This window comes from Kitasatospora sp. NPDC006697 (genome assembly GCF_042869935.1).
In the GTDB taxonomy this organism is placed as follows: Bacteria; Actinomycetota; Actinomycetes; order Streptomycetales; family Streptomycetaceae; genus Kitasatospora.
The window spans coordinates 165569-222505 of record NZ_JBIAGU010000007.1 but is presented as its reverse complement, the minus strand read 5'-3'; the positions used below and the strand labels follow the sequence as shown (position 1 = coordinate 222505).

General features: G+C 73.8%; 47 protein-coding genes and 1 riboswitch (1 of these 48 running past the window's edge). Of the genes, 18 read left to right on the top strand and 29 right to left on the bottom strand.

All coding sequences use genetic code 11. The features are described 5' to 3' along the window. The 5 genes from ACFYNO_RS12605 to ACFYNO_RS12585 all read left to right on the top strand — a co-directional run. A protein-coding gene (locus tag ACFYNO_RS12605; RefSeq protein ID WP_388009796.1) for an alpha/beta hydrolase crosses the window boundary here: on the top strand, nucleotides 1-90 show its 3' portion. It extends 873 nt beyond the left edge of the window; 90 of the gene's 963 nt are visible here — the last part of the coding sequence; its start codon lies off the left edge, out of view; the stop codon is at nucleotides 88-90. Next, the gene (locus tag ACFYNO_RS12600; protein WP_388009793.1) at nucleotides 87-929 is read left to right on the top strand and encodes a spermidine synthase; all 843 of its coding nucleotides are present in this window, start codon (nucleotides 87-89) and stop codon (nucleotides 927-929) included. The genes ACFYNO_RS12605 and ACFYNO_RS12600 overlap by 4 nt, the downstream gene beginning before the upstream one ends. A gap of 33 nt (nucleotides 930-962) precedes the next feature. Next, complete coding sequence (locus ACFYNO_RS12595; protein ID WP_388009790.1) at nucleotides 963-1802, top strand: class I SAM-dependent methyltransferase; 840 nt, start codon at nucleotides 963-965, stop codon at nucleotides 1800-1802. An 84-nt stretch (nucleotides 1803-1886) separates the two neighbouring features. After that, nucleotides 1887-2546, top strand: coding sequence for a DedA family protein (locus tag ACFYNO_RS12590; protein WP_388009787.1), 660 nt, complete (start codon nucleotides 1887-1889; stop codon nucleotides 2544-2546). Nucleotides 2547-2630: 84 nt separating this feature from the next. Then, a complete protein-coding gene (locus ACFYNO_RS12585; RefSeq protein ID WP_388009784.1) occupies nucleotides 2631-3299 on the top strand; it encodes an O-methyltransferase in 669 nt (222 codons plus the stop codon). A gap of 58 nt (nucleotides 3300-3357) precedes the next feature. Here the strand turns inward: ACFYNO_RS12585 and ACFYNO_RS12580 are convergent, their stop codons facing one another. From ACFYNO_RS12580 to ACFYNO_RS12550, 7 genes are all read right to left on the bottom strand, one after another. Continuing rightward, the gene (locus tag ACFYNO_RS12580) at nucleotides 3358-4197 is read right to left on the bottom strand and encodes an SDR family NAD(P)-dependent oxidoreductase (protein WP_388009781.1); all 840 of its coding nucleotides are present in this window, start codon (nucleotides 4195-4197) and stop codon (nucleotides 3358-3360) included. Nucleotides 4198-4323: 126 nt separating this feature from the next. Then, complete coding sequence (locus ACFYNO_RS12575) at nucleotides 4324-5187, bottom strand: geranyl diphosphate 2-C-methyltransferase (RefSeq protein ID WP_388009778.1); 864 nt, start codon at nucleotides 5185-5187, stop codon at nucleotides 4324-4326. A gap of 69 nt (nucleotides 5188-5256) precedes the next feature. Next, nucleotides 5257-6675, bottom strand: a complete 1419-nt coding sequence (locus ACFYNO_RS12570; RefSeq protein ID WP_388009775.1) for a family 2B encapsulin nanocompartment shell protein — start codon at nucleotides 6673-6675, stop codon at nucleotides 5257-5259. 349 nt (nucleotides 6676-7024) lie between these two features. Beyond that, nucleotides 7025-8776, bottom strand: coding sequence for a glycoside hydrolase family 35 protein (locus tag ACFYNO_RS12565; protein WP_388009772.1), 1752 nt, complete (start codon nucleotides 8774-8776; stop codon nucleotides 7025-7027). A 185-nt stretch (nucleotides 8777-8961) separates the two neighbouring features. After that, complete coding sequence (locus ACFYNO_RS12560; RefSeq protein ID WP_388009769.1) at nucleotides 8962-10305, bottom strand: ABC transporter substrate-binding protein; 1344 nt, start codon at nucleotides 10303-10305, stop codon at nucleotides 8962-8964. A 134-nt stretch (nucleotides 10306-10439) separates the two neighbouring features. Then, a complete protein-coding gene (locus tag ACFYNO_RS12555) occupies nucleotides 10440-11369 on the bottom strand; it encodes a carbohydrate ABC transporter permease (protein WP_388009766.1) in 930 nt (309 codons plus the stop codon). A 3-nt stretch (nucleotides 11370-11372) separates the two neighbouring features. Then, on the bottom strand, nucleotides 11373-12296 hold the full coding sequence (locus tag ACFYNO_RS12550; RefSeq protein WP_388009763.1) for a carbohydrate ABC transporter permease: 924 nt from the start codon (nucleotides 12294-12296) through the stop codon (nucleotides 11373-11375). Nucleotides 12297-12624: 328 nt separating this feature from the next. Here ACFYNO_RS12550 and ACFYNO_RS12545 point away from each other — a divergent pair, with 328 nt between their 5' ends. Further along, entirely contained in the window at nucleotides 12625-13614 is a 990-nt protein-coding gene (locus tag ACFYNO_RS12545) for a LacI family DNA-binding transcriptional regulator (protein ID WP_388009760.1), read from the top strand. A gap of 79 nt (nucleotides 13615-13693) precedes the next feature. On the opposite strand, the gene ACFYNO_RS12540 is transcribed toward ACFYNO_RS12545, so the two are convergent. Continuing rightward, the gene (locus ACFYNO_RS12540; RefSeq protein ID WP_388009757.1) at nucleotides 13694-14638 is read right to left on the bottom strand and encodes an alpha/beta hydrolase fold domain-containing protein; all 945 of its coding nucleotides are present in this window, start codon (nucleotides 14636-14638) and stop codon (nucleotides 13694-13696) included. 23 nt (nucleotides 14639-14661) lie between these two features. Beyond that, on the bottom strand, nucleotides 14662-15867 hold the full coding sequence (locus ACFYNO_RS12535) for a family 1 glycosylhydrolase (protein ID WP_388009754.1): 1206 nt from the start codon (nucleotides 15865-15867) through the stop codon (nucleotides 14662-14664). Nucleotides 15868-16081: 214 nt separating this feature from the next. On the opposite strand from ACFYNO_RS12535, the gene ACFYNO_RS12530 reads away from it, so the two are divergent. Further along, nucleotides 16082-16708 carry a TetR family transcriptional regulator gene (locus tag ACFYNO_RS12530; RefSeq protein WP_388009751.1) on the top strand — a complete coding sequence of 209 codons (627 nt, stop codon included), beginning with the start codon at nucleotides 16082-16084 and terminating at the stop codon, nucleotides 16706-16708. 96 nt (nucleotides 16709-16804) lie between these two features. Here ACFYNO_RS12530 and ACFYNO_RS12525 read toward each other — a convergent pair whose 3' ends face one another. Then, the gene (locus ACFYNO_RS12525) at nucleotides 16805-17896 is read right to left on the bottom strand and encodes a hypothetical protein (RefSeq protein WP_388009748.1); all 1092 of its coding nucleotides are present in this window, start codon (nucleotides 17894-17896) and stop codon (nucleotides 16805-16807) included. Nucleotides 17897-18338: 442 nt separating this feature from the next. Here ACFYNO_RS12525 and ACFYNO_RS12520 point away from each other — a divergent pair, with 442 nt between their 5' ends. After that, nucleotides 18339-20678 (top strand): M4 family metallopeptidase, encoded by a 2340-nt coding sequence (locus ACFYNO_RS12520; protein ID WP_388009745.1) that lies wholly within the window; start codon nucleotides 18339-18341, stop codon nucleotides 20676-20678. An 83-nt stretch (nucleotides 20679-20761) separates the two neighbouring features. Here ACFYNO_RS12520 and ACFYNO_RS12515 read toward each other — a convergent pair whose 3' ends face one another. From ACFYNO_RS12515 to ACFYNO_RS12505, 3 genes are all read right to left on the bottom strand, one after another. Beyond that, a complete protein-coding gene (locus ACFYNO_RS12515) occupies nucleotides 20762-21493 on the bottom strand; it encodes a hypothetical protein (RefSeq protein WP_388009742.1) in 732 nt (243 codons plus the stop codon). After that, on the bottom strand, nucleotides 21490-22167 hold the full coding sequence (locus tag ACFYNO_RS12510) for a hypothetical protein (protein ID WP_388009739.1): 678 nt from the start codon (nucleotides 22165-22167) through the stop codon (nucleotides 21490-21492). Before ACFYNO_RS12510 ends, ACFYNO_RS12515 begins: the two co-directional genes overlap by 4 nt. A gap of 113 nt (nucleotides 22168-22280) precedes the next feature. After that, a complete protein-coding gene (locus tag ACFYNO_RS12505) occupies nucleotides 22281-22952 on the bottom strand; it encodes a TetR family transcriptional regulator (protein ID WP_388009736.1) in 672 nt (223 codons plus the stop codon). A gap of 310 nt (nucleotides 22953-23262) precedes the next feature. Continuing rightward, a riboswitch (cobalamin riboswitch) is annotated at nucleotides 23263-23338 on the top strand. 60 nt (nucleotides 23339-23398) lie between these two features. Here ACFYNO_RS12505 and ACFYNO_RS12500 point away from each other — a divergent pair. The 3 genes from ACFYNO_RS12500 to ACFYNO_RS12490 are packed head-to-tail and all read left to right on the top strand — an operon-like array spanning nucleotide 23399 to nucleotide 25231. Next, nucleotides 23399-23614: a CbtB-domain containing protein gene (locus ACFYNO_RS12500; RefSeq protein WP_388009733.1), complete on the top strand. Its 216-nt coding sequence runs from the start codon at nucleotides 23399-23401 to the stop codon at nucleotides 23612-23614. 25 nt (nucleotides 23615-23639) lie between these two features. Then, nucleotides 23640-24500 (top strand): CbtA family protein, encoded by an 861-nt coding sequence (locus tag ACFYNO_RS12495; RefSeq protein ID WP_388009730.1) that lies wholly within the window; start codon nucleotides 23640-23642, stop codon nucleotides 24498-24500. After that, a complete protein-coding gene (locus tag ACFYNO_RS12490; RefSeq protein WP_388009727.1) occupies nucleotides 24497-25231 on the top strand; it encodes a (2Fe-2S)-binding protein in 735 nt (244 codons plus the stop codon). Before ACFYNO_RS12495 ends, ACFYNO_RS12490 begins: the two co-directional genes overlap by 4 nt. 108 nt (nucleotides 25232-25339) lie before the next feature. Here the strand turns inward: ACFYNO_RS12490 and ACFYNO_RS12485 are convergent, their stop codons facing one another. After that, a complete protein-coding gene (locus tag ACFYNO_RS12485; RefSeq protein ID WP_388009724.1) occupies nucleotides 25340-25747 on the bottom strand; it encodes a hypothetical protein in 408 nt (135 codons plus the stop codon). A gap of 187 nt (nucleotides 25748-25934) precedes the next feature. Then, a complete protein-coding gene (locus ACFYNO_RS12480; protein WP_388009721.1) occupies nucleotides 25935-31343 on the bottom strand; it encodes an AAA family ATPase in 5409 nt (1802 codons plus the stop codon). A gap of 254 nt (nucleotides 31344-31597) precedes the next feature. Between ACFYNO_RS12480 and ACFYNO_RS12475 the strand changes: the two genes are divergently transcribed. After that, complete coding sequence (locus tag ACFYNO_RS12475; protein ID WP_388009718.1) at nucleotides 31598-32938, top strand: GH1 family beta-glucosidase; 1341 nt, start codon at nucleotides 31598-31600, stop codon at nucleotides 32936-32938. 154 nt (nucleotides 32939-33092) lie between these two features. Beyond that, complete coding sequence (locus tag ACFYNO_RS12470) at nucleotides 33093-35240, top strand: DEAD/DEAH box helicase (protein WP_388009715.1); 2148 nt, start codon at nucleotides 33093-33095, stop codon at nucleotides 35238-35240. Nucleotides 35241-35274: 34 nt separating this feature from the next. On the opposite strand, the gene ACFYNO_RS12465 is transcribed toward ACFYNO_RS12470, so the two are convergent. From ACFYNO_RS12465 to ACFYNO_RS12435, 7 genes are all read right to left on the bottom strand, one after another. Then, a complete protein-coding gene (locus ACFYNO_RS12465) occupies nucleotides 35275-39450 on the bottom strand; it encodes an AAA family ATPase (RefSeq protein WP_388009712.1) in 4176 nt (1391 codons plus the stop codon). A gap of 5 nt (nucleotides 39451-39455) precedes the next feature. Then, a complete protein-coding gene (locus ACFYNO_RS12460) occupies nucleotides 39456-40553 on the bottom strand; it encodes an effector-associated domain EAD1-containing protein (RefSeq protein ID WP_388009709.1) in 1098 nt (365 codons plus the stop codon). Nucleotides 40554-40557: 4 nt separating this feature from the next. Next, complete coding sequence (locus ACFYNO_RS12455) at nucleotides 40558-41610, bottom strand: trypsin-like peptidase domain-containing protein (protein WP_388009706.1); 1053 nt, start codon at nucleotides 41608-41610, stop codon at nucleotides 40558-40560. 42 nt (nucleotides 41611-41652) lie between these two features. Then, nucleotides 41653-42909: an alpha/beta hydrolase gene (locus ACFYNO_RS12450; RefSeq protein ID WP_388009702.1), complete on the bottom strand. Its 1257-nt coding sequence runs from the start codon at nucleotides 42907-42909 to the stop codon at nucleotides 41653-41655. Between the two features lie 131 nt (nucleotides 42910-43040). Next, nucleotides 43041-43349, bottom strand: coding sequence for a hypothetical protein (locus ACFYNO_RS12445; protein WP_388009699.1), 309 nt, complete (start codon nucleotides 43347-43349; stop codon nucleotides 43041-43043). Further along, on the bottom strand, nucleotides 43322-44311 hold the full coding sequence (locus tag ACFYNO_RS12440; RefSeq protein ID WP_388009696.1) for a hypothetical protein: 990 nt from the start codon (nucleotides 44309-44311) through the stop codon (nucleotides 43322-43324). The genes ACFYNO_RS12445 and ACFYNO_RS12440 overlap by 28 nt, the downstream gene beginning before the upstream one ends. Before the next feature lie 263 nt (nucleotides 44312-44574). After that, a complete protein-coding gene (locus ACFYNO_RS12435) occupies nucleotides 44575-45069 on the bottom strand; it encodes an Lrp/AsnC family transcriptional regulator (protein ID WP_388009693.1) in 495 nt (164 codons plus the stop codon). Between the two features lie 166 nt (nucleotides 45070-45235). Here ACFYNO_RS12435 and ACFYNO_RS12430 point away from each other — a divergent pair, with 166 nt between their 5' ends. After that, nucleotides 45236-46855 (top strand): pyridoxal-dependent decarboxylase, encoded by a 1620-nt coding sequence (locus ACFYNO_RS12430; protein ID WP_388009690.1) that lies wholly within the window; start codon nucleotides 45236-45238, stop codon nucleotides 46853-46855. A gap of 7 nt (nucleotides 46856-46862) precedes the next feature. On the opposite strand, the gene ACFYNO_RS12425 is transcribed toward ACFYNO_RS12430, so the two are convergent. Together ACFYNO_RS12425 and ACFYNO_RS12420 are read right to left on the bottom strand one after the other, a co-directional pair. Next, complete coding sequence (locus ACFYNO_RS12425; RefSeq protein ID WP_388009687.1) at nucleotides 46863-48437, bottom strand: phytoene desaturase family protein; 1575 nt, start codon at nucleotides 48435-48437, stop codon at nucleotides 46863-46865. A gap of 104 nt (nucleotides 48438-48541) precedes the next feature. Next, complete coding sequence (locus ACFYNO_RS12420; protein WP_388009684.1) at nucleotides 48542-49525, bottom strand: GlxA family transcriptional regulator; 984 nt, start codon at nucleotides 49523-49525, stop codon at nucleotides 48542-48544. Between the two features lie 121 nt (nucleotides 49526-49646). Between ACFYNO_RS12420 and ACFYNO_RS12415 the strand changes: the two genes are divergently transcribed. Further along, on the top strand, nucleotides 49647-50240 hold the full coding sequence (locus tag ACFYNO_RS12415) for an isochorismatase family protein (RefSeq protein ID WP_388009681.1): 594 nt from the start codon (nucleotides 49647-49649) through the stop codon (nucleotides 50238-50240). 8 nt (nucleotides 50241-50248) lie between these two features. Here ACFYNO_RS12415 and ACFYNO_RS12410 read toward each other — a convergent pair whose 3' ends face one another. Then, nucleotides 50249-51211 (bottom strand): DUF1152 domain-containing protein, encoded by a 963-nt coding sequence (locus tag ACFYNO_RS12410; RefSeq protein ID WP_388009678.1) that lies wholly within the window; start codon nucleotides 51209-51211, stop codon nucleotides 50249-50251. A 132-nt stretch (nucleotides 51212-51343) separates the two neighbouring features. Between ACFYNO_RS12410 and ACFYNO_RS12405 the strand changes: the two genes are divergently transcribed. The 3 genes from ACFYNO_RS12405 to ACFYNO_RS12395 all read left to right on the top strand — a co-directional run bounded on the left by ACFYNO_RS12405 (nucleotide 51344) and on the right by ACFYNO_RS12395 (nucleotide 53141). Further along, nucleotides 51344-52132, top strand: a complete 789-nt coding sequence (locus ACFYNO_RS12405) for a class I SAM-dependent methyltransferase (protein ID WP_388009675.1) — start codon at nucleotides 51344-51346, stop codon at nucleotides 52130-52132. Nucleotides 52133-52193: 61 nt separating this feature from the next. Continuing rightward, nucleotides 52194-52709 carry a GNAT family N-acetyltransferase gene (locus ACFYNO_RS12400; protein WP_388009672.1) on the top strand — a complete coding sequence of 172 codons (516 nt, stop codon included), beginning with the start codon at nucleotides 52194-52196 and terminating at the stop codon, nucleotides 52707-52709. A gap of 153 nt (nucleotides 52710-52862) precedes the next feature. Beyond that, the gene (locus tag ACFYNO_RS12395; RefSeq protein ID WP_388009669.1) at nucleotides 52863-53141 is read left to right on the top strand and encodes a hypothetical protein; all 279 of its coding nucleotides are present in this window, start codon (nucleotides 52863-52865) and stop codon (nucleotides 53139-53141) included. A 64-nt stretch (nucleotides 53142-53205) separates the two neighbouring features. Here the strand turns inward: ACFYNO_RS12395 and ACFYNO_RS12390 are convergent, their stop codons facing one another. From ACFYNO_RS12390 to ACFYNO_RS12375, 4 genes are all read right to left on the bottom strand, one after another. After that, nucleotides 53206-53955, bottom strand: coding sequence for a hypothetical protein (locus tag ACFYNO_RS12390; protein ID WP_388009667.1), 750 nt, complete (start codon nucleotides 53953-53955; stop codon nucleotides 53206-53208). 402 nt (nucleotides 53956-54357) lie between these two features. Beyond that, nucleotides 54358-54918 (bottom strand): hypothetical protein, encoded by a 561-nt coding sequence (locus tag ACFYNO_RS12385; RefSeq protein ID WP_388009664.1) that lies wholly within the window; start codon nucleotides 54916-54918, stop codon nucleotides 54358-54360. 210 nt (nucleotides 54919-55128) lie between these two features. Then, nucleotides 55129-56352, bottom strand: a complete 1224-nt coding sequence (locus tag ACFYNO_RS12380) for a beta-ketoacyl-[acyl-carrier-protein] synthase family protein (RefSeq protein WP_388009661.1) — start codon at nucleotides 56350-56352, stop codon at nucleotides 55129-55131. Between the two features lie 166 nt (nucleotides 56353-56518). Further along, on the bottom strand, nucleotides 56519-56812 hold the full coding sequence (locus tag ACFYNO_RS12375; RefSeq protein ID WP_388009658.1) for an MTH1187 family thiamine-binding protein: 294 nt from the start codon (nucleotides 56810-56812) through the stop codon (nucleotides 56519-56521). Between the last annotated feature and the right edge of the window lie 125 nt (nucleotides 56813-56937).

Below are 56937 nucleotides of genomic sequence, written 5' to 3'. Positions count from 1 at the left end.
GGCGGGGTGCACGACCTGGTGCTCTCCGGACCCGAGGCCAGGGCCCGGGTCTTCGAGGAGCTGGACCGCTGGCTGAAGGCCTACCAGTGACCGATCCCATACCGGTGCTGCGGGAGACCGCCTTCGGCACCGCCAAGCTGATGCCGGACATCGACGACCCGGGCAGCTGGCTGCTCACCGTGGACGGCACCCCGCAGTCCTACGTCGACCTGGCCGACCCGACCCGGCTGGAGTTCGAGTACACCCGCCGCCTCGGCCACCTGGCCGACGCGCTCGCCCCCGAGGGCGCGCCGCTGGACACCCTGCACCTGGGCGGCGGCGCGCTCACCCTGCCCCGCTACCTGGCCGCCACCCGCCCCGGCTCCCGCCAGCTGGCGGTGGAGGCGGACGGCCCGCTGGTCGAGCTGGTGGCCGAGGCGCTGCCGTGGGACCGGGACGCCCTCACCGTGCGGGTCGGCGACGCCCGCGAGCAGCTGGCCGCCGCCGCGCCCGCGGCCTGGGACCTGGTGGTGGTCGACGTCTTCCAGGGCTCCCGCACCCCGGCCCACCTCACCTCGGTCGAGTTCGTCCGCCTCGCCGCCCGCGTCCTGCGGGCCGACGGCTGCTACGCGGCCAACCTCGCCGACGGCGCCCCGCTGGACTTCACCGCCGCCCAGGCCGCCACCGTCGCCGCCGTCTTCCCGCACACCTGCCTGATCGCCGAACCCCCGGTGCTCCGCGGCCGCCGCTACGGCAACCTGCTGCTGCTCGGCTCCGCCCGGCCGCTGCCCGCCGCCGCCCTGACCCGCCGCCTGGCCGCCGACCCGTTCCCGGCCCGCCTGATGGACGGCGCCGACCTGGCCGCGCTCGCCGGGCGGTCCGCCCCGGTTCCGGACACCGAGGCGCGGATGTCGCCCGCTCCGCCGGCGGGGGCGTTCAGTATTGGGTGACGGCCCTGGAACCCGACCGAGGAGGAGCCTCACATGACCCTTGACGACGCGTCAGCACCGGTACCGGCGGACCTCGGCGAGGTGCCCGAGACCGCGCTCTGGACGCTCTACCAGCGGGCCGCCGAGGCGCGGCGGCCGGACGGGGTGCTGCGCGACCCCAAGGCGATCGAGCTGGTCGACCGGATCGACTACCCGTTCGCGGAGCGGTTCGGGACCAGCGGGCTGCAGTCGCTGGTGCAGGGGCTGCGGGTGGGGTGCTTCGACCGGGAGGTGGCGGACTTCCTGGCGCGGGAGCCGCGGGGGACGGTGGTCTGCCTGGGCGAGGGGCTGGAGACGCAGTACTGGCGGGTGGACAACGGGCGGGCGCAGTGGCTCGGCGTGGACCTGCCGGAGGCGGTGGCGCTGCGGGAGCGGCTGCTGCCTCCCGGGCCGCGGCAGCGGTACCTGGCGGGGGACGCGACCGGGTTCGAGTGGGCCCAGGAGGTGGATCCCGCGCACGGCGTGCTGGTCACCTGCCAGGGCCTGCTGATGTACCTGCGGCCGGGACAGGTGCGGGAGCTGATCGCCGGGTGCGCCGAGCGGTTCCCGGGCGGGTCGATGGTGCTGGACGCGGTGCCGCGCTGGTTCAGCCGGCTCACCGTCCAGGGCCGGATGCGCACGCCCGGCTACCGGGTGCCGCCGATGCCCTGGGGCATGGACGCGGGCGAGCGGGCGAAGCTGCGCACCGCCGGGCCCGGGGTGGCCGGGGTGCGGGAGGTCCGGCCGGTCGGCGGGCGGGGGGTCTTCGGGGCGCTGATGCCGGCGGCGCTCACGCTGCCGCCGCTGGCCGGGCGGCTGCCCTCGGTGACGGTGGTGGACTTCGCGGGAACCTAAAAGGTCGGTAAAGCGTTCGACTGCGAGGCGGCGCGCTAGGCTGCCCTGTCGCCCCCGTCCGACCGCGTTCTGGAGGAACCGGCCTTGCACATCGATGCCTGGATCGAGCACGTGCCACCCGGCGCGGTCTACGGACTCGTCGCCCTGATCATCGGGCTGGAGAGCCTCGGCATTCCGCTGCCCGGAGAGCTGGCGCTGGTCGCCGCCGGGATGGTGGCCTCGAAGGGGACGGTCAACCCGGTGCTGGTCGCGATCTGCGCGACGGCCGGGGCGATCATCGGGGACTCGATCGGCTACGCGATCGGGCGCAAGGGCGGCAAGCCGCTCTTCGAGAAGCTGGGGCGCAGGTTCCCCCGGCACTTCGGGCCGGACCATGTGGCGACGGCCGAGCGGTCGTTCGAGCGCTGGGGCATGTGGGCCGTCTTCTTCGGCCGGTTCATCGCGCTGCTGCGGATCTTCGCCGGGCCGCTGGCCGGTGCGCTGCGGATGCCCTACTGGCGGTTCCTGATCGCCAACGTGCTCGGCGGGGTGATCTGGGCCGGCGGGACGACGATGGCCGTCTACTACGTGGGCAAGGCCGTGGAGAAGTACCTGCAGAGCTTCTCCTACGTGGCGCTGGGCCTGGCGGCGGTGGGCGGCCTGGTCTCCGGCCTGGTGATCAAGAAGCGCGCCGCCAAGGCCCGGGCCGAGCACCCGGAGGCCGCCGGGCGCCCGGAGGAGCTGGACGAGGCGCGCCGCAGCTGACGGGCTGTCACCGGGGAGTCCGCCGCCACGTAGGATCGGCGGCGGACTTTCGCACGTGTGCGGGTGTGACAGAGGAGGAAGCTGATGAGCGAGCAGCAGTGGACCGCGGTGGACGACTACCTGGCCGAGGCGCTGGTCGGTGAGGACGAGGCGCTGACCGCCGCGCTGGTGCAGAGCGAGAAGGCCGGGCTGCCCGCCATCGCCGTCTCGCCGACCCAGGGCAAGCTGCTCCAGCTGCTGGCCCTGACCGTGGGCGCCCGGCGGATCCTGGAGATCGGCTCGCTCGGTGGCTACAGCGCGATCTGGATGGGCCGGGCGCTGCCCGCCGACGGCCGGCTGATCTCGCTGGAGCTCTCCCCGGCGCACGCCGCCGTCGCCCGGGCCAACCTGCACGAGGCCGGCCTGGAGCGGGTCGCCGAGGTGCGCACCGGCCGTGCCTCGGACAGCCTGGCGGAGCTGGTGGACGACGGCGCCGAGCCGTTCGACCTGGTCTTCATCGACGCCGACAAGCCGAGCATCCCCGAGTACCTGGAGTGGTCGGTCAAGCTGACCCGGCCGGGCTCGCTGATCGTGGTGGACAACGTGGTGCGCGGCGGCAAGATCGCCGACGCGGAGAGCGATGACCCCTCGGTGGTCGGCATCCGCCGGATGCACCGGGCGGTCGCCGCCGATCCGCGGCTGGAGGCGACGGCGGTGCAGACCGTCGGCGCCAAGGGCTACGACGGCTTCACGCTGATCCGGGTCGGCGGCTGAGCCGTCCCTCCCCGGAGACGCCGAACGGCGGGTGCCCCCCCCCGGCACCCGCCGTTCGTCAGTTCGCGAACGGCGCGACCAGCCGCTCGGTGAGTGCCGCCAGACCGGCCCGGGCGGCCGGGTCGTAGGCCCAGTCGTGTGCCCGGGTCTCGGTGAAGCGGTCGAAGTAGCGGCCCGTCACCCCCGCCAGCGCGGGATCGGTGAGCAGCCGGACGGTCGGCCGCACGCCCTCCTCCACCCCGACCTCGGGCACCAGCCCGTAGGCCCGCACGCCCGGGGTGTCCATCAGGTGTGCCGGGTGCAGCGCGTTCACCGTCACCTCGCCGGCGGGCAGTTCGGCGGCCAGCGCGAAGGTGTCCATGATCAGCGCCAGCTTGCTGCGGCAGTAGGCCTCCAGCCCCTCGTAGCCGCGCTCCAGCATCGGGTCGGCGAGGTCCACCGGCGACTGGCCGATCGAGGCGACGTTGACCACCCGGGCCCCGCCCCCGCCGCGCCGCAGCAGCGGCAGCAGCCGCCGGGTCAGCAGGTGCGGCGCCAGGTGGTTGACGGCCAGGCGCAACTCCACGCCCTGGGCGCTGAGTTCGCGCCGGGTCGGGTCGCTGCCGCCGCCGGCCACGGCGTTGTGCACCAGGGCGTCCAACCGCGGTTCGGCGCCCAGCAGTTCCTCGGCCAGGGCGCGGACCTGGGCCAGGTCGCCCAGGTCGGCCCGGTAGCCGCGGGCCTCGGCACCGGTCGCCCGGACCTCGGCGAGCACCGCCGCCAGCCGCCGCGGGTCCCGGCCGTGCAGCAGCACGGTGGCGCCCCGGGCGGCGAGGTCGAGGGCCAGGGCGCGGCCCATGCCCTGGGTGGTGCCGGTGACCAGGACCACCCGGCCGTCCAGTGGAGTCTCGTTGTTCATGGGCTGATGTATATCAACATATTGATGACTTATCAAAAGATTGATGCTCCGGGTGGGCTCGGACGCGCCGGAGGCCGGCCGCACCGCGGGGTGCGACCGGCCTCCGGACGGGCGGCCGAGCAGTCGTCAGATCTTGTCCGCGACGATCAGCAGGTAGTGGAAGCTGCCCTCCTTGTAGGCAGTCAGGAAGGGGTCCTCGATGCCGGTGGCCACCGAGGACTTGGCCCGCAGCTCCCAGTACGGGATGGTGTCCGGGGTCAGGTCCAGCACCTTGATCGGGGCCAGGCCGTTGGCCGCCAGCGCGCGGAAGTACTCGCTGCGCGGGTGGATGTTGCAGATGTAGTGCTGGTCGATCTGGCTCACCGCGCGGGACGGGCCGCCGGTGATGTCGTTGTAGCAGCCGGTGATGCAGACATAGCGGCCGCCGAACTCCAGCAGCCGGGAGAACTCCGCGAAGGCCTGGTTGAGGTCCACGTACATGGTGGTCTCGTTGGTCCAGATCGCCTTGCGCGAACCGGTCTCCAGCTGCGAGTCCAGCATGTTGCGGAAGTGGAAGCGGACCTTGTCCGCCACCCCGCGCTTCTGGGCCTGCTCGTTGGCGAAGCCGACCTGGTACTCGGAGATGGAGATGCCGTCGATCTCGCAGCCGAACCGGGCATTGGCCATGATGCTGGTGCCGCCGCGGCCGGAGCCGGCGTCCAGCAGGCGGTCCTCGGGGCGGATGTCGCCGAGGTGGTCCAGCAGCACGTCGGCCTGGGCGGTCTCCAGGCGGTGCATCTCCTTGATGATCCGGTCGTCGCGGGTGTCCTCCGGGCCCTCCAGCACCGACGGGTCGTACTCACCGAGCCCGTAGTGGTGGTGGTACAGGTCGTCGATCTGGCCCAGCCACAGGTTGACCGGGTCGACCTGGTTGGTGTTCCAGTAGTTGGCGACCGACTTCTGGAAGGCCGTGCGCAGGACCGAGCCGGTGTTGGGCGTGGTGGTCGTCATGACTGCTGCTGACTCCTCGTGGAGGGTACGGGGAATTTTCCTTCGGGGGTTGCCGGAACCGGCGGGGGGTCAGGCGCGCGGGCGCGAGACCTCGACGTTCTCCAGCACGCCGAGCGCGTCCGGGACCAGCACGGCGGCGGAGTAGTAGGCGCTGACCAGGTAGGAGATGACGGCCTTCTCGTTGATTCCCATGAAGCGGACGTTCAGGCCGGGCTCGTACTCGTCCGGGATGCCGGTCTGGTGCAGACCGACCAGGCCCTGGTTGTTCTCGCCCATGCGGGCCGCGATGATCGAGGAGGTGTGGCCGTCGACCACCGGGATCTTGCCGCAGGGGAAGATCGGGACCCCGCGCCAGGCGGGGATGTGGTGGCTGCCGATGTCGACGCTGCCGAAGTAGATGCCGCGCTTGCTGCACTCCCGGCCGAAGGCGGCGATCGCCTTCGGGTGGGCGAACAGGTGGGTGGTCTCGCGGCGCATGCTCAGCAGCTCGTCGAGGTCGTCCGGGGTGGGCGGGCCGGAGTGGGTCTGGATCCGCTGGTCGTACTCGGCGTTGGCGAGCAGGCCGAACTCGGCGTTGTTGACCAGCTCGTACTCCTGGCGCTCGCGCAGCGCCTCGATGGTCAGCTTCAACTGCTGCTCGACCTGGTTCATCGGGTCGTTGAACAGGTCGGCGACCCGGCTGTGCACCCGCAGCACGGTCTGCGCCACGCTCAGCTCGTACTCGCGCGGGGCCAGCTCGTAGTCGACGAAGGTGCTGGGCAGCTCGGGCTCGCCGTCGTGGCCGGCCGACAGCTCGATCTCGGCCTCGCCGTGCTGGTTCTGCGCCTGGTCGCCGCTGGCCAGGTAGGCGGCGAGCTGCTCGCGCAGCGCCTCCGAGCGGCCGGCCAGCTCCTGGAAGGCGGCGAACGGCAGGATCAGCACGGTGCCGGCCGTGGCGGCCTTCACCGTGTACTCCCAGAGCGCGTCCGTCTGCCGCACCGCCTCGTCGCCGAGGTGGTCGCCGTCGGCCAGGTGGCCGAGCACCGCGGTCTCGCCGTACTTGCCGGTGCCGATCTTGTTGATCTTGCCGTGGGCGATCAGGTAGATCTCGTCGATCGGCTGGCCGGCCTCGACCAGCACCTCGCCGGCCGCCACGTCGCGCTGGCCGAAGCGGTTGGCCAGCTCCTGCAGCACCGCCTCGTCCTCCAGGCCGCGCAGCACCGGCACCTCGCGCAGCGAGGGCGGGACCACCTTGACCTCGGAGCCGGTCTTGACGAAGCTCACCCGGCCGCGGCCGACGGCGTAGGAGAGCCGGCGGTTGACCCGGTAGGTGCCACCGGAGACCTGCACCCAGGGGAGCGAGCGGAGCAGCCAGCGCGAGCTGATGCCCTGCATCTGCGGCTCGGACTTGGTGGTGGTGGCGAGGTTGCGCGCGGCGACGGTGCTCAGGCTGAGCCGCGTCTTCGCCTGCTGCGAATCGGTCGGCGCCGGCCCGGTCTCGATCGACATCGGGTCTCTCCCATTCTGACGGTCAGTGGCATACGGGTGAAATCTGTTGCCGCGTCAGATTCCACCGTATGCCGCGTCCTGATGGGGGAGAGAACGTCGGTATCCACGCCGTGTGGGGAGGTGTGAGGAATTTCGCGCGCCCCCGTTTAGGGGCGCGCACCACCCGTTCGGCCTGCGGAAACACGTTCAAGATCCGCAAACTACCGATGATCAGGAAATATGACTTCTCTGAGGGTGTTAATCGGCGGTCGGCAATGTGATAGCACAAGGTGCGAACTGGGTCCCGCTGGCGTGGGGCGCGCGAGTACCCCGGCACCGTGGGAGCCGGGGTACCAGGAGCGGGCCGCGGCTACTCCTCGGTCGGCCCGAGGTCGGGCGTCGCGCGCAGGTCGACGGTGCGGGCTTGGTGGGCGGCGTGCAGCTCCAGCACGGTGATCTCGTTCTCCCCCGGGCGCAGGACGGGGGAGGGCAGGTAGAGCGAGTACTGCGGGCCGCGGGACCAGAACCGGCCGAGGTGGAACCCGTTGACCCACACGTTGCCCTTGGTCCAGCCGGGCAGGTGGACGAAGCTGTCGGCCGGTGTCCCGACCTCGAAGGTGCCGCGGTGGAAGACCGGGCCGACGACCGGCTCGGCGCCGCCGCCGAAGGCGAGGCCGGTGAGCGAGGTGAGGGGCAGCGGCCGGTTGGTCCAGCCGGTCAGTTCGGCGCCGTTGAGGCGGACCCTGCCGAGGAGCCCCTTTCGGTCGTGGATGCCCGGTCCGTAGTTGACCCGGCCCTGGTTCTCCACCAGCAGTCGCAGGACGCTGCCCGCACGCGGGACGGTGAGCGCGATGGCGTGCTCGTGGTTCTCGCGTTCCAGCACGCCCACCGGTTGGCCGTCGATGAACACCTGTGCCCGGTCGCGCACCTCCTCGACCTCCAGCAGGGCGGGACCCGCCGTGGGCAGGGCGGCCTCGTAGAGGACGAACCCGAAGTCCTGGCCGAGCTGTTCCATCGTCAGCGGTCGTTCGGAGGACGCCGGTGCGCCCAGGACGGGCAGGTTGTCGAACAGCGCGGTGCTCTCGGTCAGGGCGATCGCGGGTACCGCGAGCTTGGCGCCGGGCCCGGGGGCCGACTCGGCGGGCACGGGGGCGTACTTGGCGATGACGCTGCGGAAGGCCTCGAACTTCTCGGTGGGGTCGCCGCTCTCGTCGAGGGGGGCGTCGTAGTCGTACGAGGTGATGGTGGGCCGGTAGGTGTGCTTGTCGTTGGCCCCGTTGGTGAAGCCGAAGTTCGTGCCGCCGTGGAACATGTACAGGTTGACCGAGGCGCCGGTCGACAGCAGGTCGTCCAACTCCTGTGCGGCCTGGGCGGGATCGCGCACCATGTGGTGGCCGCCCCAGCGGTCGAACCAGCCGTTCCAGAACTCGGAGCACATCAGCGGGCCGACGGGCTGGTGGGTGCGCAGACCGGCCAGGCCCCGGCGGGAGTTGCTGCCGAAGTTGGCGGTGGCGAGCGTGCCGGGCAGCGCTCCGCGTGCCAGGTCGGCGGGCTGGTCGCAGGTGAAGAGGGGGACGTCGACGCCGAGGCGGCGCAGGAGGTCCGCGAGGTGGGCGAGATGCGCGGTGTCCTCGGAGTACGCGCCGAGTTCGTTCTCCACCTGCACGGCCAGGACGGGACCGCCGCGGGTGGCCAGACGGTCCAGCAGCGGGGGGATCAGGCGGCTGAAGTAGCCTTCCACGGCCGCGAGGTACGCCGGGTCCTGGCTGCGCAGCCGGATGTCCGGGTCGGCCAGCAGCCAGGACGGCAGGCCGCCGCCCTCCCACTCGGCGCAGATGTACGGGCCGGGGCGCAGCAGGACGTGCAGCCCCTCGGCGGCGGCGAGGGTGAGAAAGGCCGGCAGGTCGAGTTCCGCGTCGAGGCGGAAGGTGCCGGGCCGCGGCTGGTGGAGGTTCCACGGGACGTAGGTCTCCACCGTGTTGAGCCCCATCAGCCGGGCCTTGCGCAGGCGGTCGGACCACTGGCCGGGGTGGATGCGGAAGTAGTGCAGGCCACCGGAGATGATCCGGAACGGCTCGCCGTCGAGGGTGAAGTCGTCGCCCTCGATCTGCAGGACGGGCATGGTGGTGGGTACTCCGTATGTCGTCGGGCGGCCCAGGGGCCGGATGGGGCGGGGTGCCGGGCCGCCGGCGGCGCGCATGCCGGCGGCGGTCGCGCGTCCCCGGGCGGGGCCGGAGGCACGCGGGACACCCGGGCCGGTCGCGGGGCGGGGCCCGGTGGGTGTGCGCGTGCCTCCGGACACCGGTCCTACTGGCCGACCGAGAAGCCCTGGCCGGTGCCGTACTTGGCGGAGGCGTCCTGCCAGGCCTTCAGGCCGGATGCCAGGGGAGTGCCGGAGACGTAGGCCTTGCCGACGGTGTCGTTGAAGATGGAGTTGGCGTAGGCCTGGTAGGGGAGGTACTGCCAGCCGGTCACGACGTTCTTGGCGGAGTCGGCGAAGATCTGGTTGGCCTGCTGGCCGCCGAAGTAGGGGAAGGCGGTGTCGAGGAAGGCCTGCGAGTCGAGGTCGGCGGTGGTGGCGGGGAAGGCGCCGCCCTTGATGCGGTCCTGCACTCCGTCGCCGGCGTTCGCGAACTTGAGGAAGGCGTAGGCGAGGTCCTGGTGGGAGCTGGACTTCATGACCGCGAGCGAGCTGCCGCCGTTCTCGGAGCTGGCGGTCTGGCCCTGCTGCCACTGCGGGAGCGGGGCGACGCGCCAGTCGCCGGAGGCGGTGGGCACGCCGGAGGCGAGACTGGCGGGCATCCAGGCGCCGATGGCGAGGGTGGCGATGGTGCCGTCACCAAGGCCCTTGTACCACTGGTCGGTCCAGGTGTTGACGGGTGCCACCAGGTGCTCGGAGACGAGCTTCTGCCAGGTGTCGGCGTACTTCGCGCTGCCCGGATCGGTGAAGTCGATGGAGATCTTGGTGCCGTTCACCTTGTACGGGTGGCCGCCGGCCTGCCAGATCATGCTGGTGGTGAAGCCGGCGTCGCCGGTGTCGTTGGTGATGTAGGCGTTGGGGTCGGCCGCGTGGAGCTTGCGGGCGTCGTCGACGTACTGGTCCCAGGTGGTGGGCACCGTGAGGTTGTACTTGTCGAAGACCTTCTTGTTGTAGAAGAGCGCCATCGGGCCGGAGTCCATCGGCAGCGCGTAGACCCCGCCGTTGATGCTGACGGAGCTCCAGGGACCGGGCGAGTACTGCTTGGCGAGGTCGGACGCGCCGTACCTGGACAGGTCCTGCAAGGACTTGCCGAGGGCGAACTGGCCCAGCGCGTAGTACTCGACCTGGGCGACGTCGGGGGCGCCGCTGCCGGCCTGGACCGCGTTCTGCAGCGCGGTGTACTGCTTGTCACCGGTGCCCGCGTTCACCAGATTGACGTGCACCTTGGGGTACTTGGCCTCGAAGTCGGTGACGACCTGCTTGAGGGTGGGCTCCCACGCCCAGACGGTGATCGTGCCGCCCTGGTTGAGGGCCGCGTCGAGGCTGGAGGCGGACACCGGGCCGCCGCCACCGGAGCCGGAACCGGTGCTGCTGCAGGCGGTGAGTGCGAGTGCGGCGGCGCACACCAGACCGAGGCCACGAAGAGCGTGGCGAACTGGCTTGGTCCTCATCTCAGTTACTCCAATGTCAGGGTGGGGCGGAGCAGGGGGTGGGTAGGACGGGATGGCCCGGCGGCGGGTGCCGTGCTGCCGGGCGGGGCATGGCGGTGGGGTTCAGGGGCGAGCGGACCGGCTCGGTGCGGCGCTCACTCCTTGACGCTTCCCGCGGACAGGCCGGACTGCCAGTACCGCTGGAGCAGCAGGAACGCCGCGATCAGGGGAAGGATGGTGATCAGCGAGCCGGTGATCACCAGGTTGAACACGGGCTGGCCGCCGGCGGTGGCCGCCTGGTCGTTCCAGGAGTTGAGGCCGATCGTGAGCGGGTACCAGTGCGGGTCCTTGATCATGATCAGCGGGAGGAAGTAGTTGTTCCAGGTCGCGACCACGCTGAACAGCAGGACGGTGACGATGCCCGGGGCGAGCAGCGGGAGGCTGATCCGAAAGAAGGTGCGCAGTTCGCCCGACCCGTCGACGCGCGCGGCCTCCAGCAGTTCGGTGGGGACCGCCTCGGAGGCGAACACCCACATCAGGTAGAGCCCGAACGGTGAGACCAGCGAGGGGATGATGACGGCCCACGGAGTGTTGGTCAGCCCCATCTTGCTGAACAACAGGAAGGTGGGGACGGCCAGCGCGGTCGTGGGCACGGCCACGGCACCGATGACGAGGGCGAACACGGACCGCTTGCCCCGGAAGTCGAACTTCGCCAGCCCGTATCCGCCGAGCACGGCCAGGAAGGTCGCCCCGCCCGCGCCGGCCACCACGTAGAGCAGGGTGTTGAGCAGCCAGCGGCCGAAGATGCCGTCGTCGTAGGTGAGCGTCTGCCGGATGTTGTCCCACAGCGCGAAGTGGCCGCTGAACCAGAGGCCCGGGGAGCCGAGCAGGTCGTTCTGGGTCTTCGTCGCGCTGATCACCAGCCAGGCCAGCGGCACCACGGTGTAGAGCACCATCAGGGCGGCGAGGACGGTGACCAGGATGCTGCGGCGGGGGCGGTCGACCGAGTGGACCCGTCCACGCGGCCGTGGAACGCCGGTGGACTGCCGCTGGACCCGGGCCGGGGCGTCCGTTGTGGCGGGCATCGGTCACGCCTCCTTTCGCATGCCGCGCAGCTGGAAGACGTAGGCGATGACCATGGTGATGACGCCCATGATGATCGCCACGGTGGCGGCGTAGTTCTGTTGCTGGCCAGAGAAGGACAGCGTGTAGGTGTAGTAGTTCGGCGTGAAGGAGGTCGTGATCGCGTTGGGCGCCGCCACCTTGAGGATGGCGGGCTCGTTGAACAGCTGGAAGCTGCCGATGATCGAGAAGATGGTCGCGATGACCAGGGCCCCGCGGATGGCGGGGAGCTTGACGGCCGTGATGACCCGCCACTGCCCGGCACCGTCGATCTCGGCCGCCTCGTAGAGGGAGCGCGGGACGACCCGCAGTGCCGAGTAGAAGATGAGCATGTTGTAGCCCACGAACTCCCAGGTCACGAGGTTGCCGATGCTCGCCAGCACCAGGCCCGGTGACAGGGGGTCAGGCAGGGAGACACCGAAGGCCCGGTCGATCTCCCCGACCAGGCCGAAGCGCGAGCCGTAGAGGAACTCCCACATCAGGGTGGCGACGACCGCCGGAACGGCGTAGGGGAGGAAGACGGTGATCCGGAAGAAGCTCTTCCCGTAGAGCCGCCCGCTGTCCAGCGCCAGCGCCGCCAGCAGCGCGATCCCGAGCATGATCGGGACCTGGACCGCCAGGAACAGCGCCACCCGCCCGAAGCCGGACCAGAACTCCGGGTCCTGGAAGGCCTGTTGGTAGTGGTCGAGGCCGACGAAGGTGTTGCCGCCGATCAGCCGGTCCTGGAACAGGCTGAGATAGACCGAGTAACCGATCGGTGCGAGGAAGACCAGGGCGAAGACGGCCAGGAACGGCCCGATGAAGCCCCAGCCGACCAGTCCGCGCCGGTTCCGCCTGCGTGGTATGGCTCCGCGACCCGCTGGCACGGCGGGTGGTGAGGTGATCGTCATGACCGTCCCGTGGTGGTGGCCGGCTGCTCGCTGCTCGCGGATAGTGCCCCTGGCAGCGGAGCGCCCGGCGTGCGCTCGATGTTTACGTAAACACTCGCGGCTCCGCGTGCTGGACGTTTACGTAAACATTGGATTAGCGTGATGTTGACACCGCCGCCCGAGGGGCGTCAAGAGGAAGCCGTTCACCGGTTCACGGTGCCGGCGGGCGGGGCCGGGAAGGGGACACGTGGGCAGGGCAGGGGCGTTGCCGCCGTCAGCGGAAGCCGCAGGAGTCGCGGCCGCCGCGGAGGGCGCGACAGGTGGACGCACGAGGCAGCGCGGCGCCTCCATGGCCGACGTCGCACGGCTGGCCGGTGTCTCCTCACAGACCGTCTCCCGGGTCTCGAACGGGAGCACCGGGGTGGTCGAGGAGACGCGCCAGCGGGTCCTGGCCGCCATGAAGGCACTGGGCTACCGGCCCAACAGCGCCGCGCGCGCCCTGAAGGCCGGCGAGTTCCGGACCCTGGGCGTCATCCTGTTCACCCTCTCGACCACCGGCAACGTCCGCACGCTGGAGGCGATCACCCATGCCGCCGCGGGCGAGGGCTACGCCATCACCCTCATGCCGGTGGCCGTCCCCACCCAGACCGGCGTGCGCGGGGCCTTCACCAGGCTCGGCGAACTCGCCGTGGACGGCATCATCGTGATCATGGAGGTCCACCTCCTCGACGCCGCCACCATCTCACTGCCGCCGCACATCCAGGTGGTCGTCGCCGACTCCGACGCGGGCGAGCGGTACAGCGTGGTCGACACCGACCAGAGCGAGGGCACCCGGCTGGCCGTCCAGCACCTGCTCGACCTCGGCCACGACACCGTCCGGCACCTAGCGGGGCCGGCCGAGTCGTTCGCGGCCCAGCGCCGGACGGACGCGTGGCGAGCCGCACTCGAGGCCGCCGGCCGCGCCGTGCCGCCCGTCGTGCGGGGCGACTGGTCGGCGGAGTCCGGCTACCGCGCCGGGATGCTGCTGGCCGATGATCCCGACTGCACCGCGGTCTTCGCCGCCAACGACCAGATGGCCCTCGGCCTGCTGCGCGCGTTCCACGAACGCGGCAGGCGCGTTCCGCAGGACGTCAGTGTGGTGGGCTTCGACGACATCGCCGAGTCCTGCGACTTCATCCCCCCGCTGACCACCGTCCACCAGGACTTCGCGGAGGTCGGCCGGCGGTGCGTGGAGGGCGTGCTGAAGCAGATCCGCAACCAGACCGCCGAGCAGGGCACCACCTTGGTCCCCACCCGGCTGGTCGTGCGGGCGAGCACCGCCGCCCCGCCCTCGCGCTGAGCGGACCGGCCGGCCGGCGGGCGGGCGGCGCGGAGCCGCGGTTCCAGGGGCTTTTGCTGCTCCCCGGCCGGGTCGGGCATCACCGACCCGACGTCAACTCCCGCGCCAGGAAGGCCACGCTCAGCGCGACCAGCCCCTCGATGTCCGCGGCGCCGGCGAAGAGGTGATCGGCACCGGGCACGGGCACCAGCTCGACGTCGGTGTACGGGGCGAGCCGGTCGGCCAGCAACTCGCTCTGCGCGTACGGCACGACCTGGTCGGCGGTGCCGTGGACGATCAGGAACGGCGGGGCGCCGGCGCCGACGTGGCTGACGGGGCTGGCCGCACGCAGCAGGTCGGCGGGCTCGCCGGTCCCGCCGCCGACCAGCGTGGTGACCGGGTTGCCGACCGGGGGCACCGCCAGCTCGGCGGGAAACGCCTCGGCCGCCGCGGCGAGGTCGGTGGGGCCGTACCAGTCGACCACGGCACGCAGCCCCCCGCTGCCGGCGCCGCCGCTGACGCCCTCTCGCCCTTCGAGGTCCAGGCCCTCGGCCGTCACCGCGGGGGCCAGCGCGGCGAGCGCGGCCAGGTGCGCGCCCGCCGACTCGCCCCAGGGCGCGACGCGCTCCGGGTCGACCCCGAGTTCGCCCGCGAAGCGGCGCAGGTAGCGGACGGCGGCGCGCAGGTCGTGCAACTGGGCGGGGAACGGGGCTTCGAGGCTGTGCCGGTAGTCGATGGTGGCGACGGCGAGGCCGGCCCGCAGCAGCGAGCCGAAGAGGAGCTCCGCCGGGACGGTGGGCGGCGGGTAGCGGCGGTCGCCGTCGGCCCAGCCGCCGCCGTGGATCCAGACCACGAGGGGCGCGGCCCCGGCGGTGGCGGGCCGGTGCAGGTCCAGCAGGCGCGGGCGGTAGCCCGAGGTCCGGGCGTAGGTCGCGCCGTCGTGGTGGCGGGTGCCGTCGGCGGCGGTCACGGGCTCGGGCGGGGGCAGGAAGGCGGGCGGCAGCAGGGGCGCCGAGGCCGGTGCGGTGGCGGGTTGCTCGGGCATGGCGTGGCTTCCTCTCGAACAGGTCAATCATCCTGCGCCGGCGGGCGGGGATCCGGCAGCCTGCGGCTGCGGGCGATCCGGCCGAGCCAGTGGGCGGACGGCTTGGGCACCCGCAGGAAGCTGTGCGGCTCGACCGCGATCAGGCCGAAGGCGGGGCGGTGCGAGCCCCACTCGTAGCCGTCGAGGGCGCTGCGGTGCAGGTAGCCGCGGATGTCCAGGCCGTCGGCGAGGGCCCGGGCGAGGTCCTGGAGGGCGCGGTGGGTGTAGGCGACCCGGCGGTGGTCCTCCCGGGTGGCGATGCCGTGGCCGGTCACGATGATCGGCGTGTCGACCAGCGCGGCGGTGTGGCGCAGCGCCCGGCCGAGGGCGGCCGGGTAGTACTCCTCGCCGGTGAGGGTGGTCTCGGCGGCCGGCGGCACGGGCAGCGGGCCGAGCGGTCCCACCCGGGTGCGGCTGCCGGCCTGCACGCCGATCCAGTCGTCGGCGCGGGCGGCCTCGATGAAGACGTCCTCGCGCGGGCGGCGGTAGGCGGCCGCGTGCTGCCCGGTGCCGGAGGCCGGCTGGTACCCCTGAACGGCCACCGACCAGCCGGATCGGATGGCGGGCGAGACCGCCTTGACGGCGGCGACGGCGGCCCGGTGGGACTCGATCAGCGCCTCGGTCGCGCCGGTGGCGGGGAGCGGGAATCCGGTCCCCTGGGGAAACGGCTCCGGGGTGCTGCGGGCGGCCAGCAGATTGGCCTCGGCGATGGTGCACACGTGCCGGACGCCGTCGCCGAGGACGGGCGCGGCCACGGTCGCGTAGCGGGCGAACCGGTCGGCGGCGTCCGGGGCGGTCCAGCCGCCGCGTTCCGCGAACCAGCGCGGCACGGTGTGGTGCAGCAGCGTGACCATGGGACGCAGCCCGCGCTCGACGGCACCCTCGACCATCCGGCGGTAGTGGGCGAGGGCGGCCCGTGAGAAGCGGCCGGGCTCGGGTTCGATCCGGGCCCACTCGATGCCGAACCGGTAGTCGGTGAAGCCGAGTTCTGCCAGCAGATCCATGTCCACGGGCCAGCGGTGGTAGCTGTCGGCGGCGTCGCCGCTGGGTTCGGCGAGTGGCGTGCCCGGGCGGTGCTCCAGCCGCCACCAGTCGCTGGCGGTGTTGCCGCCCTCGGTCTGGTGGGCGGAGCTGGCGACTCCGAACAGGAAGTCGTCCGGGAACGGGGTGCCTTCGGCGCAGGCGAACATGGCCGGGCCTTTCGGGGAGGTGGAACTGGCGCCCCGGCACGGATCGGCGCCGGCGCGGGAGGTGCGCGCCTCGATCGGGTGCGGCGAGCGTCGGCGCGCTGCCGGGAGAGGGGCGGTCGGGCGGCTGTGGGGGTGCGCCCGCAGTACCACGGTAAAACTCAAAACTTAGGAGTGCAAGGTTTTGGCGAAAGCACTCGCGGACTACAGTGCTCGGGTGAGCACCCGTGGTCCACGCGGCCCGTACGCGAAGAGCGCCGCACGACGACAGCTGATCCTGGAGGCCGCGCTGGCCGCCTACGCCGAGGCCGGCAGCCGCGGGGTCTCGGTCCGGGACATCGCCGAGCGGGTAGGGCTGACGGACGCCGGGGTGCTGCACCACTTCGGCGGGCGGGAGGAACTGCTCACCGCCGTCCTGGCGGCCCGGGACGCCGCCGCCGCGCGGCGGTACGGCGAGGAGGCCGCGCTCTGGCGCCCCGAGATGCTGGCGGAGAACGCCGACACGCCCGGCCTGGTGAAGCTCTTCGTGGACCTCTCGGCCGCGGCCGCCGAGGAGGCGCACCCGGCGCACGAGTACTTCACCGAGCGTTACCAGGTCCTGCGGCAGCGCTACGCGAACGCCCTCGCGGCCGGCCCGCCGGCCGGCCGGCCACCCGAGCCCGACGCCGGCGTGGAGCCGGAGTGGGCGGCCCGGATGCTGATCGCCGCGACCGACGGGCTCCAGCAGCAGTGGCTGCTCGACCCGTCGATCGACATGGCGGAGGACATCGCCAGGCTCCGCGACGTGCTGCTCGAAGCGCTGGCACGCGCCGCCGCCACGGAGCCCCGGGAGGGCTCGGACTAGAGGCCGTCCGACGCGGACTGCCGGACAGCCCCTGGAGCCGGCGCGGCGTTGCGCCTGCCGGTCGCCAAGCCCGGTGGCGCCCTTGGGCCCTCCGGGTCAGAGCGTCACGCCCGGCCGCCGGTCGGCGGGGCGGCGCGGCGGGATCGGCGTGACGGCGAAGTCGCGCGGGCCGGTCCAGAGCGCCGGCACGGCGTCCGCCCGGCGGGCCAGCTCGTAGGCGATCGCCTCGTAGTTCACCCGCCAGCCGTGGAAGTGCGGCCAGGCGAGTATGGTCGGGCGCTCCACCCGGTAGCCGGAGGCGATGATCATCGCCACCGCCGCGTCGAACTCCGCGTAGCTGATCCGGATCGGCCCGTCCGGCTCCGGGTCCGGGTCGAACGGGATCCGGATCACCCGGGCGATGTCGCGCAGCGCCGTGAAGCCGGCCCGCAGCACCAGCCGGGCCTCCGGCGGCGCGCTGTGCGGGCTGACGGCCAGTTGGATCGCCGCCGCGTCCATCACCGCGATCAGCCCGACGATCCAGCTGCGGTAGGGCTGCGGGGACCGGAAGGAGAGCAGCACGGGGTAGTTGGAGTGGCTCTCGCCCAATTCGGCGGCCAGCCGCTCCCAGTCCCGGTAGAGCTGCGGCAGCGCCGTCTCGGTGTCCACCAGGGACTGGCGGGCCAGCAGCTCGGGCCCCCAGGCGGGTTCGCCGGCCCGGGACTGCAGCAGGGTGACCTCCACCTCGCGCCGGTTGTAGCTGCCGTAGAGGGTGGGCAGGTAGGCGATCTGCAGGGCGATCACCAGCGGGCCGCTGGCGGCGGCCAGGAAGTCCAGCGCGGAGAGGCGGAGCCGGTCGCCGCTGGCGAAGCCCAGGGTGAAGAGGCTGGAGCCGGCCTCGCGGACCGAGACGCCCCAGGAGAGCCCGGAACTGGCGTGCATCAGCAGGGTGAACGCGGCCAGCAGCTCGATCAGCCACCAGAAGAGCATGCCGACCAGCATCAGCGGGGCCAGCCAGGCCTGCGCCCGGTCCTGGGCGCGGTAGCTGCCGAAGGGCGCGGCGGCGATCCGCAGGCACTGGCGGACGACGCGCCAGAGCCGGTCGGTCAGGGCGGAGTAGAGCCCGCGCGGGACCACCAGGGTGCGCAGGATGCTGGCGATGGTGAGCGCGAGCAGCAGCAGGCCGGCCAGCGCGGAGATCAGGCTCATGGGTCCATTGTCGATCATCCGACGGCCCGTCGATCATCGGATCGCGGGCCCTCGGCCGCCGGATGTCGGCGCGGCGGCGGGGGAGTGACGGGCGGGCGGCCGCCGCGTGGCGGGATGCCGTCGAATGGCCGAGAGCGGACGGCGGCCCGAGGCCGGTTCGCGGGGCCCCGATGCCCATCCACGGACCATGGCCGGGTCAAGGGAGCGTCAATAGTGGCCCTTGCGTAAGTATGACAATCAGCCAACTTTTGGCATGGTTCTGTCATTGACTTGGTGTCAGCTGCCACGATTCCCCCCAACGCCGCCCCGGTCGCCCCGGGGCCGCGCCCCCACCAGCCCGGACCGCCGACCGGCGGCAGGGCCGAGCTGCGCCGCAACCCCGCGGCCGGCTACCCACCACCGGCGGCGACCCCGCCCCCGGTCGGTCAAGGAGCGTCCAGACGTGCCTCACCACGCCCGTACCTCGTTCGCCGCGCTCGCCGCGGCCACCGCACTGATCGCCGTCGGATTCCCGGCCGCTGCACAGGCCGCAGGTCCCGGCTCCGCCGCCGCCGCGCCCGCCGCGGCCCAGCAGGCCGCCACCGCGCACGCCCAACTGCTGGCCGGCGCCGCCGCGCAGAGCGCCGCGCTGGCCCAGGCGATCGGCCTCGGCAGCCAGGAGAAGCTGATCGCCAAGGACGTCGTGGTCGACGCCAACGGCACCAAGCACCTGCGCTACGACCGCAGTTACGCCGGCCTCCCGGTGCTCGGCGGCGACCTGATCGTGCACCAGGACGCCGCCGGCGCCACCAAGGGTGTGGACCGGGCCAAATCGGCCTCGCTGAACGGGCTCTCCACCACCCCCGCGGTCAGCGCCCCGAAGGCGCAGGCCCAGGCGCTGGCCGCCGAGGCCGGCGCCGCGCTGGACACCGCGCCCCAACTCGTGGTCTGGGCCCAGGGCGACAGCCCCAGCCTGGCCTGGCGCACCCTGGTCACCGGCAAGCAGGCCGACGGCACGCCCAGCCGCCTCCAGGTGGTCACCGACGCGGCCACCGGCGCCGTGCTCAGCAAGGCCGAGACCATCGAGACCGGCACCGGCACCGGTGTCTTCGTCGGCCAGGTGCCGCTCACCACCACCCAGTCCGGCAGCAGCTACCAGCTGAAGGACGGCACCCGCGGCGGCCAGTACACCACCGACATGGCCAACGGGACCTCCGGCAACGGCACCCTCTTCACCAGCTCCACCGACACCTGGGGCAACGGCCAGGCCTCCAACCGCCAGTCCGCCGCCGTGGACGCCCAGTACGGCGCCGCCGCCACCTGGGACTTCTACAAGAACACCTTCGGCCGCTCCGGCATCCGCAACGACGGCGTCGGCGCCTACAGCCGGGTGCACTACGACTCCAACTACACCAACGCGTTCTGGGACGACAGCTGCTTCTGCATGACCTACGGCGACGGCTCGGGCAACACCCACCCGCTGACCGAGATCGACGTCTCCGGCCATGAGATGAGCCATGGCGTGACCGCGGCCACCGCCGCCCTGAACTACTCCGGCGAGTCCGGCGGCCTCAACGAGGCCACCTCGGACATCCTGGGCACCGGCGTCGAGTGGTATGCCAACCTGCCCAGCAACCCGCCGAACTACCTGATCGGCGAGCTGGTCAACCTGAACGGCAACGGCACCCCGCTGCGCTACATGGACAAGCCCTCCAAGGACGGCAGTTCGGCCGACTCCTGGACCTCCACGGTCGGCAACCTGGACGTGCACTACTCCTCCGGCGTGGCCAACCACTTCTTCTACCTGCTCTCCGAGGGCAGCGGCGCCAAGACCATCAACGGCTTCTCGTACAACAGCCCGACGGTCAACTCCATCTCGGTGAGCGGGATCGGCCGGGACAAGGCGCTGCACATCTGGTACCAGGCGCTGACCGCGCACATGACCTCGACCACCAACTACGCCGGCGCCCGCACCGCCACGCTGGCCGCCGCCACCGACCTCTACGGGGCCGGCAGCGCCGAGTACAACGCGGTCGCCACCGCCTGGGCCGCCGTCAACGTCGGCTCGCTGCCCACCGGCGGGGTCACCGTGACCAACCCGGGCAACCAGAGCACCACCCAGGGCAGCGCGGTCAGCCTGCAGCTCAAGGCGACCGGCGGCACCGGCACGCTCAGCTGGTCGGCCACCGGCCTGCCGGCCGGCCTGTCGATCAGCGGCTCCGGCCTGATCACCGGCACCGCGAGCACCGCGGGCACCTACTCGGTGACCGCCACCGCCACCGACACGGCAGGCAAGTCCGGTTCGGTGAACTTCAGTTGGACGGTCGGCGGGGGCGGCGGCGGCAGCTGCACGCCGGGCCAGCTGCTCGGCAACGGCGGCTTCGAGACCGGCTCGGCCGCGCCCTGGACCACCTCCTCCGGCGTGGTCGACAGCTCGACCGGCGAGCCGGCCCACGCGGGCAGCTGGAAGGCCTGGATGAACGGCTATGGCACCACCCACACCGACACCCTGGCGCAGACCGTCACCATCCCGACCGGCTGCAAGGCCACGCTGACCTTCTGGCTGCACATCGACACCGCCGAGACCGGCAGCACCGCCTACGACAAGCTGGCGCTGACCGCCAACGGCACCACTCTGCAGAGCTGGTCCAACGTGAACGCCGCGGCCGGCTACACCCAGCGCACCGTGGACCTCTCGTCCTACGCCGGGCAGAGCGTCGCGCTGAAGTTCACCGGCACCGAGGACACCTCGCTGCAGACCAGCTTCGTGATCGACGACGCGGCGCTGAACACCACCAACTGACGGCCAGTCAGCTGGTGGAACAATGGCCCGGCCCGGGCGGTGCGCGCACACCGCCCGGGCCGGGCCCGTCGTATAGGTGGTCGTCAGCTCTGCTGGGAGAGCTGGCTGAAGCGCTGCAGGCTCTGCTCGTAGGCGACCGGGGTGACGTGCATAGGGCCGGCGTAGGGGTGGGTCATCTGGGTGACCAGGAAGATGCCGAAGCCGACCACCGCGCCGACCAGGCCGAGCGCGATCGCCTCCCGGTGGTGGAAGGTCAGGCCGGCGATCGGCGCGTAGAGCAGCACCAGCAGGCCGGTGGCGATCAGCGCCGGGTAGAGCGGCGAGGGCAGCGAGAGCGCGGTGTCGGCGAGCCGGACCTGGCGCTTGGTGTAGACGTCGTCCAGGTCGTTGAGCATGGTGGTGCGCTGCGGCGATTCGGGCATCGCCTCCACGTGCTTGCGCGCCGTGTCCAGGTCGGCCCAGGCGCTGGCGGCGGCGTTGCCGTGCGCCATCGCCTGGAAGTCCGGGCCGATCACCTCGGTGACGTAGGAGCGCAGCAGCGGGCGGGTGGTCGGATCGGCGTCCGTGTAGGCGGCGTTGAGCGCACGGGCCTCGTCCCAGGTGTGCCCGCGCGCGGTGTTGAGGTTGGACCAGGAGCCGGCGATCAGGAAGGCGGCGACCAGCATGAAGGAGGAGAGCGAGGCCGAACCGAGGAAGCCGAGGGCGCCCGAGGAGAAGTTGCCCTCGCGGGAGCGCTTGGTGCGGCCGAAGGCGGCCAGGATGCCCACGGCCACGGCGGCGCCGAGCAGCACGGCGAGGACGATTCCGAGACTCAACGACGTCTCCCTGATGAGTGGTTGAAGAAGCTGACGGCGGCGGCCGCGATGACCGCGGGGATCGAGACCGCGACGAAGGTGAAGGCGTTCTGCGCGTCCGCCGGGGGGACGGCGAGGCTGTCGTCGACGTAGTGGCTCGGGACGGCGGTGGCGGTGCGCAGCTGGGCGGGCGGGGGCGGGGCGGGCAGCGCGACGGTGTGGGTGGGCGTGGGCGTGGGCGTGGGTGTGGGGGTCGGCGTCGGGGCGGGTGCGGGTCGGTGGGTCGGCTTGGGCGGTGGCGGGGTGGGGCGCGGGGGCGGGACGGCGGCGTGCGTCGCCTTGGGCACCGGGGGCGGCGGGGAGGACGGGGAAGGCGGTGGAGGGGTCGGGTGCGGGGTGGGGTGCGGGGTCGGCACGGGTGGCGGGGTCGGTGCCGGGGGAGTGGGCGGCGGCGGTGGTGGCGGCGGCGGGCTCGGCGGCGGCGGACTGGGCGGCGGTGGTGGCGGGGGCGGCGTCGGTGGGTGGCAGAGGTGCAGCGGGCCGTCGTGGCACGGGCAGTGGTGGCCGTCGCCGTCGTGGCCGTGGCCCTGGCCGTCATGGTCGCGGCAGTCGTGATCGCCGTCGTGGCAGTGCCCCTGGTCGTCCTGGCCGGGCCGCGGCGGGCGGTGCTCCTTGTGGTCCTCGTCGCCGTGCATGGGCAACGACGGTAGCCAGACCAGCCCCGGGCCGATGATGGAACGGTGCTACCGGTAGGCGAATTGACCCATGCGGGTGGCGCGGAATCGCACGCCCGTTCTTGGTCTGCTCGTCAGTTCGAGGCGGGCGCCAGGTAGCGGCGCAGCACCGCCTTGCATTCGGCGATCAGCGCCGGGTCCCCCTCCCGGTCGTGCTGGAAGGCGAGCTTGAGCACGGCGTCCGCGCACTCCAGCGCCACCCGCAGGGCCAGCGGGCCGGGGCCGCCGCCGGCGCTGCCCAGGTGCTTGGCGGTGAGTTGGTGCAGCAGCTGGGCCACCGTGCCGTTGTTGTCGATCGTCAGGTCGAGCAGGTGCTCCACGTCGCCCAGCGCGGCGGGCGCCGGACCGGTCAACCCGAAGTCCAGTGCGGCGAACCCGGGCACCGCCCGCTTCATCGCGACGAACTCCTCCACCGCCAGGTCGACGAAGCCGCCGATGTCCCGGGGGCTCTCCGCGTCCAACCGCCGGGTCAGCCGGGCCAGGTAGCTCCCCAGGTTGCGCCGGGCCAGCGCGGCCAGCAGGCTCTGCTTGCCGGTGAAGAACTGGTAGAGCGTGCCGATCGGCACCCCGGCGCGGGCCGCCACCTCCTTGGTGGTCAGCCCGGCGGCGCCACCCTGGTCGAGCAGTTCGGCGCAGGCGTCCAGGAGCCGCTCCAGCCGCAGCTGGCTGCGCTGCTGCACCGGACGGCGCCGCAGCTCCGGCTCGGTCACCTCCGCCGTCACCGCGCCGCTCCCGCGCTCGACCATCGGCCGCCTCCCTCTCGCAAGTCGGGCTACCACTCTGCCCGATCACCCGGGCGGGCGCGAATCCTCGGGGGGAGCGGCGCGCCAAGAGTCCATCCCACAGCGCCCGTTCGGGCCACCGGGCGTCGATCGGCCGCCGCGCACACCCGCCGGCCGGGCCCGGCCGGCCCTGGCCGGAACCGGTGGGCACCGGGCCCCGGGCACCGCGGAGCCGGGCGCGGGTGATCTTTCTCGCAGTCCACTCGAGGCGGCGCCGGGCCGATTGACGGCGCTCAGCGGCGCCCATACCCTACGGAACGTAGTGATGGCGTGGGGAAGCTGGTGGAAATCCAGCACGGTCGCGCCACTGTGAGCGGTCCCCCTCCCGGGTGGTCCGCGAAGTCAGATACGACGCCATCACGAAGCTCCATTGACGATGCGGGACGCACGATCCCCGAAGGAGGCTCCCCGTGAGCAGTCTGTCCAGCCCAGCCGCCATTCCCACGCCGGTGGTCCTGCCGGCCACCAAGGCGGCCCTCTGGCTCATCGGCACCGCGCTGATCGCGCTGATGGTGTACTACTTCATCGGCGTCGACCAGGGCGCCTACTCGGTGTTCGGCAAGGACATGCACATCCACGAGTTCGTCCACGACTCGCGGCACTTCCTCGGCTTCCCCTGCCACTGACCAGGGAAGCAGCGAACACCAGACCATGGAAAAGAGACTGATCCTGCGCGGCGTGCTCGCCGGCGCAGTGGCCGGCCTGCTCGCCTTCGTCTTCGCCCGGATCTTCGCCGAACCTCAGATCGACGCGGCGATCTCCTACGAGAGCGGACGCGACGCCGCGCAGGAAACCCTCGACAAGGCCGCCGGCCTGCCGATGGACATGGGTGGTCCGGACATCTTCAGCCGGACCATCCAGGCCAACATCGGCATCGGCGTCGGCATGATCTTCTTCGGCATGGCGATGGGCGCGCTCTTCTCGGTCGCGTACACCGTCTGCCTCGGCCGGACCGGCAAGCTGCGCCCGCGCACCCTGGCGATGCTGGTGGCGCTGGGCGGGTTCCTCGGCATGTACTTCGTGCCGTTCATCAAGTACCCGGCCAACCCGCCGGCCATCGGCCACCCCGAGACCATCCGGGACCGGGGCAACCTCTATCTGGGCATGGTCCTCTGCTCGGTGCTCTTCCTGGTGCTGGCAGTCTGGCTGGGCAAGCGCCTGCAGGCCCGCTTCGGCAACTGGAACGCCACCCTGCTGGCCGCCGCGGCCTACGCGGTGGCGATCGGCACCGTCATGGCGATCCTTCCGTCGCTCGGTGAACTCCAGGCCAACGTCGACGAGTTCGGGCACCACGCGACGGAGACCCCGCTGCCGCTGACCGATCCCCAGGGCAAGATCGTCTACCCGGGCTTCCCGGCGGACACGCTGTTCGACTTCCGCTTCTTCTCGGTCGCCGCGCAGCTGCTGCTGTGGGCCGTGATCGGCCTGTGCTTCGGGCCGACGGCCGAGCGGCTGCTCGACGGCCGGACGGCGCCCGCTCCCGCGGTCGCCGCCGCGCCCGCCGCCGCATGACCCGCCGTACCCCTCCGAGGGCCGCCACGCGTGAACGCGTCGCGGCCCTCGGGCCGTTCTTCGCCTACTCGGCGGCGGGCGGCGACGCTCCCTGGCGGTCGATGGGCGAACTGCTGGACGATCCGGCCGTGTTGCGGGACCGGGTGGACGGCGTGCGGAACCATCTGGCGACGGCCGGCGGGCAGCCGCCGGAGGCCGTCGAACTGCGGGTGGCCGCCTCGGTCGCCCACCTCGGGCTGGTCGCCCGGCTGATCTCACCGGCCTTCGCCATCGCGGTGCTCGACGGTGCCGTGCTCCGCTACTCGCTGCGCGAACTGCACTGGCAGCCGACCCTCGGCGGCGCCTTCCCGCTGGCCCTGCCGGACCGCGACGCGGAGCCCGCCGACTCGCCGGCCGAGGCGCTGGCGGCCCAGCTGCTCGACGGGCCGGTCCGCGAACTCGCGGCGGTGATGGGCCGGTTCTCGGTCTCGCCGAAGATCCTGCGCGGCAACGCGGCCTCCGCCGTCAACGGCGCGGTGGCCGCGATCGCCTGGTCGGCACCCGAACTCGCGGCTCCCGCACGGGCGCTGGCCACCGCCCTGCTGACCCGGCCGCCACTGCTCGGCGCGGCCTCGCACGCACCGGACGGCAGCGCCTTCCGGCGGCGCAGCTGCTGCCTGATCTACCGTGCCGCGCCCGGGCGTTCGGGCGCACTCTGCGGCGACTGCGTGCTGGCCGGCGACCGCCGCTGAGCCACCCGGCGGCCCGGCTCCCGCGAGTCCGGTGCTCCTCGGCGTCCCCGGGCAGGCCGAAACGGTCCGCCGGCGAACCGGCGGACCGTCATCGAACGGCGGGGACGGTCAGAGGCCCGCTTCGAGGACCTGCTGGAGGCGCTTCGTGCGCTCCTCGACGTGGTGGGTGTTGGTGTCCGACTTGTGGTCGAAGGTCAGCACGCCGTCGGTGAAGGAGATCCCCGACTCGCTGAAGTACTCACCGGTGTTCCGGACGATGACCTTCGTGACGCCTTCGCGGAGCGCGTCCCGGCCCATCTCGTCGGCCCCGACCGCGCTCAGCGCGTCCAGCAGCGGCTGGAAGAACACCTGGGGGAAGTACTCGGCGTAGCTGTCGGCGTAGTCGGGGACGGCCAGCTCCTGCCAGTCCACCTCGATCGGCACGTCGAAGCCTGCCGCCGCGTCGATCCGGGACTTCCACCCCGGGTAGTCGTCGTTCTTGAACCGCTCGACGCTGCGGCGTTCCGCCAGGCCCATGTGAAGCCTCCAAAATCGTTCGTTGTGGCGCTGCTCCTCGGAGCACAGCGCGGATCTCTCGACCCGCCCACCCGGCAGCCTGCGGTGCGGCCGGGGCCCCGGGCGGGTCGAGTTCTCCGCTTGCGGTGATCATTCCGGGGCAGGGGGCCGGCCGGCATCCGTAAGATCACGCAAATCGCCTACGCAGCTACCGGGAGGTGCCCCCGTCCTCGGCGGCCAGTCGCGCGCGCAGGCCTGCGGCAGCGGCGGCCAGGCGGGCCGAACCGCACTGGTCGGCCAGCACTGCGGCCCGCCGCAGCCAGCCGTCCACCGAGTCCTCCCGCCCCGCGTCCAGCGACACCGAGGCCGCCGTGAGCAGCGTGCGGGCCAGCTCGATGCGGTCACCGGCCTCGGCGAAGTCCGCGATCGCGCCCAGGGCGCAGCGCAGGGCGCTGTCGGTGTCCCCGTGCACCGCGTGCGCACGCAGCCGCGCGCGCAGTGCGAAGCCCTGGCGGCCCACGGAAGGGAGCTGCGCGACGCTCTCCTCTGCGAGCCGCGCCCAGCGCTCGACGGAGGCCGGGCCGCCGTCCGCGGCCGCCGACTGCGCCAGCAGGTCGCACCAGCGGGGCCTGCGCCAGGCGGTGAGCCTCGGCAGCTCCTCCCCGCCCGCGACGTCCAGCAACTGCCAGCCGGCGCGGGCCGGATCGCCCGTGTGCAGGACGAACTCGGCATGGGCGCAGCGGGCGGAGACCGCCCACGAGGTCAGTGTGCCGCCGGCGGCCGCCCTGGCGCGTTCGGCGGTGGCGGTCGCCTCCGCCAGGTCACCGGGGCCGTCGCGCCAGAGCAGTGCCTCGGCCCGCACCATCATCAGTACCGTCTCGACCGAGGCGTCGCCGATCCGTCGGACGTGCTGGTCGGCCTCGTCCAGCGTGGCCAGGGTGCCGGCCAGGTTCCCGGTGCGCAGCTGGGCGTTGCCGAGGACGGTCAGCATCTGCGGGTGGATGAAGGTCTGCCCGGTGCGCCGGGACAGGTCCGCGCCGCGGGCGAGGTGGCGCTCGGAGTCGGCCAGGCGCCCCATCATGCCCTCGGCCAGGCCCACTTGGAACACGGCCTCCAGGTAGGCCACGAGCATCGCGTCGGGGACGGTGTCCAGGATGTCGGTGGCCCTGGCCAGCGTCGCCAGCGCACTGGCCCGGTCTCCGGTGAACAGGTGGCCCAGCGCCGCCTTGCCCAGTGCGTTGGCCTCGCCGACCGGGTCGCGGTGCGCCCGCGCGAGCCCGGCGGCGGTCACGGCGTGTTCCCGGGAGGTCTCGTAGTCCTGCACGTCGTAGGCGTAGTCGGCCAGCTCCGCGTGCAGCGCCGCGGCGGTGGCCGAGTCGTCGTCGGTCAGCGCGGCGAGTCCGGCGCGGGCGAGGGCGCCGGCCTCGGTGTAGCGGCCCATCCGCCGTTCGATCCGGCTGGAGTCGGCGAGCGCCGGAGCTCCGCCGGCCGGCCCGCCGGAGATGTCCGAACGCAGCGCCTCCAGCAGCGCCCGGGCCTCCGAGGCGTCCCCGGTCAGCAGCCGGGCCCGGGCGAGCAGCACCTTCGCCTCGTGCCAGTGCGCCCCGCCCTCCCGCAGCAGCGACAGGGCGGCCCGCAGGTGGCCCGTCGCCTCGGCGGGCGAGGCGTAGAGCATGCCGCGGGCCGCCGCGATGAGGGTCGTGGCGTGCTCCGGCCGCCAAGGGTCCGCGGCCCGCGCGACGTGGTGCGCGCGCTCCGCGATCGGTGCCGCCCGCCGGGCGAGTTCGGCCTCGGCACGCTGGTGCAGGGCGAGGCGGCGGCTGGGCTCCAGCCGCTCGTAGACGACGGCGGCGACCGCCCGGTGACGCAGTGCCAGCCTCGGCGCGGGCTCCTCCGGGCGGACCAGGTCGAGCCGGGTCAGCCCGTCCACCGCGGCCATCACCGCTGACAGCTCCAAGTCCGCTACAGCGGCGAGGAGTTCCGGGTGGGACGGTTCACCGAGGACCGCCGCGGCCTGGACCACCAGCAGCGACACGGGGTCCAGGCCGTCGAGTTCGCCGAGGATCGCGCTCCCGGCATCGGCCGCCGTCCCGCCGTCGGCGGCCAGCACCCCGAGGTACTGCGGGTTGCCCCCGGCCAGGCCGTGCAGCTCCTCCAAGTCCGGCCGGTCGCCCAGTAGTTCGCCGGTCTGCTGGCGGGAGAGCGGTCCCAGGGTCCACACCTCCAGGAGCCCGGCCGAGGAGGCCCGGGCGAGCACCGCCGCGAGCGGGGCCGAGAGCCGGCGCTGCCGGTAGGCCAGCAGGCAGAGCACCGGACCGGTGACGGTGGCCGTCATCAGCCGTTCCACGTCGGCGATCCGCTCGGGTGCCAGCTCATGCAGGTCGTCCACCGCCACCATGACGGGGGAGCGGTCCTCGGCGCGCGCCGTGAGCTCGTGGACGTCCGGCACCTCGGGCCCGGCGGGCAGCGGCGGATGCGTGCCGCGCGCGGTGAGCACCCGGACGCCCTGCGCGCGGGCGCGCGCGGCGGCCGTCCAGAGCAGGGCGCTCTTGCCGATGCCCGGCTCGCCGACCAGCACGACCGCTCGGCCGACGCCGGCCTTCAAGCCCTCCAAAGCCTTTGCCAGTTGCTCGAGTTCGAGGTCCCGGCCGAGGAGTCGGGGAGGGTCGGCCACGGCGGCCGGCGTCGCAGGCGAGAGGTCGCCGGCCGCGGGGCCACCTGCGGGACGCGGCACCGGGGGGACGGGCCGGCGCGAGGTGGGGTGCGCCCTTTCCGGCCCGGTGTTGCGGCTCACGACGACAGCCAGCGCCGCGCGACTTGAGACGCCGGTCTTGCGGTAGATCCTGGCGATGTGGGATTCGACGGTCCGCGGGCTGAGCACGAGCCGGTCCGCGATCGCCACGCTGGTCAGGCCCTCGGCGACCAGCGTGGCCACCTCCCGTTCGCGGCCGGTCAGGGAGACCAGCTCGCCCGCCGGCTCGGCCGGCTCGGCCAGGACCGTCGGCCGGATGCTCTCGGCGAGGCCGGAGAGCCGGCCTGCCCCGCCCTCCGAGGCCAGCCGTGCGCCCCGCTGCCACAGCTCGGCCGCGCGGGCGCTGTCGCCGGTCGCTCGCACGTGCGGAGCGGCGAGGAGCAGTGACTGCGCCTCGCGCAGCGTCGCCCGGCTGCCGACGCTCTGCGCCGCGGCCTCGGTGAACAGCCGGGCTGCCGCGGCCGAGTCGCCGTGGTGGGCGGCGATCCGGCCGAGGCTGCGCAGCGCGGCGCCGAGCTGGCCCGGCAGACCGAGCTGTTCCGCCTCCCTGCGGGCGCGCTCCGCCCAGCGCACGGCGGCCTCGGTGTCGCCGACGGCGAGCGCGGCGCCGCTCAGCAGCTCCAGGCAGTTGGGGCGCGTCGTGGGCTGCAGCCGGCCCAGGTCGCTTCCGCCGCCGGCCCGCAGCAGGATGTCGGTCGCCCGGTGCGGGTCACCGGCCTCGAAGGCGGCGAAGGCGAGCATGCACTGGGCCAGGACCGCCCACCAGTGGTCGGTGGCACCCGCGGCGGCGGCGGCCTCCTCCGCGACGGCCAGTGCGGTCGGAGCGGTCGGTCGGCCGGCCTGCTGCAGGATCTGCGACTGGAAGGCCAGGGTGAAGGCGAGCAGTTCGGCACTGCCCACGGCGCGCGCCATCGGCTCGGCCTCCCGGGCCAGTGCGAGCGCGCTGGTGATCCGGCAGGTGCTGAGGTGGAGGTAGGCCTTGGCGGTCAGGAACTGCGGGACCAGGCAGGCCTGTCCGGTGCGCCGGGCGATCTCCAGCCCGCGGTCCAGGTGGTGTTCGGCACCGGCGTAGTCCTCGAGGAACGCCTCGGTCCAGCCCAGGGTGCAGAGCGATTCGCACAGCTCGGCGACGTCGGTGTCGGCCAGGGCCCGGGCGAGCGCGGCCGCCGAAGCGGCGACGGTGCGGGCCGTGTCCAGCCGGCCCTCGTAGGCCTCGCCCAGGGCGATCCGGGCCAGGGCACCGAGTTCGCCGATCCGGTCGCCCAGCGAACGCGCGGTGGCCAGTACCCCGTCGATGTCGGCACGGGCCTGCGGATAGCGGGCGGCGGACAGCAGGCTGGAGCACAGCTCCAGGCCGATCCGGACCGTGTGGGAGGCCGACGGCCCGGGGAGGCGGGCCAGTTCACGGCGGAGCATCGCCTCGGCCTCCCGGTGGCGCCCGAGCTGGCGCTCCAACTGGGCGCTCAGCGTGGCCGCGGAGGCGCGGATGTCGTCGTACGGGGCCGGGGCGGGCATGTCCATCACCTGCCGCAGGAGGTCCCGGCCCTCCTGGAGTCCGCCGCTCAGGCCGAGCGCGCGGGCCCGGGAGAGCGTCAGTTCGCGGCGGGCGGAAAGGTGGTCCGAACCGTCCGGGAGCAGCCGCAGGGCGACGCCGAGCCAGTGCGCGGAGGCGGCCGGATCAATCGTGGCCTGCTGTTCGGCGGCCGCGACGAGGACATCGGCCGCCTGCGGATCCCAGCGGGTCACGGACCGCTCGACATGGTGGGCCTGCTCGACGACGCCGGCCCCGGCGGCGGCGATCTCCGCCGCGGCCCGGCGGTGGAAGTCCTCCCGCTGCCAGGGGTCGGTGTTCCGGTGGACGAGCTCCCGGACCAGCGGATGGCGCGGTGCCAGCCGGCCGCCCGGCCCCGGCCGCAGGAGGTCGCGGTGCATCAGGCCCCGCAGCGCGTGGACGACCTCCTCCGAGCCGGACCCGGTCAGCGAGCAGATCATCCTCGGGGTGGCGTGGTCTCCCAGGACGGCGGCCGCCTCCAGGATTCGGCGCTCCACCCGGCTCACCGGCGCCAGCTCGTCGAGCAGCCGGGGTTCGAGGCCGACCGGCAGGCCGTCCGGTTCGAGGAGGGCGAGGAGGTAGAGGGGGTTGCCGCCGCTCGCCGCGTACAGCTCCGCAGCCCTCGGCGGGGGCAGGTCCGCGGCCAGGCCCTCGACGCAGTCGCGCTCGGGCAGCGGCCCCAGGGCGATCCGGTGCACGACCCCGGAGTCCGTGCCGCGCGCGAGCGAGGTGCCCAGCGCGGGCGGAGTCTGCCGGCTCCGGCGTGAGACGACCAGCAGCAGCGGAGCGCCCACGGGATGGCGCACCAGGTGATCCAGCAACTCCAGCGAGGCCGGGTCCGCCCAGTGCAGGTCGTCGAGCAGCACGGCGAGCCCGGGTGCGCCGAGCCGGTCCAGCAGCGCCGCGGTCGCCCGGTGGAGGGCGAACCGGTCGGCGTCGCCCGGGACCGGGACGACCGGCGCCTCGGCGACACCCCGCAGGACCGGCGACAACTCCGCCAGCGCGGGGAAGCGGCGCAGCACCGCGGGGCTGAGGTCGGCGAACGCATCGGCGAACGGCCGGAACGGGCTGTGCCGGGCCTGCTCGGTGGCCTGACCGCAGAGCACGGTCAGCCCCTGACCGCGCAGGCGCGCGCCGAACTGCGCCAGCAGCCGGCTCCTGCCGATCCCCGCCTCGCCCGTGACGTCGACGACGGCCGACCCGCCGACCGCGAGCCGAGCCACCACCGAGTCCAACAGCGCGGTTTCGGCAGACCTGCCGACGAACGGCACCCGGCCGCCGTGCTCCGCCCGGTCGCCGTACGCCTGGACCACCGGTAGCTCCCTTCGAACGATCACTCCGCAGGGCCGCCGCGCAGAGTCGTGAGGCCGAGTCGTGAGGCAGAGTCGTGAGGCTGAGCCGCACCTCGGATCGTGGACACGTGTTCTGCGGCCGTCAGCAGCGTAGTTGATGTCCCGCCGGCAGGTGTCCGGCGAGCCGGGGGAGCTGCTCAACTTTCCTGAGCACTCTGGCGATTCCGCCGAATCCTACTAACATGAGGTTCCCTCATATCTGACAGGGGCTGACCATGGTGACTCGGTTCGACCTGCCCGCACAGTTCCGTTGGGGCGTCTCCACCGCCGCGTACCAGATCGAGGGGGCGGTGGCGGAGGACGGCCGCGGGCCCTCGGTGTGGGACGTGTTCTGCGAGCGGCCGGGGGCGGTGAAGGGCGGGGAGAGCGGGCGGGTCGCCTGCGACCACTACCACCGCTACGGCGAGGACGTGGAGTTGATGCGGGAGCTCGGAGTCGACGGCTACCGCTTCTCGATTGCCTGGCCGCGCATCCAGCCGACCGGGAGCGGCCCGGCCAACCAGCCGGGACTCGCCTTCTACGACCGCCTGGTGGACCGCCTGCTCGCCGCCGGCATCACCCCGCTGCCGACCCTCTTCCACTGGGACCTGCCGCAGGCCCTGGAGGAGACCGGCGGCTGGCTCACCCGCGACACCGCGCACCGCTTCGCCGAGTACACCGGGTTGGTGGCGGACCGGCTCGGCGACCGGGTGCCGGCCTGGATCACCCTCAACGAGCCCATCGTCCACCTGGTCTTCGGCTACGCCTTCGGCATCCACGCCCCGGGCCGGACACTGATGCTGGACGCCCTCCCGGCCGCCCACCACCAACTCCTCGCCCACGGCCTGGCCGCCGCGGCGCTGCGCGACCGCGGGCACCAGGTGCTGATCGCCAACAACCTCACCCCGGTGTGGGCCGCCTCGGACGCCCCGGCCGACGTCGCGGCGGCCGAGGCCTACGACGCCCTGCACAACCGGCTGTTCACGGACCCCCTGCTCCTCGGCCGCTACCCGGACCTCTCCTCCTACGGGCTGTCCGAGGACCTCGGCGGCTGCGTCCGCCCGGGCGACCTGGAGCTGATCGCCGCAACACCGCTCGACGGGTTGGGCGTCAACTACTACAACCCGACCCGGATCGCCGCGCCGACCGACCCCGGCCTCCCCTTCGCGGAGGCGGAGATCGAAGGCGTCCCCCGCACCCACTTCGGCTGGCCGGTCGTCCCGGAAGGCCTGCGCGAGCTGCTGGTCTCCCTGCGGGAGCGGTACGGCGACGCGCTGCCGCCGATCACGATCACGGAGAACGGCTGCTCGACGGCGGAGGGGCTCGACGACCAGTTCCGGATCGGCTACCTGGCCGGCCACTTGGACGCGGTCGCGGAGGCGATCGCCGCAGGCGTGGACGTGCGGGGGTACTTCACCTGGTCGCTGATGGACAACTTCGAGTGGGCGCAGGGGTACGGGGAGCGGTTCGGCCTGGTGGAGGTGGACTTCGAGACGCAGCGGCGGACGCCGAGGGCGTCGTACGCCTGGTACCGGGAGATGATCGGTGCGCGCCGGTCGTCCCGGTCACGCTCGTAGCGCTCCGTGCGCACCGCGGCTCCTGGCCTGCGCCCTCCTCCGCAGCGGGCGCTCACCTTGACCGGTCGTGGGGAGCGACGGTGCGAGGTGAGAGCATGCGGGTCGGCCCAGCGAGTGCGCCGGGTGTGGTGGTGGAGCAGGACGGGAGTCGGCGGTGCGGGGCAAGCAGGCCAAGGCCGTGGTGGCGGCAGCCGAGCGGGTGGTGGCCGCCGCGGCAGCGGTGGTGGCGGACTACAGGGCGGCCGTCGGGCAGGTGGAGGTGGCCGTGGCCTCGGCGACCGTGGGGCTGGTGCAGGCGGAGCTGGCCGTGATGCCCGTCGCACGGCTGCGGGAGGTGACCGAGGGGCGGCTGCGGACCGGGGCGTTGGAGGCGGCCGGGATCGCGACGGTGGGGCAGGTGGTCGAGGCCTCCGTGTACGGCCTGCGGCTGCTGCCCGGGGTGGGGGCGCAGACGGCTGCGCAGGCGGTGGCGGCGGCGGGGCAGCTGGCGGAGGCGGTGGAGCAGACGGTGGCGCTGCGGCTGGATCCGGATCGGCAGGATGCGGTGAGCACGGACGTGGTGGTGGCGCTGCACCGGTTGGTGGTGGCGGGGCCGGCGGCGGTGCGGGCGCGGCAGGTGGCGGAGAAGGTGGGGGCGGAGTTCGGGGGGCTGGTGGAGCAGGCGCAGCCGGCGAAGGGGGTGGTGCGCGGGCTGTTCGCGGGGCGGGAGCGGCGGGAGCGGGCCGAGGCGGCGGTCGGGGCGTTGGGGGAGCTGCTGGAGGATCTGGCGGAGGCACCGATGCTGTTCGCTCAGGCCTCGGCGGATCTGCTGCGGCCGGCGGTGTCCTCGATCGAGGCGTGGACGGAGTTCGAGCACCGGTCGGCCGAGTTCTACGGGGTGCTCGGCGGGATCGTCGAGTTGGGCGAGATGCAGCGCGCCGCCGCGCAGGGCTTCCTGCCGGAGGAGCTGTCCGACCAGGTGCGGGCCGAGGAGTTGGAGGACGAGCACTGCAGGGTCTCGCTCCGCGGCTACCAGGCGTTCGGGGCGCGGTTCGCGCTGCGGCAGAAGCGGGTGATCCTCGGGGACGAGATGGGGCTCGGCAAGACCGTGCAGGCGATCGCCGTGCTCGCACACCTGCGGGCGCGCGGGAGTTCGCACTTCCTGGTGGTCTGCCCGGCGAGCGTGCTGGTCAACTGGGTGCGGGAGGTGGCGGCGCGGAGCGCGCTGCCCGCCCACCGGATCCACGGTCCCGAGCGCGAGGCGGCGCTGGCGCAGTGGCTGCGCACGGGCGGGGTGGCGGTGGTGACCTTCGACGGGCTGCGCCGGCTGGAGGCGGGACCCGAAGTGCCCGTCGCCGCACTGGTGGTGGACGAGGCGCACTACGTGAAGAACCATGCCGCGCAGCGGTCGAAGGCGGTGGCCGCCTGGGCGGAGCGGACCGACCGGGTGCTCTTCCTGACCGGTACGCCGATGGAGAACCGGGTGGAGGAGTTCCGCAACCTGGTGCACTACCTGCAGCCCGAGCTGCTGCCCGCCCTGAACGGCGACCGGGGCGCGGCCGGGCCGCCGGCGTTCCGCAAGGCGGTGGCCCCGGCCTACCTGCGGCGCAACCGGCGGGACGTGCTCGGCGAGTTGCCGGAGGTGGTGCAGGTGGACGAGTGGGTGGAGTTCTCGGCCTCGGACGCCGCCGCCTACCGATCCGCCGTCACGGATGGCAACTTCATGGCGATGCGCCGGGCCGCCTACGCGCACCCCGAAGGCTCGGCGAAGCTGCTGCGGCTGCGCGAGCTGGTCGCGGAGGCGGCGGCGAACGGGCGCAAGGTGGTGGTGTTCTCGTACTTCCGGGAGGTGCTGGCGGCGGTGCGGGAGGCGCTGGGGGAGGCGGTGGCGGGCACCGTGGAGGGCAGCCTGCCCGCGCTCCAGCGCCAGGACCTGGTAGACCGGTTCAGCAGTGTGCCCGGTCACGCCGTGCTGCTCTGCCAGATCCAGGTCGGCGGCACGGGGCTGAACATCCAGGCGGCCTCCGTGGTGGTCCTCTGCGAGCCGCAGGTGAAGCCGACCATGGAGAGCCAGGCCGTGGGCCGGGTCCAGCGGATGGGGCAGGTCCGGCAGGTCCAGTCGCACCGGCTGCTGGTCGCGGAGAGCGTGGACCAGCGGATGCTGGAGGCGCTGCGGGCGAAGGAGCGGCTCTTCGACGAGTACGCGCGGCGCAGCGAGGTGGCGGAGACGACGCCCGAGGCGGTCGACGTGTCGGAGCGCTCGCTGGCGGTGCGGATCGTGGAGGACGAGCAACTGCGCCTGGCGGCGGGCGGACAGGGGTGAGCGGCCGGTCGGCCCGAGGTATCCGGACTCCGCTTCACCGCCCCCCGTCCAGCTGGGTCACCGGCAGCAACTCGCTGACCCGGTCCGCCCCGCAGCTGATGGTGACCCGGTAGAGCCCGGCGCGCGCCAGGGTGACCCCGGCGGTCAGCGTGGTGTCCCGCCGCCTGAGCTGCGGGGTGGCGACGACGGAGCCCGAGATCGCATCGGTGATCACACAGCTGGGGGTCTCGCTCTCCTCGGCACCGGCGACCATCAGCGGCCAGGTCTGGCCGGGTGCGACGCGGTCGGGGAGGACCAGGCCGAGGCCGGGGCGGTCGAGCGCGTCGAGCACCGGCAGCGGTTGCAGGCGGGCGGTCGGGCGCTGCTCGGTGAGCAAGGTGTGGATGAACTCCAGCACTTGGGGCGCGGTGGGCAGGCTTCCGTGCCGCCCGGAGACGTACAGGGCGGCGTTGGAGGCCTCCGGCGCGGCGCAGTCGCGCGGCACCAGGCCGTCGCCGCCCCGGTCCCAGCGCACGGCCTGCCCGGAGGCGGTGCGCTGGAGGTCGCCGTCGCGGGTGAGCCGGACGGCCGTGTGCAGCGGCCGGAAGCCGTCCCGCTCCAGTCTGAGGCTCTGGATGGTGGGTTGGCCGATTCCGACCACGGCCCGGGTGCGCGGCATGAAGGGCGCCAGCAGCTGGGCGCCCCGGGCGGCCGCGGCGGCCGCCGCCAACTCGGCGTCGCCGCCGAGCAGCGGGATGTCGGCGGTCCGGAGGTGGCGCACCCCCTCCGGGGTCTCCACGCAGGGGTAGTCGGGGAGCAGGTCGTAGAGGCCGGGCAGGCCGGCGGCCAGGGCGGCCGCGCCCGCGGTGAACCCGCCGCGGGGGCCGGGGAGTTGTCTGGCCACCGCGGGAGTGCCGTGGAAGGGCGTCGCGATGGTCACCAGGTCCCTGGTGCTGGAGGCCAGTTCGCGATCGGCGGCGAGCGCCGCCCGGGCCACCAGGCCGCCGCTGGAGTGCGCGACGAAGACCAGCCGCGGCTCCGGCCGGTCGGGGTGGGCCGCCCGGTGCGGGCTGGCCGTCCAGGCGGCCAGGTGCCGGCGCGCCGCCGCGGCCAGCAACTCGCCCGAACTGGCGGCCGGCAGCCGCCAGTCGTAGGGGAAGAGCAGCAGCGCGTCCGGGTGCGGCACGCTCCGGCGCAGGGTGTCCACCAGCTCGCGGTAGGGCTCCGCGGTGCCGAGCAGCGGGAAGTAGGCCGGGGTGTCCAGCAGGCCGGTCGGGATCAACCGGCCGGTCCGGCCGAGCCGTTCGGCATCGGTGACGCGCAGCACCGCCGAGTAGCGCCCGGGCACGCCCAGCAGCGACCCGGTCAGGCTGGACCCGCCCCAGACCTGCCGGCCGGTCTCGGCCTCGGTCAGCGAGCTGCCCAGGAACCCCGGCAGGAAGACCACCGCGTCCTGGGTGGTGGCGTGGTCCGGCGCACCGTCGCCGGGGAAGGCGGGCAGGTCCACCGCGTGCTGGTAGTTGGCGACCACCCCGGTGTTCCAGAGCTCCAGGGATTGGACGTCACCGCCCGCGGCCAGGTAGCGGCCGATCGACTCGCCGATGTCGGTGCTGGTGCGGTCGCCCACCGCCGTCACCGACTCCGGGTCGACGCCGGTGGTCCGGGCGAAGTCCGCCACCGCCTCGGAGGTGAGGGTGTTCCGCAGCGAGCCGAGCCCGCCGGTGGACAGGTCGATGCCCGCCCGGTCCGCCGTGAGCGCGACCAGCTCCGGCACCTCGTCGCCGATCTCGGCGGCCAGCTCCCAGGCCAGCGTGGGCTGTTCGGCGAGGACGGAGAGGTCCATCGCCCGCGCCCGGGCCACCAGCTCGGCCCGCAGCTCCCGGGCCTGCGGGGCGCCGAGCGCGCCGCCGCGCCGGAACAGCCGCAGCCGGGCCGCGCCGAGGCCGAGCAGCAGCGGCGCCGATTCGGGCCGCTCCCGGTGCGGCAGGTCGCGCCAGGCCTGCTCCAGCAGACCGCGGGCGAGCTCGAAGTCGCCCGCGTCCTCGGCCGCCCGCGCCCGGGTGATCGCCAGCTCCAGCCCCAGCGGCGAGAGGTCGATGGTCCGGCTGTCGGCCATCCGGGCGTGGTCCTGCAGCCAGGAGTCCCGCCAACGGCCCTTTGCGGAGAGCAGCTTGATGGTCAGCGAGGTCAGTTCCAGGTCGGACCGCACCAGTTCGGGCCGCTCGAGCACCACCGCGAGCGCCTCGTCCACCCGCCCGTCCTGGTACAGCTCGGTGGCGGCCCGCCGGGCCTGCGGCCGCCAGATCGCCGGCTCGGCGGCGGCCCGCAGCTCGGCCGGGGCGGTGTGCCGCAGCCGCTCGGCGAGGTAGGCCCGGGCGCGCGGCGGCAGCTCCTCGGCGGCCGGCTCGACCAGCCGCCCGGCCTCCTCGGACCAGGGCAGGTCCAGTTCGGCGGCCGGCCGGTCCAGCGCCAGCAGGTGGTACAGCTCCTCGGCGCGGTCGACCACCCGGTCGACGTCCAGCTCGCGCAGCGCCCGGTAGTAGGCGGCGGCCCGGCGGTGGATCAGGTCCACCGTCGCGGCGTGGTCGCGGCGCAGCAGCGGCAGCATGACCGCCCGCACATCGGCCCGGTGGACCACCTCCTCCCAGCCCGGCACCTGCGCCACCAGCGAGACCTCGGCGCGGAACCGCCTGAACAGCTCGAGCGCGCCCCGCTCGTCCAGCTCGCCGAGCCCGCAGGGCTCGGCGAGCACCCGGCGGATGATCTCGGGCGTCACCCGCCGGACGGCCAGGCCCGGGCTGGCGATCATCCGCAGGTCCTGGTCGTCCAGGTGGTCGAGGATGCGACGGTAGAGCACGCCCTGCACCGTCTCGGCGGCCAGCCGGTCGCGCAGTTCGGGGTCGGTCAGGCCGCCGGGCGCGGCCAGGCTCTCCGGCTCGCGGCGCAGCAGTGCGGCGGCCAGCTTGAGGTTGAGCGGATAGCGGCCCACGGTGTCCGCCACCGTGTCGAGCTGACTGTCCGTCAGCGTCAGACCGGGGGTCTGCCGGCGTAAGAAGGCGCGGGCCGTGGCCGGGTCGAACCCGGCCAGCGGGAGCGGCTGGCAGCGCGGGTCGTCGATCGGCGCCCGGCCGGCCGCGACGATCCGCAGCCGCGGGCAGCGCTCGTTCAGCTGCTCCAGGAAGTCCAGCAGCCTCCCCTGGGCCAGCGGCCCGGTGCGCTGCACCAGTTCGAAGGTGTCCAGGACCAGCGGCACCGAGCTCTCCGCCGGCTCGGGGCCGGGGGAGTCCAGCAGATCCGCGAACCGGCCGATCAGCAGCTCGGTGTCGCGCTCCCGCGCGGCCCGCCGCCCGGAGCGGGCGTGCCGGTCCTTCGCCTCCCGCCGGTCGGCGGAGACGGTGTTCCGCACGGCGCTCTCCAACTCCTCGGCCCGGGCCCGCAGCGCCGGGACCAGGATGGCGAGCTGGCGGGCCGCCTCGGCCAGCAGGGTGAGCGGCTCCTCGGCGGTGAACTCGGGCCGCTCGAAGGTCAGGTAGAACTGCCGGACGGCCCGGCCGGACCGGGCGCCGGCCAGCAGGAACCGGGCCAGCAGGGTGGACTTGCCGACGCCGCCCGGCCCGTGCACCACCAGCCAGGGCGCCGCCCCGGACGGCCCGGCATCCAGATGCTCCGCCAGCGCGCCGAGTTCGTCCTCCCGCCCGGTGAACGCCCGGTCGGCCAGCGCGGCCAGCGGCTGCAGCAGCCGGGCCCGCCGCAGCAGCCCCCGCACGCTGTCGGTGGACGGCAGCCGCACCCCGAGGCCTATCGGCCGGGCGCTCTCGAACCAGCCCAGCACGGTGAGTGCCGCGAACAGCTGGTCGGCGTCCTGCCCCTCCAGCGGCGGCGGGTTGCCGGCCAGGAAGCGCTCGGCCCAGGCCCGGGCCAGATCACGCCCGTCGTCGGGCGGCAGCTCGGCGAGTCCGGCCAGCAGCCGCTCGGGCGTGGCCAGCGAGCGCAGCGTCTCGATCCGCACCTCGGAGGTGAGCCGCCAGCGCCGCCCCTCCCGGGTGGTGACCCGCTCGCAGTCCCGGGTCAGGAACTCGCCGAGAGCCGCGCTCGGCCCGGCGTCCTGCTCGCCGCAGCGCTCCAACTCGTCGGCGCTGAACGCGTTGAGCAGGGCGGTCCGGGCCCGGAAGCGGAGCCGGGCGGCGTCCGGTTGGTGACCTCCGGCGGGGATGGGGGTGGTTCCGTTCACGGTCGTCACCGTCCTTGGACGAGGTCGCGGCCCAGCCCTGCGGCCGTGCGCTGGAGTTGATCGGTCAGCTGGAGCAACCCGCCGGGCGGGCAGCTCTCGTGGTCGGCGTCGTCGAGCACCTTGGCGACCAGCGCCCCGGCGGTCTCGGCGTCGATCGGTCGGCCCGCCTGCTCGGCGAGGGTGAGGAAGAAGTCGCGCAGGTCCTCCACCCGGACGCAGCCCAGGCGTTCGGTGGCCACGTCCCAGTGCAGGTGCTGGGGCAGCCAGCCGTCGTGGGCCAGCAGCACGATCCGCAGCCGGTCGGCCGCCTCCTCCTCGACCACCGCCTCCACCAGCCGTACCAGTACCCGCAGGGCGGGCTCGGTGAAGCGCACGGCCTCCGAATCGTCGAAAACCAGCCAGTGCCTGGGGCGGCCGGGGCTGGCCAGCCGCTCCTCGCTCAGCCGGCCCTTGAGCTGGCGGACCAGCCCGTCGGCCTGCCGGTCCTCGGAAGCGTACCGGTCGATGTCCACCCGCCAGTCCCGGAACCGCTGGTTGAAGAACTCGGCCAGCTCGGTGACCCGGACCGGCTCGGTGTACTCGCCGATCCGGATCCGGCAGGGCACGATGCCCTGGCTGTCGAGCACGTGGTGGATCAGGAACCAGGTGAAGGTGCGTCCGGTGCGCGGGCCGCCCTCGACCAGCAGCACCCGGTGCGGGCCGTCGGCCACCATCGCCCGCAACCGGCTGCGCAGCGCACTCTGGTTGAGGAAGGCCCGCTTGCCGTTGTTGATCAGGCCGGAGCGGAACGGGTCCACGCCGGGGCGGACCGGGGCGGGCCGCTCGGCCAGCAGATCGGCCAGGAACGGCCGGACGGACGGGTGCACCTCACCGGCGGCCGCGTGCACCATGGGGCGCAGCCGTCCGGTGCGCGCCGCGAGTTCGAGCAGGTCCGGCCAGACCTCGGCCATGCTGCGCTCCCAGCTGACCTCGGCGTTGGCGATCCCGGCCAGCGTGGCGAGCTGCCGGGCCCGGGTCTGCATGCCGTAGTCCGCCATCAGCAGCTTGAGCAGGCGCCCGGCCCGCGGGTCGGCGGTGGGGAAGTCGGGTTGGTCCAGTACCACCGGTTCACCCCAGTCCCGCGCGGGCCAGGCCCTCGGCGACCCGCTCGACCCGCAGCCCCTCGTTGCGGAACTCGCGCGGCTCGCTGAGCCGTTGCCCGATCCGGGTCCAGCGCCGGTGCAGCGCGACCAGCCGCCAGCGCTCGTCGAAGACCGGCGCGCCGGAGGAGCCGCTGTCGGTGTCGGTCCAGTACTGCACCACCTGCTCGTCCACGTGGCGGACCACGTTGTGCCGGGAGGCCAGCTTCTTCACCGAGCCGTAGGGGTGCTGGATGATGCAGACCCGGTCCTCGGCCGCCACCTCGGCCCGCTCGGGCAGCGGCACCACCAGGGCGTCGGCGGGCAGTGGTCCGGCCGACCGGACCACCGCCCAGTCCGGGCCCGGCTCGCCGAGCACCGAGGCCGGATCGCAGGGCACCACCTCGAAGACCAGCTCGCTGCCGTCCAGCTCCCGCTCGTAGCCGAACCAGGCCTCCACCGCCATCGGTCGGCTGCCGTCCCGGAAGAGCACGTGATGGTTGGTCAGCAGCAGGTCGGGGCCGATCCGGAAGGCGGTGCCGTGGCAGGGCCGCCCCTCGGCATGGGTGACCGTCAGGCGGCAGACCGCGGTAGCCAGTTCGGCGCCCCGGCGGAGGAAGGCCACGTCCTGGAACTCCGCGGAGCGGAAGAGCACCCGCTCCCGGGCGTCGGGATCGCTGAAGGAGTCCCAGGTGCCGGCGGGCGCGGCGGGCACCGGCGCGGGCAGCACCGGCCGCTCGGCGAGCAGTTCGCGCAGCCGCACGGTGAGCGCCCGGTCCGGTCCGGCCGCCACCTGCTCCAACAGCTCGCGCAGCCGGTCCTGCTGGGCCGCGGTGCTGATCAGCTCGAACCAGACCTCGTCCATCGGCTTCTCCCACCCGATGCGGGCCGGCGCGATCCCGGCCTGCCGGGCCAGTCGCACCACCGGGTCGACCCGGAAGTACACCGAGGCGAGCAGGTCGCGCAGTTCGACCGCACCGGGGTCGGTCCAGTCGAACGGGAAGGTGTCCAGCAGGTGCGGGGCGCGCTGGGTGGGTGTCATGGCTGCTGCCCTGTGCTCTCGTCGGAGGCTCTGCGTCGAACGTTACGGCTGGAAGGCCCAGTACGCCCCGTCCCGGTGCGGCACCCTGACCAATCCGTAGCGCTGCTGTGGCGGATGGCGGTGCCGCAGCAGCCCGTGCAGGTCGGAGAGGACGGAGCGGTGGTCGCCGAAGTAGGAGTGGCCCAGCAGGCCGGTGTCCAGCCGGGAGACGTCCACGGTGTCCAGGCCGGGCAGCACCAGCACCCGCTCGCCCGCCTGCCCGGCCCGCGGGTACTCGGCCAACCGCCGGGCGGCCAGGAGCGCCCGGTCGGCCGAGGAGGCGTAGAGGGTGCAGCCCCGGGCCTGGCGGACGATCCGCGGCAGCAGCTGCCGGAACACCTCGGCATCCACATCGGGGGCGGTGAAGACCAGTTGCCCCAGCCGGCCCGAACCGGGCGGCAGCGCCGTGGTGTCCAGGTCGGCGAGTGCGTCGGTGACCAGCCGGTTCCCCATGCTGTGCGCCACCACGTGCAGTTCGGCGACCCGGCCGGCCGTCAGCAGGTGCCGCAGGAACTCCTGGAAGTACGGCACGGCGCGGCGGGCCGCGTTGCCGTCGGCCGCGTAGTCGGCCACCGAGCCCTTGGACGGCCAGCTGTAGAGCACCGGCAGGCCGGTGAAGTTGAGGTCGTAGGCGAGCTGGGCGGCGCGCACGGCGGCGTCGCGGAAGGAGACGTTGAAGCCGTGCACGAAGAGCAGCGCCTCGCCGGTCGCGGCGCGGTGGCCGGCCAGGTCGGCGAACTCGGCGGCGGCCAGCGGGTGTACGCCCGTCAGCCGGGTGTCGCGGGCCGGGTCGGTGCGGAACTGCAGCCGCCACCAGCGGGGTTTCTCCACCGCGCCGATCCGGTGGTCGTCCGGCACGGAGACCAGCGCCTCGCCGTAGGAGAGCCCGCCGCGGCCGGCACCGAAGCCGTCGGCCTCCGGCGCCCGGTCGGTGGCGAACAGCACCGGGACCTGGAGGGAGCGAACGGACTCGCCCCAGAAGGCCGGTGGCGCATCGGGTCCGAACCGTTCGCGGCCGTCCGAGAGCGCGTCGAACTCGGCGGCCAGCAGCTCGCCGAACGGCGGGCGGGCCTCCAGCGCGGCGGCCGCCTCGCGGGCGGCGGCCGCCACCGGCGCGGCCGACTCCCGGGCCGCGTCCACGGCACGCAGGGCCGGCAGCAGCTGCTCCTCCAGTGCCGCGCGGTCGGCCTCCGGAAGCGCGGCGGCGACTTTCGGCCAGATCGCGGCGATGGCCGGTTCCAGCGCGTCCCAGTCCTCCAACGTCCGCCCCCAGCCGTCCCGTTCACCCGTGCGACCGGACCGCCCCGAACGGGTGACCCGGTCGCATCATAGGCCTTCCAGCAGGTGGTGCCCGGTCGGCCGGACGGCTGTGGCAGCTCTGTGACGATGACTCAGTCCGCCGTCGCCGCCGCCAGGTCGGCCAGCAGCTCGGAGGCGGTGACCGGGTCCAGCCCGCCGAAGAGCAGCGGGTGCTCGCGGGCCGGCCAGTACGAGCCGGGCGCCGTGTCCAGCCAGACCGCCTCGAGGGTCTGCTCGGGGAACAGGTCCACCGCGCCCACCGGGATGCCCTCGGCGAGTTCGACCACCAGGTGGCAGCCGTCGGCGAGCGGCTTGGAGAGCCAGGCCTCGACCCCGGCGTCCTGCGGTTCACCGCGCTCCCAGCCGCGCTTGGTCAGGCCGAGCAGGCGGCCCACCGGCACCGTACGGCCCTCGAACCGGAGCAGGCGGTTGGCCTCGGCCTCCTCCGGTACCAGGCGGTGCACCGGACGGTCGAGGCGGTGACCTCCCGGACCCCGTCGGCGCCGTACGCCTGCTCGACCGCGCCCCGCAGCAGCGGGACGCAGGCGACTCCCACGCCGTCGGCCAGGGTGGCCACCAGCGACTCCGTCCAGGCGCCCCAGGGCAGGCGGGCCGACGGGTCCAGCCCGGCGACCTGCGAGGGGTGGTCCAAGGCCTGCAGCAGCAACCGGAGCAGCTCGGGACCCTCGACGCCGTAGCCCGGGACGTCGGCCAGGCAGTCCGCCACCCAGCCTGGCGTGCCGGGGGCGAGGAAGGCGGCGACCACCCGGCGCAGCGGCGTGGTCCGGCACCGGTCGAGCGCCGCCACCGCCTGCTGGTACGCCGACTCCTCGGCGGTGGCGAGCAGTTCGCGCAGCCGCTCGGTCCGGCCGTAGTCCGGGGCGAGGCTGCCGTTCGGCGCCGGTACCACCGGGCGCAGCGCCAACTGGCTGCGCCGGCCGCCGCTCTGCAGGTAGTGGGCCTCGACCGCGTAGGCCTCCACGGCCGCGCGGGCGGCGAAAGCCGGGCCGTGCTTCGTGACCCAGGCGTCGACCAGCGGGGTGTCAACGCTGCGGCCCGCCCGCCAGAGCGGCGGCAGCATGCTCGCCACGGCGGCCGCGCCCACCGGGTCCGGCTCCCCGGCGAGGTAGGCCCGGGCGGCGTGCACCAGGGTTGGATCGGAGTCCGCGGCGGCCAGCAGCTCGCGGACCCAGTCGCGGTCGGCCTCGATCCGCTCCCGCTCCTGCTCCGGTGCCGTCGGGTCCGGCGGCGGCACCGGGCGGACCGCCCCGCCGCGGCGCGGCAGCGCCGCCACCCGCCAGGCCTCCGGCAGCGCGAACGCGTCCTCGTCGGGCTCACCGGCAGCCGCGTACCCCTTGCGCACAGTCTCTCCTCCGCACCGCTCGTCCCCAGCGGCGGAACCCTAGCGAGCGCTCCTGACAAGCAGTGAGCTGATGATCCGTCGGTACGAGCGATGCCACACCCCGTCCGACTCCCCGGGGCCGCCGGCGACCCGTACGCGCTGCGCGGTGGCCCGGGCGGCCGCCTCGTCCGGCGGGAGGACGAACGCCCGGGGACCAGCGCCGAGTTGTAGCAACCCTCCCGTAGTGCTGCCGGGAACGCTGGGCAGTGCACCGGGTACCGGTGTCAGCGGGCCGGCGGATCCAGGTAGTGGCGGCCGGCGATCTGCTCGAAGATGAGGTTGGTCCGGGTCTGCGCCACCGCCGGGTGGGTGGTCAGGTTGTCCACCACGAAATCGCGCAGCCCCTCCGGGCCGGCCACGCCCACGTGCAGCAGGTAGTCGTCCGAGCCCGCCATGTGGAAGACCGCGAGCACCCCGGGCAGGTCGGGGGCGGTGGAGCGGAAGCTCTCGTTCTGCTCCCGGGTGTGGGCCCGCAGCCGCACCGAGATCATCGCCTGCAGCGGCAGCCCGATCGCCGCCGGGTCCACCTCGGCCCGGAAGCCGCGGATCACTCCCCGCTCCTGCAGCGAGCGGACCCGGGCCAGGCAGGTCGACGGGGCGATCCCGACCGCGGCGGCGAGCGCGTTGTTGGGCAGCCGGGCGTTGTCGGCCAGGGCCCGGATGATCGCCCGGTCCACCTGGTCGACGGCCGCCGCTCGGCCCTGCGGATTGTTCGGCACTGCCCCCGACGCCCCCTGCCGTTCCGGTCGGATCGAACGGTCTTCCGCCGATCTGCCGAATGATATTCGGATCGTCTTCCGCCAGCGGCCGCGGGGTTCCATCCTGGCCGCGGGCCGGCGAACCCTCCGCCGGCCCGCCGCCGTCCGAGCGCCCCGGAGAGCCACCGTGCCCAGCAGTCCCACCGCCGTGCCCACCGCTCCCGCTCCGGAGCCGGAACTCGACCCCGCCGACTTCACACTCCCGAGCACCGGACTGACCGAGGACCAGCGCCTGCGGGTGCTCAACCGGGTGGACGAGTACCTCAGCCGCAAGCGCCGCCACCTGGTCGGCTTCCAGGCCACCCAGGAGCTGGACGGCAGTGCACTGGACCTGGCCCGGTTCATGCCGAACAACATCAACAACCTCGGCGACCCGTTCCAGTCCGGCGGCTACAAGCCCAACACCAAGGTGGTCGAGCGCGCGGTGCTCGACCACTACGCGGACCTCTGGCGGGCCAACGGCCCGCACGACCCGGCCGACCCCGAGTCCTACTGGGGCTACATGCTCTCGATGGGCTCCACGGAGGGCAACATGTACGCGCTCTGGAACGCCCGGGACTACCTCAGCGGCAAGGCGCTGATCCGGCCCTCGGCGCCGCCGTACGACCTGCCCCGCCAGGTCCGGGCCCGGCCCGACCGGAACAACCCGAACGCCTACCACCCGGTCGCCTTCTACTCCGAGGACACCCACTACTCCTTCGCCAAGGCGGTCCGGGTGCTCGGCGTGGAGAACTTCCACACCGTCGGGACCGAGCGCTACCCCGACGAGTGCCCGCTCACCGACCCGGCCACCGGCCGCCGTGACTGGCCCGCCGAGGTGCCCTCCAAGCCCGGGCCGTCCGGGCGCTCCTGGGACGGGCCCGGCGAGATCGACGTCGACGCGCTCGCCGTGCTGGTCGAGTTCTTCGCCGCCAAGGGGCACCCCGTCTTCGTCAACCTCAACCTCGGCAGCACCTTCAAGGGCGCGCACGACGACGTCCGGGCGGTCTGCGAGCGGCTGCTGCCGATCTTCCGGGAGCACGGCCTGATCAGCCGTCAGGTCACCCACGGCGATGGCGGGTCGGGCGACCTGCGGCGAGGCTTCTGGATCCACGTGGACGGCGCGCTCGGCGCCGGCTACGCGCCGTTCCTGCGGCTGGCCGCCGAGGACCCGGCGCACGGCTGGACGCCGGAGCCGGCCGTCCCCGAGTTCGACTTCGGACTCACCGTGGACGGGGTCGACATGGTCTCCTCGATCGCGATGAGCGGCCACAAGTGGCCCGGCGCGCCCTGGCCCTGCGGCATCTACATGACCAAGGTCAAGTACCAGATCTCGCCGCCCTCCCAGCCCGACTACACCGGGGCGCCCGACACCACCTTCGCCGGCTCCCGCAACGGCTTCTCGCCGCTGGTGCTCTGGAACCACCTCTCCCGCCACTCGCACCGCGACCAGGTCGCCCGGATCCGCGAAGCGCGGGAGCTCGCCGACCACTTGGAGCGCGGCCTGCGCGAGCTGGAGCTGCGCACCGGCACCGAGCTCTGGCCCGCCCGCAGCCCGGGCGCCGTCACCGTGCGGTTCCGCAAGCCCAGCGCGGAGCTGGTGGCCAAGTGGTCGCTCTCCTGCCAGGACGTGCTCACCGTGCCCGGCGACGAGTCCACCCGGCGCAGCTATGTGCACGTCTTCGTGATGCCCTCGGTGGACCGGGCCAAGCTGGACGCACTGCTCGCCGACCTGGCCGGGGATCCGGTCCTGCGGCAGTCGGTCTGACGGGCCGTCAGAGATCTTCGAGGACCGCCCGGGCCGCGTTGTGCCCAGGGATGCCGCTGACCCCGCCGCCGCGCACCGCGCCCGCGCCGCAGAGCAGCACGGTGCGGTGGCCGGTGGCCACGCCCCAGCGGGCGGCCGGGTTCTCGTCCCCGTCCTCCTCGCGGAACGGGAAGGCCAGGTCGCGGTGGAAGATGTGGCCGCCCGGCAGGCCGATCTCCCGCTCCAGCTCCGGCGGGGTCTTCGCCTCCAGGCACGGCCGCCCCTCGGCGTCCAGCGCGAGGCAGTCGGCGATCGGCTCGGCCAGCACCCGGTCCAGCTCGGCCAGACTCGCCGCCAGGGCCCGCTCCTTGGCGGCGGGATCGGCGAACAGCCGGGCGGGCAGCTGGAGTCCGAAGAGCGTCAGGGTGTGCAGGCCCTGCCGGACCGCCTCGGGGCCGAGGATCGACGGATCGGTCAGGGTGTGGCAGTAGATCTCCGAGGGCGGCGCCGAGGGCAGCCGGCCGGACTCGGCCTCCCGGTGGGCCGTGGTCAACTGCCGGTAGCCCTCGGCGATGTGGAAGGTGCCGGCGAAGGCCTCGCGCGGATCGGCGGCCGGGTCCAGCAGGCGCGGGAGGCGGCGCAGCACCATGTTGACCTTGAGCTGGGCGCCCTCCGGGGCGGGGCCGGGCTGCTCGCCGAGCAGCCGGGAGAGCACGGCGGGGGCGGCGTTCACCAGCACCCGGCGGGCTGCCGCCCGCGCCTCCGTGTCCGCCTGACGGTACGTCACCTCCGCCTCGGTGCTGCCGTCGGTGGCGATCGCGGTGACCTCGCAGCCGGTGCGCAGCTCGGCGCCGGCGGCCCGGGCGGCCTCGGCCAGCGCGTCCGTCACCGCGCCCATGCCGCCGACCGGGACGTCCCAGTCGCCGGTGCCGTTGCCGATCACGTGGTAGAGGAAGCAGCGGTTCTGCCGCAGCGCCGGGTCGTGCGGGTGGCTGAAGGTGCCGATCAGCGCGTCGGTCAGCACCACGCCGCGCACCAGGTCGTCGGCGAAGGCGGACTCCACCGCCTCGCCCAGCGGACGCTCGAACAGGGCCGCCCAGGCCGCCTCGTCGGCGACCAGGCGGCGCAGCTCGGAGCGGGTGGGCAGCGGTTCGGTCAGGGTGGGGAAGACGCGCCGGGCCACCTCGCCGGTCATCGCGTAGAAGCGCTGCCAGGCCTCCCACTCGCGGTCCGAGCCGGTGAGGGTGCGGAAGGACGCGCGGGTGCGGGCCGGGTCGCCCGCGTCCACCAGGAGGCCGGTGGGCTTGCCGTCGCGGACGGTCGGCGTGTAGGAGGAGATCCGCCGGCGGCGCAGCTCCAGCCGGAGGCCGAGGTCCCGCACGAGCCGGTGCGGGAGCAGGCTCACCAGGTAGGAGTAGCGGGAGAGCCGGACGTCCACCCCGGGAAAGGCCCGGGTGGAGACCGCCGCGCCGCCGACCTGCGGCAGCCGTTCCAGCACCAGCACCCGCTGCCCGGCCCGCGCCAGGTAGGCCGCCGCCACCAGCCCGTTGTGCCCGGCCCCGACGATCACCACGTCGTACCGCACCGCCGCCTCAGCGCTCATCCCGCCACGCTACGGCACCGTGCGGCTCACGGGAATGCACCGCGCCCGCCGGCAGCTCCGCGGCCGCCATCAAGGCGCCGGCTGCCGCCCGCCGCCTTCGTCCGTCAGAGCCGGAACCGCTGCCGGTACTCCGTCGGCGTGCTGTCCAGCACCCGGCGGAACGCCCGGACCAGGGTGTCCGTGGTGCCGAACCCGCAGCTGCCGGCGATCCGTTCCAGCGTGGCATCGGTCGACTCCAACTGCTGCCGGGCCCGTTCGACCCGGGCCGACTCCACGTAGGCGCTCGGGGTCAGGCCCAGCTCCTGCTTGAAGATCCGGGTCAGCTGCCGCTCGCCGACATGCGCCTGGGCGGCCAACTCCGGCACGGTGAGCGGCTGGTCGAGGTTGCGCTGGATGTGCAGCCGCAGCTCCTCGATCCGCCGGGTGGTCGACACCGGCTCCAGCGGCACGCTGAACTGGCTCTGCCCGCCCGGCCGTTTGAGGTACATCACGAGCTGCCGGGCCACCCGCAGCGCCATCGTCTCGCCGAAGTCCTCGGCGACCAGCGCGAGCGCCAGGTCCAGGCAGGCGCTGATCCCGGCGCCGGTCCAGACCTCGCCGGAGCGGATGAAGATCGGATCGGCGTCCACCTCCACGGCCGGGAAGTCGGCGGCCAGCCGCTGCGCCGTGGACCAGTGGGTGGTGGCCCGCTTGCCGTCCAGCAGCCCGGCGGCGGCCAGCAGGTGCGCGCCGACGCAGACCGAGGCGACCCGCCGGCTGCGCCCGGCCAGCCGGCGCACCCAGTCGACCACCGCCGGATCGGCCACCGGGTGCACCCGGCGCTCCTCATCCACCACTACCGCACCGGGCACCAGCAGGGTGTCGATCGGCCCGGCGACCGCCTCGGCGAAGGTGGTGTCGGGCAGCACCCGGACCCCGGCCGCCGTGGTCACCGGCTCCATGGTGGCGGCGGCCAGCCGGACCCGGTAGCCCGTCAGGTCCCGGCTCTCGCGCTGGACCAGCGAGAACACCTCGGGTGGCCCGGTCACGTCGAGCAGGTCCACGCCCTCGAAGAGCACCACCACGATCAGCCTGCTGACCTCGTCCACCCGCGCTCCTCCGATGTCGGTTTCTGCATGTTAGACGGCATTGCCGACACTTCGGCCGCGGCCCTAGCGTTCCTGGTGCCGGCAAGACCGGACCCCGACACACATCCGAGGCGGTACACCCATGTCTTCGACCACCCTGCGCGAGCTCAGCGGCCTCGACCAGGCACCCGCGGCCCTGGCCGGTGCCACGCTGGTCCTGGTGGACTACCAGAACACCTACACCACCGGTGTGCTGGAGCTGGACGGCTGGCGGGCCGCGCTGGATGCCGCCGCCGACCTGCTCGCCCGGGCCCGGGCGGCCGGCGCCGCCGTGATCCACGTGGTCAACGACGGCGGCGAGGGCACCCCGTACGACATCCGCGCCGAGATCGGCGCGATCCACCCGAGCGTGGCGCCGCTCGAGGGCGAGCCGGTGGTGGTCAAGCAGGCGCCGGACGCCTTCCACGGCACCGACCTGGCCGAGCAGCTGGACGCGGCCGGCCGCAAGGACGTGGTGATCGCCGGCTTCATGACCCACATGTGCGTGGCCTTCACGGCGGCCGGCGCCTTCCTGCGCGGCAACCGCCCGACCGTGGTCGCCGACGCCTGCGCCACCCGCCCGCTGGCGAGCGCGGCCGGCGAGGGGCTGACGGCCGACCAGCTGCACCGCGCCGCGCTGGCCACCATCGGCGACCTGTACGCCGTGGTGGTGCCGACGGCGGACGAGCTGGGCTGAACCGTCCGCTAGTGCGGGAACATCCGGGGCGGGCGCAGCGGGCCTGCCCCGTCCCGGAAGTCCGCGATCACCGTGGCGACCTGCCGCATGAGCTGGGTGCGCTCCAGCCGCTCCAGGTAGCAGTGGCGGGCGGCCAGCGCCTCGACCGTGACGGAGAAGTAGAGCGTCATCAGCGGGTTGACGAACAGCTCGCTGTTCCTGGTCCGCTCGGTGAACCGGACGTCGCCGAACCGCCCCTCCAGCGCCGCCGCCACCGAGCCGTGCACGATGCTCGGGTGCTCCGGGCAGGCGTCCCGGGCGTGGGCGACGGCGTCCAGGTAGAGCGCGCCCTCGCGGGAGTCGCGCGGGATGGAGAAGGCGCCCAGGTAGCCGCCCGCCCGGTCGAGCGCGGCCAGGTTCTCCAGCACCAGGGTGTGGTTGACGCCGTGGTAGGCGTCCACGCCGAAGCCCAGGCAGGCGACCAGGCGCTCCGGCACCTGCGGCAGACCGGCGACGGCGGCGAGGCTGGCCATGTCCTCCTCGGGCGTGCCGAGCCCGGCCTCGTCGCCGCGCATCAGGATGTCCGTGCCGCCGTCCACCAGCAGGATCGCGTCGATCCCCAGCCGCTCGACCAGCTCCCGGTAGGCGGCACGCAGCGGCTGCACCCCGACCGGGGCGAACGCCCAGACGGTGTCCGGCATCCCGTGCAGCCGGAGCCAGCGGGCCAGCGTCCGCTCGGGGAAGTAGCGCTCGGCGGACCGGGTCTCGGGCGTGATCCGGGCCAGCTCGGGCGCCTCCCAGACCTCGGCGTCCAGGCCGTAGAGGTGGCTGAACGACAGGTTCGCCAAGTGGACCTCCTTGCCCGCCGCCCGCAGCGCGAGGGCCAGCGGCAGGCCGCCGTAGACGTCGAAACCGCCGCCCGCGCCCGCGATCAGGATGCGGTCGGCGGCTTTCAGGCGGGTGAGCAGCGCAGGCTCGAAGAGGGAGGGCATCCGTCGAAGCTAGCCGCGGAGCGGGTGCGGGGACAACGAGGATTCCGTCCGCACCGTGGATGCTCCGCGCGCCGCCCGGCGAACCGCGGCTAGCGTCCGGGTGAACAGGCGTCAGCTGAGGGGGAGTCGGACATGGCCGGGATCGAGTACGACCAGCGCATCGCGGAGCAGTACCGCGCCGCGCGCGAAGTGCCGCGCGCGGGCCTGTCCGCCTGGCGGGAGGCGCTGGCGGCGGCCGGCGCGGACGGGCTGCGCCCCGGGCGGACGGTGCTCGACCTCGGCGCGGGCACCGGCGCCTTCGCCGCCGCGTTCCGCGACTGGTTCGACGTCCGGGTGCTGGCCGTCGAACCCGCCGCCGCGATGCGGGCGCTGATCCCCGCCGACGAGCGGATCGAGGTCCTGGCCGGCCGCGGCGAGGCCCTGCCGCTGCCGGACGCCTGCGCCGACGCGGCCTGGCTCGGCTCGGTGCTGCACCACCTCACCGACCTCGGCGCCACCGCCCGCGAACTGCGCCGGGTCCTGCGCCCCGGCGCGCCCGTGCTGATCCGCAACCTCTTCCCGGGCCGCGCCGACCGCGACCTGCGGGTGCGGTTCTTCCCCGAGACGGCGGCGGGGATCGCGCACTACCCGACGCCCGAGGCGGTGAGCGCGGCCTTCGCCGCCGCGGGGTTCCGCCGGGTCTCGCTGACCGCCGTGCCGCAGCACAGCGCGGCGACGCTGACGGAGTACGCGGACCGGCTGCGCCAGGACAGCGACAGCAAACTGCGGGGGCTCAGCGCCGAGCAGTACGCCGCCGGGCTGGCCCGGTTGCGGGAGGCGGGGCGCCGCGAGGCGGCCGAGCCGGCGGTGAGCTGGATGGACCTGCTGGTGCTGCGGGCGGCGGGTGGCCGCGACCCGCGTGTGGGGGATCCGGGCGACTGAACCGCCGCGGTGGTTGACTGGAGGCCACCGGGAGTCGAGCCGAGCGCGAGGAGCGGGCGCCATGGACGTGCCGACACTGCACGGGGCACAGGTGGTGCTGCGCCCGGCCGAGGCCGGGGACGTGGCCGCGCTGGCGGAGATCCGCGGCACCCCGGAGGTCTACCGGCGCTGGCGCGGCGGCCCGGACCTGGCGGCCACGGTGGCGGAGGAGCTGTCGGACCCGGGGGAGCAGACCTTCGCGGTGCTGCTGGACGGCCGGGTGGTCGGCGCGATCCAGTGGGCGCAGGAGAACGAGCCCGACTACCGGCACGCCAGCATCGACCTCTACCTCGACCCGGCGGTCCACGGCCAGGGGCTGGGCACCGACGCGGTCCGCACCCTGGCCCGCCACCTGATCGCCGACCACGGCCACCACCGCCTCACCATCGACCCGGCCGCCGACAACGCCCCCGCCATCGCCTGCTACACCAAGGTCGGCTTCCGCCCGGTCGGCGTGCTGCGCCGCTACGAGCGGGGCGCGGAGGGGGAGTGGCACGACGGGTTGCTGATGGATCTGCTGGCGGAGGAACTGGCGTAACCGGCGCCGCCCGGCCGTCCGATCGGGTTCACCCGGGCGTCTCCCACCGGTGGTCCTTCGGTGGCCGACGTTTCGTCGCACCCCGCTGTCCGGGGAGGTCGGGGCCGGGCTAGCCTGCATCAGGATCGATGGCCGAGACGACGGGGGTGCGGGATGCAGGACGACGACAGCCAGTGGCGGGACGACGGGACGACCTTCCGGCCGCCGGCCGGGTGTCCGCTCTGCGGGGGCGAGCTGCGTCAGGTGGAGCTCGGGCCGACGCACGAGGTGAGCGGTCTGAGTGTGCGGGTGCACGTGGCGCGCAAGCTGTTCGCGCGGAAGTCGCGGATCGAGGCGATGGCCTGCCGGGGGTGCGGGCATGTGCTGAGCTTCATGGCCAACCCCGAGGTGATGGACGAGCCGCCCGCCAAGTCCCGCCGCCGGGGCGAGTGACCGGGCGGCGCCGCTGGGGGCGTCCGCCGACCGCGCCGGCTGGCGGACACCCCCAGCGGCGCCCCTAGGAGTCGAAGCCCACGTGGACGTGGTCGTGGTGGGTGTCGTCGCTGAAGAACTGGTTGGGCGTGCTGCCGCCGCTCAACTGCCGTGGGCCGCCCACGTTGTAGGAGCCCGCCGCGGCGGCGGCGCGCATGAAGCCGTCCACCAGGTCATGGGGGGTGGCCGGGTCGACCACCGGCCGGCCGTTGATGCGCCAGACGTCGAAGGCGCGGCCCAGCGGGTGGTCGCTGGGGCGGGCGGTGCCGAAGACGTCCAGCGGGTGGCCGGAGCGGACCACGCTGATGTCCAGGGTGTACTGCCGGGCCAGCGTCAGCATCGCCTGGAGCGCGGTGTCGTGGATCCGACCGCTCGCCACGTCGGCGTGGGCGGCGGGCGGCAGGTGGATGCGGTCGGAGGCGAGCACTTGGCGGGCGGGGTCGCTGAGGGCGGCGGCGGGCGGGCCGGGTTCGGCGGGGTGCAGGGCGGTGACGGTCCAGCGCGGGGCGGCGCTGCTCAGCCGGACGTCCACGGTGGTGCCGCCGGCGCCCTGCGGGGTCCACTGCTCGCAGACCACCAGCACGCTGGCCGAGTCGGCGAGGATGCCGCCGTACTGGGCGTAGACCACCTGCAGCGCGGCCTGCGCGGCGTCCGGCAGCAGCGGGCCGGCCTGACCGACCAGCGCCGGGTCCACGCCGCCGAGGGCGGCCACCCGGGACCGGGCCGCGGCGCTGCCGGACTGCCCCGGCGGCCAGGCGCCGATCGCCTCGACCACCTGCGCGGCCCGCAGCTTGACGTCGGGTTGGAGCTCACCGGGGCCGGGGGACCAGGCGGTGGTGGCGGGCAGCGTCGCCGACGGAGCAGGCGAAGCAGGAGGGGAGCCAGAGGGCGAGGGAGAAGCCGAGAGAGACGGTGAGGAGGGAGACGGCGAGGGAGACGGCGAGGGAGAAGCCGAGGCGGCGGTCGCCGCCGAGCCTGCGGGCTTCGGCGCGCCGGACTCGCAGCCGGCGAGAGCGCCGATCACAACCGAGAGCACCGCTCTCCGTGGCAGCGCACTCCTCGGCACCGCTTTCCTCGGCGCTGCCCCGCCGCCGTCCGCTCGCATGCCGTCCAGCGTCGCCCGGTGCGGGCCCGGTCCGCGGGCGCACCGCCGCGCGGACCGGGATCTGACACCTGGTCAGCCCAGGCCGAGGCTCGAGAGCGCGGTGGTCCAGTCGCTGGCGATGGCGTTCTGCGCGTCCGCCAGGGCGACGGTGCCGTTGCAGACCGCGGTCTTCAGCTTGTTCTCGACGCCGTCCTTGGTGTACGAGGTGCCGCCCGAGCTGTCGGTCGTGTAGCGCGGCTCCGGCCACAGGTTGAGCGGAGAGGTCGGCGAACCGCCCAGCTCCAGCGGGATGAAGTGGTCCTCCTCGTAGTCCGACATCAAGGTGTCGGAGTAGCCGTAGGCGATGATCCCCTGCGCCTTCAGCCTGTTGGTGTAGGTGGTCGAGGGGCGGATGGTGGCGGTCCAGCCGGAGACGCAGATGGTGGAGCCTATGGTGGCCTGGGTGACGGAGGGGTTGAGCGCGCCCGGGGTGCAGGACGGGTCGGGCAGCGGCAGGTAGTCCTGCGAGCAGGTGGCCGCGGCGGTGGCGGCCGGGGTGGCGAGGGCCGGGGCGGCGTGCGCGACGGGCGCGAGGGCGCCGAGCGCCAGCGCCGCGGTGAGGGCGGTGCCGGCCGCGCTGAGACGGCGGTTCATCGAAGGCATGGGAGCTCCAGGAGTGGGGCCCGGTCTCGGGAAGCCGGGTTCGATGCGTCCATGACATCAGTGCGGCACCCACGGCTGAAGGGGGCAGCCGGTTAACAGTCGGTGACGCGCGTAGCGCGCGCCGGAACGCCGCCGGCCGCCGGCCCCGCCGGAACGCCGTCGGCCCCGCCGCCGCAGCGGGGCCGACCGCCTGACGCCGCCTCAGCCCGCCGTGGTGAAGACCAGCGACACGTTGTGCCCGCCGAACCCGAAGGAGTTCGCCAGCGCCGCCCGGTAACTGCCCCGGCGCGGGCCGCCGGTCACGATGTCCAGCTTCACCCGCGGGTCCTGCCGCTCCAGGTTGATGGTGGCCGGCACCACCTGCTCGCGCAGCGCCAGCACCGTGGCCAGCGCGCCCAGCGACCCGGCCCCGCCCATCAGGTGACCGGTCATCGACTTGGTGGCCGTCACCGCCGGGTGGCTGCCGATCGCCTCGGTGACCGACTCGGCCTCCGCCAGGTCGCCCAGGTCGGTGGAGGTGGCGTGCGCGTGCACCAGGTCGATCTCCTGCGGCGACAGCCCGGCCGACTCCAGCGCCAGCCGGATCGCCCGGACCTGCCCCTCCCGGCTGCCCGCCGTGATGTGGTAGGCGTCGGAGCTTATCCCCGAGCCGGCCAGCCGGGCGTGCACCCGGGCGCCCCGGGCCGCCGCGAACTCCGGGCTCTCCAGCACCAGCAGCGCCGAGCCCTCGGCGAAGACGAAGCCGTCCCGGTCGGTGTCGAAGGGCCGGGAGGCCCGCTTCGGGTCCTCGTTGCGGGTGGTCAGCGCCTTGGCCTGGCCGAAGGCGGCCAGCGGCAGTGGGTGGATCAGCGCCTCGGTGCCGCCCGCGATCACCACGTCGGCCCGGCCGAGCCGGATCAGGTCGAGCGCCATCGAGAGCGCTTCGGCCCCGGAGGCGCAGGCGCTGACCGGGGTGAACGCCCCGGCCCTGGCGCCGAACTCGATGCTGACCTGGGCGGCCGAGCCGTTCGCCATCAGCATCGGCACGGTGTGCGGGGAGACCTTGCGCGGCCCGGAGGCCTCCAGCACGTCGTCCTGGCCGAGCAGGGTGAGCGCTCCGCCCGTCCCGGTGCCGATCACCACGGCCAGCCGCTCCGGCGCCACCTCGGGCGAGCCCGCGTCGGCCCAGGCCTCCCGGGCGGCGATCAGCGCCAACTGCTGGCAGCGGTCCAGCTTGCGGGCCCGGATCCGGTCCAGCACCTCGGACGGGTCCACCTTGGCCCGCGACACCACTCTGGCGGGCAGCCCCTGCGCCCACTCGTCCTGCGCCACGCTCGCACCGGACTCCCCGGCCAGCATCGCCGCCCAGGTGCTGGGCACATCGCCGCCCAGCGGCGTGGTGGCACCGAGCCCGGTCACCGTCGCCGCCACCCCAGAGAACCTCATCCAGCCCCACCTCGTTGTCCGCGGTTCACTACCGGACGCCACGGCGTGCTGCCGGGCGTCTGTTCGTGCGACCACTGTGACAAGCGAGTTGGGGTGATCGTCATGCTTGGCCCGGTCGATTTCCCGGCGCTGGAGTTGTGGGGACCCGACAATAGTGGGTGGACGGTCAGTCGGTCAGACGGCGCTCCAGCGAGGCCATCTTGCGGGTCAGGCCGTCGGTGACCCCGCCCCGGTCGTCGATCTTGATCACCGTGCTGACCCGGTTGGCGAACGGCTTGACGGCCTCCACCGCCTCCTTGATCACCGCCATCACCTCGTCCCAGTCGCCCTCGACCGAGGTGAACATCGCATCGGTCCGGTGCGGCAGGCCGCTGGCCCGGACCACCTTCACGGCGGCGGCCACGGCCTCGGCGACCTCCTCGCCGATCCCGATCGGGGTGACGCTGAACGCGGCGATCATGAGCGGCTCTCCCTCGGCGGCCGGACTCCTGCGCGCCATGCTGCCACAGGCCCGCCCGACGCGCCGTCAATCCCGGCAGACCGGCTGAGCCACGGCCCGTCAGCCCGTCAGCCTGTTGGCCCGTC

Bases quoted from the DNA above. Each gene is read 5' to 3' on its own strand.
- ACFYNO_RS12535 (WP_388009754.1), bottom strand. From the start codon at position 15,867: ATGTTCGCCTGCGCCGAAGGCACCCCGTTCCCGGACGACTTCCTGTTC.
- ACFYNO_RS12410 (WP_388009678.1), bottom strand. From the start codon at position 51,211: ATGCCCTCCCTCTTCGAGCCTGCGCTGCTCACCCGCCTGAAAGCCGCC.
- ACFYNO_RS12395 (WP_388009669.1), top strand. From the start codon at position 52,863: ATGCAGGACGACGACAGCCAGTGGCGGGACGACGGGACGACCTTCCGG.
- ACFYNO_RS12555 (WP_388009766.1), bottom strand. From the start codon at position 11,369: ATGCCCGCCACAACGGACGCCCCGGCCCGGGTCCAGCGGCAGTCCACC.
- ACFYNO_RS12585 (WP_388009784.1), top strand. From the start codon at position 2,631: ATGAGCGAGCAGCAGTGGACCGCGGTGGACGACTACCTGGCCGAGGCG.
- ACFYNO_RS12595 (WP_388009790.1), top strand. From the start codon at position 963: ATGACCCTTGACGACGCGTCAGCACCGGTACCGGCGGACCTCGGCGAG.
- ACFYNO_RS12495 (WP_388009730.1), top strand. From the start codon at position 23,640: ATGGAAAAGAGACTGATCCTGCGCGGCGTGCTCGCCGGCGCAGTGGCC.
- ACFYNO_RS12400 (WP_388009672.1), top strand. From the start codon at position 52,194: ATGGACGTGCCGACACTGCACGGGGCACAGGTGGTGCTGCGCCCGGCC.
- ACFYNO_RS12525 (WP_388009748.1), bottom strand. From the start codon at position 17,896: ATGAGCCTGATCTCCGCGCTGGCCGGCCTGCTGCTGCTCGCGCTCACC.
- ACFYNO_RS12380 (WP_388009661.1), bottom strand. From the start codon at position 56,352: ATGAGGTTCTCTGGGGTGGCGGCGACGGTGACCGGGCTCGGTGCCACC.
- ACFYNO_RS12415 (WP_388009681.1), top strand. From the start codon at position 49,647: ATGTCTTCGACCACCCTGCGCGAGCTCAGCGGCCTCGACCAGGCACCC.
- ACFYNO_RS12570 (WP_388009775.1), bottom strand. From the start codon at position 6,675: ATGTCGATCGAGACCGGGCCGGCGCCGACCGATTCGCAGCAGGCGAAG.
- ACFYNO_RS12425 (WP_388009687.1), bottom strand. From the start codon at position 48,437: ATGAGCGCTGAGGCGGCGGTGCGGTACGACGTGGTGATCGTCGGGGCC.
- ACFYNO_RS12565 (WP_388009772.1), bottom strand. From the start codon at position 8,776: ATGCCCGTCCTGCAGATCGAGGGCGACGACTTCACCCTCGACGGCGAG.
- ACFYNO_RS12375 (WP_388009658.1), bottom strand. From the start codon at position 56,812: ATGATCGCCGCGTTCAGCGTCACCCCGATCGGGATCGGCGAGGAGGTC.
- ACFYNO_RS12550 (WP_388009763.1), bottom strand. From the start codon at position 12,296: ATGACGATCACCTCACCACCCGCCGTGCCAGCGGGTCGCGGAGCCATA.
- ACFYNO_RS12540 (WP_388009757.1), bottom strand. From the start codon at position 14,638: ATGCCCGAGCAACCCGCCACCGCACCGGCCTCGGCGCCCCTGCTGCCG.
- ACFYNO_RS12505 (WP_388009736.1), bottom strand. From the start codon at position 22,952: ATGGTCGAGCGCGGGAGCGGCGCGGTGACGGCGGAGGTGACCGAGCCG.
- ACFYNO_RS12545 (WP_388009760.1), top strand. From the start codon at position 12,625: ATGGCCGACGTCGCACGGCTGGCCGGTGTCTCCTCACAGACCGTCTCC.
- ACFYNO_RS12405 (WP_388009675.1), top strand. From the start codon at position 51,344: ATGGCCGGGATCGAGTACGACCAGCGCATCGCGGAGCAGTACCGCGCC.
- ACFYNO_RS12455 (WP_388009706.1), bottom strand. From the start codon at position 41,610: ATGACACCCACCCAGCGCGCCCCGCACCTGCTGGACACCTTCCCGTTC.
- ACFYNO_RS12485 (WP_388009724.1), bottom strand. From the start codon at position 25,747: ATGGGCCTGGCGGAACGCCGCAGCGTCGAGCGGTTCAAGAACGACGAC.
- ACFYNO_RS12510 (WP_388009739.1), bottom strand. From the start codon at position 22,167: ATGCACGGCGACGAGGACCACAAGGAGCACCGCCCGCCGCGGCCCGGC.
- ACFYNO_RS12475 (WP_388009718.1), top strand. From the start codon at position 31,598: ATGGTGACTCGGTTCGACCTGCCCGCACAGTTCCGTTGGGGCGTCTCC.
- ACFYNO_RS12580 (WP_388009781.1), bottom strand. From the start codon at position 4,197: ATGAACAACGAGACTCCACTGGACGGCCGGGTGGTCCTGGTCACCGGC.
- ACFYNO_RS12385 (WP_388009664.1), bottom strand. From the start codon at position 54,918: ATGAACCGCCGTCTCAGCGCGGCCGGCACCGCCCTCACCGCGGCGCTG.
- ACFYNO_RS12560 (WP_388009769.1), bottom strand. From the start codon at position 10,305: ATGAGGACCAAGCCAGTTCGCCACGCTCTTCGTGGCCTCGGTCTGGTG.
- ACFYNO_RS12490 (WP_388009727.1), top strand. From the start codon at position 24,497: ATGACCCGCCGTACCCCTCCGAGGGCCGCCACGCGTGAACGCGTCGCG.
- ACFYNO_RS12575 (WP_388009778.1), bottom strand. From the start codon at position 5,187: ATGACGACCACCACGCCCAACACCGGCTCGGTCCTGCGCACGGCCTTC.